Genomic DNA, 56063 nt, shown 5'->3' with positions numbered 1-56063 from the left:
CTGCGCAGCCCGCAGGGCAAAGCCGTGATCCAGAAGATGCGGGCGTCGCGCCCCCGGCCGTAGAACGTCGTCCACACCTGACCGAAGGCCTGAAGAAGCCCGTCCGGGTCGCTGGTCGGGCCCCGGTGGACTGCATGTCGACCCCTTCAGAGGGCGATGTCGACAGGCTCGATCACCGGTGGCCCGACCCATCGACTAGCGGGAGTCTGGTGCGAACCGCGCAATCCACCCGGCAACCGGTCGCTGCTGCTCACCCTGTTGGGCGGAAAGCACGATCATGATCACCGTGAGAGCGGGCGTCACCCACTGCAGCACCCGCTGCTGCCGCTGGGCCGACTCAAGCTCCGCAGACACGCCCGGACCGGCCTCGGTGGTTCCGGCGGTCGCCTCTCCCGAATGCTCACTCATCTTCTTGCCGAGAATGCCGGAGTACAGCGCTGTGCCCGCGGCCACACCAGCGATGGCAAGTTCCAGGACCGTGTTCCTGCGACTATCCGACTGGCCGGCCAGACGTGCCTTGTTGCCGAGAATCAGGCCCGCGCCGCCCGCGGCGTATGCGGCAAGCGCAGCCACCTGCACCGGCGCCCACCTCTTCCACCCCTGGCTGGCCAGGGCCACGCGTTCCCGAGGATCCCTGGCGGTCGAAGCGCTCCCGTTGAGCCCGACGGCGCCCATCAAGGCGCCCCCTGACCACAGCGCCAATCCCACATCATGCAGACTTCGAACAACGGTATTGCGTCCAGTCACGGAGTACTCCTCATCGGTGCGATTCGCCTTCCCGTACGGGCATGTACAGGGATAGGTACTACCTATGACGCTTGCCGACGCCGATCTCTCATGCCCCGACGCGGGCTGCCACTGACTGTCTCAGGTTCCTCCCAGCCTTGGTCGAAGTAGACGGAGCAGGAAGTGCTTGCTCGCGCGCGGAGGCTGGACAGGCTGCCGGGTTTGCAATCCGGCGACTGGGCGTGTTGCCAGGGGGTCGCAGATCGGTTTGCCTGGGCGATTTTGCCTCTTGAGAAGGCTCCGCTCGGTGTGTATTCTCGTTTCTCAAATCTTCGAATAGGTCTCTATGTTTAAATATGACAATTCCTCACGTCCCGGCGGTGACGTGAATGTCACCGCGTTGACTCCCACCGCCTGGCAAGTTCAGGATCGTCGAAGAACGGGCGGTGACGGACCGGTTCTGCTGGGTTTTATCCATCAATTCAGTGACGTTTTTGAGGTCATGAATGTGACGCGGCCGTTGGAGAGAACGTACGTGTCGTCCCTGGCCGGCGCAGTGGCGAGCATCACGGGCGGGACGGTCACCCAGTGAGCTCACCGGTCCAGGCCACCTTATCCGACAAATCGGAATCCGCCGCCGAACCGGCCCAACCCCTTCTGCACGCGGCCCAGTCGGCCGCCACGACGACGCGATTGGGTCGGGGGCCGACGGATACGTTCGGTTTCTACCTGCGCAAGATCGGCATGGTCGCGCTTCTGGCTGCGGAGGAGGAGGTCGACCTGGCCCGGCGGATGGAGGTGGGCCTGTTCGCGGCTGAGAGACTCGCCCGGGGTGTCGCCGATCCGGACGCGGACCGGGACCTGACCTGGCTCGCCCGGGACGGCGATCGGGCGAAGAAACGGTTCATCGAAGCAAACCTGCGCCTGGTGGTCAGCGTCGCCAAACAGTACTCCGGCCGCGGGATTCCGATCATGGATCTCGTTCAGGACGGTAACCTCGGGCTGCTGCGCGCGGTGGAGAAATTCGATTTCATGACGGGGTACAAATTCTCCACCTACGGAATCTGGTGGATCCGGCAGTCCATCCACCGGGGCATGGTCGGCGCCGCACGAACCATACGCCTCCCGGTGCACACCGTTGAGAAACTCAACAAGATCAAGCGCATCGGCCGCGATCTCACCGGCACTCTCCACCGCGAACCCACTCTGGCGGAGCTGGCCGAGGCGTGCCGGACGCCGATCGCCGAGGTGCGGGCTCTGCTCGACTATGACCTTGAACCTATCTCGTTCCAGGCCCCGCTCGGAGAGGGTCTGGCCGACATATCCGAACTGATCATGGACGACGACCTGCCCCAGCCGGAGGAATACGCGGCACTTGCCCTGCGCCGGTCGGACATCACGTTCCATCTCGATGCACTGCCCACACGGGAGCGCACGATTCTGGAAGCCCGGTTCGGGTTCAATGGCGACCAGCCTCGCACGCTCGACCAGATCGCCGCCCGTGAGGGTGTGACTCGGGAACGAATCCGCCAGATCGAGAAACGGGCCCTTGCGATGATGCGCGTGCCGGCCCTGGAGCTCTACCTCAGGGAGTGAGGAAGCCTGCCGCCGCAATAGGCTGGTAAGTGATCCGCCTCGCGTTGCGGGAGTCGCGGGCACTTTGCTGTTCCGGCATCCAGGAGAAACCCATGACCGAATCCGCCCCCGTTGATCCCACGTCCACCGAAGCCTGGAGTCAACTCGCCGCCATCGCCGACGGCTTTTCCCCGGATCTCCGCGGTTGGTTCGACACCGACCCAGGACGAGCCGGTCGATACACCTTTCAAGCAGCCGACCTCACCATCGACCTGTCGAAGAATCTCCTGACCGACGAGATCTTGACGCACCTAGTGCAGCTCGCGAAGGAGATCGACGTCTCCGGTCGATTCCAGGCCATGATCGCCGGCGAACACATCAACGTGACCGAAGACCGCGCGGTTCTCCACACTGCGCTGCGCCGCCCGAAGGACGGCGCAGACCTCGTGCCGCCGAAGGGCTTCGTGGTAGATGGTGAGGACGTCGACGCCGAGGTGCACGCCACCCTCGACAAGGTTTACGCATTTGCAGAAAAGGTTCGGTCCGGTGCCTGGACCGGTATCACCGGCAAACGCATCACGACGGTCGTCAACATCGGGATCGGCGGTTCCGACCTCGGCCCCGTGATGGTCTACGAAGCGCTGAAGCCGTATGTGCAAGCAGGCCTCGAGTGCCTTTTCGTCTCGAACATCGACCCGACCGACGTCTACGAGAAGACGGCGGACCTCGACCCTGAGACCACCCTCTTCATCGTGGCGTCAAAGACGTTCGGCACCCTCGAGACGCTCACGAACGCCCGTCTGGCCCGAGAGTGGCTCTGGAAGCAGCTCCTCAGCTCAGGTGCCATCGTCGATACGGACACCGCCCGCGTCGAGGCCGTCGCCAAGCACTTCGTCGCCGTTTCGACCGCTCTCGACAAGGTCGCGGCATTCGGCATCGATCCCGAGAACGTCTTCGGATTCTGGGACTGGGTCGGCGGTCGTTTCTCGGTCGACTCTGCCATCGGCACTTCCGTGGTCGTCGCCATCGGCCCTGACAATTGGCGCGAATTCCTTTCCGGCTTCCACGTCCTCGACGAGCACATGCGAACAGCGCCCCTCGAGCAGAACGTTCCCGTCCTGATGGGACTGCTCAACGTCTGGTACTCCAACTTCCTCAAGGCCCAGAGCCACGCTGTGCTCCCCTACGCACAGAATCTCCACCGATTCCCGGCCTACCTGCAACAGCTCACGATGGAATCGAACGGGAAGAGCGTCCGGTGGGATGGGTCACCTGTCACGACCGATACCGGCGAGATCTTCTGGGGCGAACCGGGTACGAATGGTCAGCACGCTTTCTACCAGCTCCTCCACCAGGGCACGCGCCTGGTCCCCGCGGACTTCATCGCCGTCGCGAACCCTGCCCACGCGCTCAAGGACGAGACCGGCGACGGTAGCGCCGTTGAGCCCGGCCAGGACGTCCACGCACTGTTCATGGCGAACTTCTTCGCCCAGACCAAGGCGCTCGCATTCGGTAGAACGGCCGCAGAGGTGCGCGCCTCAGGTGCCGACGAGTCGGTCGTGTCGGCCCGCGAGTTCAGCGGAAACCGGCCGACCACGTCGATCCTTGCGCCGGCCCTCACCCCGAGCGTCGTCGGCCAGCTCATCGCCCTGTACGAGCACATTGTCTTCACCGAAGGCACGATCTGGGGCATCGACTCATTCGACCAATGGGGGGTCGAGCTTGGAAAGCAGCTTGCGCAACAGATCGCTCCTGCAGTTGAAGGGAATGTGGACGCTCTCGAATCCCAGGACTCGTCCACGAAGGCCCTGATCGTGAAGTACCTCGAGTTGCGAGACTGACGTCAGGAAGGCCGGGTCATGTCGCCCGCAGCCGCGGCGACACCCGTCGAGCGGTAGCGCAGGAGAACTGCGCCCTTCTCCGAAGCGGCCTCTGCAGCGAGCAGTTCCAGCGACACGGGCGGTCCGTCGGCGCTGAACAGGCCATCGCCGATCCGGCCCGAACGAATTCGACGGAGATTCTGCCGAAATCGGTCCAGAACCGTTCGAAACCGTGGTTTTAGGCCACAATCTCCGTCGAATTGGTTCGAGACCGGGCCCGAGGCGAGAACGGGCCCGAGGCGAGACCGGGCCCGAGGCGAGACCGAGACTGAGCCCGGCGCCTGGGCCGCAGTCACTTGGGCCTCGGTCACTCTAGGCCTCAGGCGCTCAGGCGCTCAGGCGCTCAGGCCTCGGTCACGGTCCCGCGGTCGACGCTCCAGTGCCGGTCCGTGTGAACGGTGGCCAGCATCCGTCGGTCGTGGGTGACCAGCAGGAGTGTGCCCTCATAGGCCTCCAGCGCCTGCTCGAGTTGTTCGATCGCGGCCAGGTCGAGGTGGTTCGTGGGCTCGTCGAGCACCAGCAGGTTGACGCCGCGCGCCTGCAGCAGGGCCAGGCCGGCTCGGGTGCGCTCGCCGGGGGAGAGATCGTCGGCCGCACGGTTGACGTGGTCGGCCTTGAGGCCGAACTTCGCGAGCAGCGTGCGCACCTCGGCCGTGGCCAGGTCGGGCACGAGGCCCTCGAACGCTGACGCGAGGGGCGCGTCACCGGACAGGAGCGCCCTGGCCTGATCGATCTCGCCGATGGCGACGCGGGAACCCAGGCTCGCGGTGCCGGCATCCGGGGCCTGCCGCCCGAGGAGCGCGCGCAGCAGGGTGGTCTTGCCGGCGCCGTTGGGGCCGGTGATGCCGATGCGCTCGCCGGCGTTGATCTGCAGTGAGACCGGCCCGAGGGTGAAGTCCCCCTGGTGGAGCACGGCGTTGCTCAGCGTGGAGACCACGGTGCTCGAGCGGGGAGCGCTGCCGATCGTGAACTCGAGCTGCCACTCCTTGCGCGGCTCGTCGACCTCCTCCAGGCGCGCGATGCGGCTCTCCATCTGGCGCACCTTCTGCGCCTGCTTCTCGCTGGACTCGGAGGATGCCTTGCGCCGGAGCTTGTCGTTGTCCGGGGCCTTCTTCATGGCGTTCCGAACGCCCTGGCTCGACCATTCACGCTGGGTGCGGGCCCGACCGACCAGGTCAGCCTTCTTCTCCGCGAACTCGTCGTAGTGCTCCCGCTTGTGGCGGCGGTCCGTGTCGCGCTCCTCGAGGTAGGAGTCGTAGCCGCCGCCGAAGACCCGGTTCGCGCCCTGGGCGAGGTCGAGTTCGAGCACCCGGGTGACGCAGCGGGCCAGGAACTCGCGGTCGTGGCTGACGAGCACCACGCCGCCACGGAGGCCACGGACGAAGGCTTCGAGCCGCTCCAGCCCGTCCAGGTCGAGGTCGTTCGTGGGCTCGTCGAGCAGCACGATGTCGAATCGGGAGAGCAGCAGTGCGGCGAGCCCGACCCGGGCTGCCTGCCCGCCGGAGAGCGAGGTCATCAGGGTGTTCTCGGCCAGATCGGTGCCCAGCGCGAGGCCGAGGTCGGCGAGCACCACCGGCAGGCGGTCGTCGAGGTCGGCGGCGCCGCTGGCCAGCCAGCGTTCGAGCGCGACGGAGTACACGTCGGCGGGGTCCAGGCCGTCGGCCCGGGGCGTCGGCGCCGGGTCGCCGAGAGCGGATGCCGCCTCGTCCATCTCGGTCGTCGCGGCGGTGCAGCCGGTGCGGCGGGCCAGATAGCCGGCCACGGTCTCGCCCGGGAGCCGCTCGAGTTCCTGCGGCAGCCAGCCGACGAAGGCGTCGGCGGGGGCGAGGCTGACGCTGCCGGCCTGCGGTTCGGTCAGGCCGGCCAGCAGTCGCAGCAGGGTGGACTTGCCGGACCCGTTCACGCCGACGACGCCCACGACGTCGCCCGGTGCCACGGTGAGGTCGAGCGAGTCGAAGAGGGTGCGGTGCGCGTACCCGCCGGCGAGGCCCTGGGCCACGAGTGTTGCGGTCATCCGTCTATTTTCTCATTGTCGTGGTCTGGAGCCTGCACCCGGACTTCCCGGGTGCAGGCGGTTCCCATGCGGACGCTAGATCGCGGGGTGCGTGCGCGCCCATTCCAGTGAATGTGAATGGCGGGCCTGAGCGGCCGTCAGCTTGGTGGTGCCGCCGCAGTGGGTACAGGTGTTCGAGTAGGTCGTCGACAGCGGAAACAGCGGTATGAAGAACAGGGTCAGCCTGAGGGAGTTCCTGACCACCTGTTGCTCGGCGAGGGTTCCGCAGTATCCGCATACGAACGAGACGCTGTTCATCAGTGCCGGGTGGGCACGAGTGCCGAAGAGAAGAAACATGGGCTGGCTCCAAAGTGTCTGCGCGGGATGGTCGTGGCGGATATTAGGGTGAGAAATCTGGTGATCACTGACAGTCAGGCCGTAGATCGTGGATCTGCGCGCCGTATCCCGTCTTTCAACCACGGGGCACTTAGGATCAGTCCGGCCGCAAGGCAGGACCATTGCCGACGCTGAAAGGATCCCCGTGTCAAAGTCGAAGAAGGCCGGCGCCGTCAAACGCGTTTCCAAGCCCCTGTATGAGCAAGAACTGGAACGGTTGCAGGCCGAGCTGGTCGGTATGCAGCAGTGGGTCATCGAAACCGGCGCGCGCGTGCTGGTCATCTTCGAGGGCCGAGACGCCGCGGGCAAGGGTGGCGCCATCAAACGGATTGTCCAGTACCTCAATCCGCGTTCCGCTCGCGTCGTCGCACTCCCCGCTCCGAGCGAGCGAGAGCAGAAGCAATGGTATTTCCAGCGATACATCGAGCGGCTCCCCACCGCCGGAGAAATCGTGCTGATGGACCGTTCCTGGTACAACCGCGGCGGCGTCGAACGGGTGATGAGGTATTGCACGGATGAGCAGTACCACCGGTTTCTGGAACAGGTCCCCCAGGTGGAACGGATGCTGGTTGACGACGGGATCATTCTGGTCAAGTTCTGGTTCTCGGTGTCCGACACGGTTCAGGAAGAACGGTTTCGTTCCCGTCTGGAGGATCCGATGCGCCGGTGGAAGCTCTCCGACACGGACCTCTTTTCGATCACCCGCTGGGAGGACTACTCGCGGGCCAAGGACGCCATGTTCGCGGCGACGGACCTGTCTTATGCGCCGTGGTGGACGATCGAGAGCGATGACAAGCGCGCGTCCCGGATCAACTCGATCAAGCACCTTCTGACCGAAATCCCCTACGAGCATCGGGAACCGGAAAAAGTGACGATCCCCGATCGTCCGCAGGCAACCGAATACGAACGGCCTCCTCAGGACCAGGCGAACTTCGTCAAGGATCACGCCAAGAAGCTGAAGAAGAAATAGCACGGGAACCACCGAGGCCGGGCCGTCCGATCAGGTCTGATCGGGTGGCCCGGTCGTGAACCCGACGAGCTTGTGGGTGCCGTCACAGAACGGCTTGATGGCGGACGCCCCGCACCGGCAGAGGGCAAGGGTTCGGCGGGTTCGGGGAATCACGGCGTTGTCTTCCGAGCGGAGCTCGAAATCGCCCCGCACGAGCAGTGGGCCGTCCGGGCAGGCCGTGATTGTGGCGGGTTGAACGTCGGCCGGGCTCACGGCGCTGCGACGGCGCTCAGGTGGGCAACGCCCACGGCCGGGAACCGTAACGAGGACAGATCATCTTTCCACCGGCCGAGCATGTGGTCGGCCACCAGGCCGTCCATGGTCAGGCAGACGCTGGCGCCGAACATGATGTCGCCCAGCAGGGCGGGGTCGTCCTCGGCCAGCGATCCGGCGAGATCCCGGCCGGCTATTTGTTCGTGAACGGCGTCCGCTTCGACGTGTTCGTCGAAGTAGCGGGTCACATCCGACTCGAAACCGAGTCGCTGAAATCCATCCGCATAGAGACGGCTGGGTATGGCCGACGTCATCTCGAATGCCGCCAGGTGCCCCACGAGCGCACCTCTCAGGCGACGATTGAGCCCGAACATGGACATCGTATTGAACGAGGCCAGGGTGATCGCCGGCACCGAGTCGACGTAGGCTGCGTACCGGTCGTCGAGCCCCAGCCCCCGCATGGTGGAGGCGAAGAGCACGGAGTGCATGCGCTCGACGTCGCCGCCGCCGTATTCGTCGGCCTGGATCTCGATCAGCGCAGCCTTCGCCCGCCCGGTGAGACGGGGGATCGCCCACGAATGCGGGTCGGCTTCTTTGAGGGTGTACACGGAGCGGTGCACGACGAACTCGATGGCCTGTTCACGGGTGGCCTGTCGAGAAAGATACCTGGCTAGGCTCGGACCCTGATCGTTGCAGGTGAGAACGAACAGGGCCCGTGCGACAGTGTCGCGGGTGGGCGCGGGCAACGGCGGTTGAGCCACCGAGTGCCGGAGTTGCGCCTCAAGGGCATTTTCGATCAGGATTCGCGCGGCGATGGTCGACGGATGCCACTCCCACTTCTCGTCACCGGGAACGACGCCGCCGTAGTGCAGGCCGTAGAGCACAAAAAGGGTGAGCTGCAGGTCGTCGTCCACCATGACGAAGCCGCTGCAGTCGATGGCGGCAGCGACTGCGGTCTCAAAGTCGGTCAGCAGGGCCTGTCCCGGTGTCAGCGGGCCGTCCAGAGCGGTCAGGAGCAGGTCGCTCAACGGTCCGCGCGCGCAGAACGAGGCGCGGGTGAGGGTGTTCGTGTCGATGGGGAGCATGGGGCCTCGATCAATTTCCAGGGTTGGGTCGCGATTTTCGACCAGTCCCCCCTTAGACGAACACTCGTGGGGATTCGTCATGTCCACCCGGTAAATATAGAGAAATAAGCCGCCCTTGATGCCTGCGAAAGCATCGAGCCCAGCACCATCACGCAGACTGGGGTGACCCTACGTCCACCAGCAGAGGAACTCGACATGGCCGCACCGACCGACACCAGCCCCGGCTGGACCGCCGTCGACATCCCCAACCTCAGCGGCCGGACGGCCATCGTGACGGGGGCGAACTCGGGCCTCGGGTTCGTGACGGCCTCCGAGCTGGCGGCGCACGGCGCATCCGTCACCCTGGCCGTGCGCGATATCGAGCGCGGCGAGGCCGCGGCCGAGCGGCTGCGCGCCGCCGCACCGGATGCCGCGGTGCGGGTGCGCGCGCTGGATCTGGCGAGCCTGGCCTCGGTTCGCGCCTTCGCCGAGACCTGAGCGGCCGAGAACCCGGCCGGCCTGGACCTGCTCGTCAACAACGCGGGGGTGATGAACATCCCGAATCGTGCCACCGCGGACGGATTCGAGCTGCAGTTCGGCACCAATCACCTCGGCCACTTCGCCCTGACCGGGCTGCTGCTGCCCTCGCTGCTGTCCTGGCCCGGCGCGCGGGTCGTCACGGTGTCCTCGACCCTGCACCGGCGCGGCAGGCTGAACTTCGACGACCTGATGGGCGCTGCGCGGTACCGCCCCTGGGCCGCCTACGGTCAGAGCAAGCTCGCCAACCTGCTCTTCACGAGCGAGTTGCAGCGTCGCATCGACGAGGCGGGCCGGGCGCTGCTGGCACTCGCCGCGCACCCCGGGTGGGCCGCCACCAACCTGCAGACGGTCGGGGCCGAGATGCGGGGCAGCGCGGTCGAGCACCGTCTCAGCGGGCTCGCCAACCGTTGGCTCGCGCAGCCGGCCGAGATGGGCGCCCTGCCGTCGCTCTACGCGGCCACCGTGCCCGGGCTCGCGGGCGACACCTTCTTCGGCCCGGACGGCCGCGGCCAGCAACGCGGCAACCCCCGACCCGTCGACCGCTCCGTGCGGGCGCAGAATGCGACGGATGCCCGGCGCCTCTGGGAGGTCAGCGAGAGTCTGACCGGCGTGAGGTTCGACCTCGGCTGAGGGCGGGGCGCCTCAGGCGGGCACGGGCACCCGGGCGGGCACGCGCACGTCTGCCCGGGGGAGGGACAGCATCCGTTCGAGCAGCGGAGCCGCGACGCCGCCCCGGAGGGCCAGCACGACCCGGGCCTCGTGGGGGTTCTGGCCGCGGGGCGCGTCGGCGTCCACCAGGTCCTCGACCACGTCCTCGAGCTTGGCGAACCGGGTCTGGCCGCGGCGGGGCCCCGCGCCGGTGTCGACGCAGATGCGGAGGGTCGGCGCCCGCTCGGGTTCGACGTCGCCGGTCGCGAACGCCGCGGCGGCGGAGTTGTGCAGGGCCACCCGAGGGAGGCAGCTGCCGACGATCTCGGCCAGCGCCTGCTGGGTGAGACCGGTGGCGGAGGCCAGGGCCCGCCGGTGGGTGTCGTCGAACGTGTGCCGGCGGGTCGCGTCCAGCGGCACCAGGGTGACCGGCCAGCTGGCGGCGAAGACGTCCGCGGCCGCCGCGGGGTCGGCGGCGATGTTGGCCTCGGCGTACGGGCCCGCGTTGCCCGGAGCGAACACGGCGCCGCCCCTGACGGTCACGCGTCGAACGAGCCGGGGCAGTTCCGGGTCGAGGCAGAGCGCCTCGGCCAGATTCGTCAGCGGGCCGAGCGTGACGATCTCAAGTTCACCCGGGTTCTCGTGCGCGAGCCGGATCAGGAGCTCGGTGGCGCTTTCCTCCACCGGGTGCCGCCGTGATCGTGGCAGCAGAACGTCGCCGATTCCGTTCCGGCCGTGCACAGGGGCCGCGCCGCGCCGCGAGCCCGCGCTCTCCGGGTCGAACCCGCCGACCGCCACGGGGATGGCGTCGCGGCCGGCTGTCTCCAGCAGGTTCAGCGCGTTTGCGGCGGCGATGGCCGCGCTGACTCCGCCGGCCACCGTGCCGATTCCGGCCAGGCGGATGCCCCGCGTCGCCAGCAGGAACGCGAGCGCCAGCGCATCGTCGGGTCCGGTGCCGCAGTCGAGGTAGATCGGGGTCAGGTGGGGAGTCATCGGGTGCTCTCCCTCTCAGTGTTCCGGGCCGGGCGGCCCTGGGTGGAATCCGCTCTCATGCGGCCGGGCGAAGGATCAGGGAGGCGAGGAACGACGCGGCGGTGAGGCCCGCAGAGATCCACAGCGCCGATTGGTAGCCGGCGACGGATGCCGTGGCCACGACCGGTGCGACGAGGGCGATGCCGGTGCCGATCCCGATCCCGAAGCAGGCGCCGTTGAGGCCGGGCAGGGCGCCGCGGGCCTCCGGCGGCGAGTTGAGCACCGACACCCCGTTGACCGAGCTCTGGAACAGCCCGAGGTAGAAGACGCCCATCACGATGAGCAGCCCGAAGACCAGCCAACGGTCGGCCGAGAACAGGGCGAGGGCCACGGCGGTGACCGTGATCAGGCCGCTGCTCAGACGCAGGGAGGTGATCCAGCCGATCCGCACCGCGAGGTAGCCGGAGAAGATCGCCGCGGTGACGCCGACGAAGGCGGTCGGGGTGAGGTAGAGCAGCGCTGACATCGACGCTGAGAGGCCGTACCCGACCCGCTCGTCCTGGCTGAGCATGACCACGGTGAAGTTGAGTGCGGAGAAGACGCCGGCCAGGGTCAGAACCGTGGTGAGCAGCAGCGGCCAGACCTGGCGCGACCGCAGCGCCCGGATGGGGATCAGGGGTCGACGGGTGCGGTTCTCGACCGTGACGAACAGGGCGCCGGCCGCGATCGTGCCGACGAGATAGCCCAGGGTCAGGGCGTCGGACCAGCCGGAGGAGGAGGCCTGCGAGATCAGGCTGGTCAGCAGCACCAGGAACAGCGAGAGGATGCCGGCGCCCCACCAGTCCATCGAGCCGTCCCGGTTCCGGGGCGCATCCAGGGGCACGAAGAGCAAGACGCAGGTGATCGCGGCCAGGCCCAGGCCGAGCGTGATCACGAAGAGGAACCGCCAGCCGATGGTGTCGGTCACGACGCCGCCGAGGAAGCCGTCCAGGCCGAACAGACCGCCGTTGACCGAGGTGATGATGCCCACGGAGATGCCGAACAGCCGGCTGCTCAAGCGCTCGGACAGCAGCAGGAAGGAGATCGTGAAGGTGGCGTTCGACGCGCCCTGCAGCACCCGACCGATCAAGAGCACGGGCAGGCTCGGGGCCAGCGCGCAGATCACGGTGCCGATCAGGAGCAGGGCGAGCACGATCACGAGGCTGCGCTTGCGGCCGAGGAAGTCGCTCCAGCGGGAGAAGACCACGCCGAAGACGGCCCCGGCGAGGAAAAACGTCGACTGCACCCGGGAGACGGCCTGCGTGCTCTCGCCGAGCTGTTCGCCGACGGCCGGCAGAGCCGCGGAGAGCAGGGTGGCGTTGAGCTGGAAGGTCAGGATCGCCAGGACCAGCGTGCCGATCAGCACGCCGACGGGTTGTGGCGCCCGCGTGCGCGGTGGCGCCGCGGTCACGTCGGGGACAAGCACGGACATGAACAGACTCCTTCATTGGAGCAACCACAAGGTCGACATGCTTAGTGTACAGGCTTGTTATACAAGTACGCCAGATGTGCACGATATACTCGACCAACCAATGGGGGAGACGAATGGATCGACGCACCGAGGCGGCCCTGGCCGGGCCGCTCGAAAGCACCGGAGGCATCCCGCTGCGGGTGGCCGTGTACTCGCGAATCACGGAGGCGATCCGCAGCGGAACCCTGCCGATCGCCTCCCTCCTCCCCTCGGAGACCGAGCTCGGCACGGCCATGGGCGTGAGCCGCACGGTCGTGCGCGAGGCTCTCATGCTTCTCGAGGAAGACCGCTTCGTGCGTTCCCGCCGGGGCATCGGGCGCTTCGTCGCCGACCGGCTGCCCCACCTGGGACTGCAGAAGATCCGCCCGATCGAGGTGCTCCTCGGCGAGACCGGTCCGGCCGTTCAGGTCCGGCGCACCCAGACCGCACTCCAGACCACGTCACCCGCGTTCACCGCCGACGCCATCGGCATCCGCCCCGACCAGCCGTCGTGGTTCATCGAGAGCGTCATTTCCCGGGACGGCGCCCCGATCGCCCTGCTCCAGGAACACGTCCCCGGCGAGGGACTGACCCAGCTCGGCGCGGCCGCCGTGAATGCCGTCTCCGCCGGCGGATCCGCCGGCACCCCGGTGAGCAGCGCGCTGGCCGCCCTCATCGCCGTTCTCGGCCCGACCTTCGGACCCGGCGAGACCGACCTCGCGATCGGTGTCCCCGGCGCCACGCGGGGCAGGCTGCTCGGGTTGCCGGCCGCCAGTCCGGTGCTCATCCTCACCCAGGCGCTCGAGCACGACGGGGCGCCGTTCTATCTCTCGAAGACGCTCATCAACACGGTATCCGTGCAGCTGACGATCAGCCACGCGGCGCAGTCCTGACCGGCGGCTACCGCAGTGCTGAGATGCTGAGCGCGATCGACTTGAGGTTTGCGATGCGCTGCTCGTAGCGGGCCGCGAGCACGATCAGGACGACGCCGCCCGCTCCCAGCCACAGCCACCACGGCACCGCGCCGTAGGCCACCGAGATCCAAGGCCAGAGCTGCGCGACCGCGTGGATCAGCAGCACGGCCGCACCGATCAGGAACGGCGCCTGCAGTTTGCGCAGCACGCCGACCACGATCACGACGAGGGCCAGCACCCCGAGTCCCACGACCCGCCAGAGCGGACTCGCGGTGATGTCGAGCAGCAGTGACGACACCAGGAGCACGAGCAGCCCGGGGGCCAGCCACGGCCAGCTGCGCGCGCGGGGCACGGCGTCGAGGTGCAGCCATCCGCTGGCCAGCAGGGCGATGGCCAGCGGCAGGCTCAGGATCTCGACCGTGTCCGGCGCCGACCGCGCGAACCCGGCGACCACTGCCGCCGCGCCGGCGGCGATGGCCACCCAGGAAACCATCCGGCCGAGCCTGCTGTCGTCGTACCGGGAGACCGCCAGGTGCAGGGCGGAGAAGGTCCAGACGACCAGGATCACCCGCACGGGCGCCAACGGCGCGAAGCCGAGGGCGAGCGCCTCCGCCGCGAGGATGCCGACGATCGCCAGCACGACCAGGCCGTAACCGAGGCGCAGGCCCGCGGGATCGGTGGCCTGGTGCCCGCCCGATACTGCGGCGGCGCGTCGGATGCCGGCAACGAGACTCGTCCCGGCGGCCACGACGAGCAGCGCCGCGGGCAGCAGCCAGGCCTCGAGCCGGGCGTCCGGCCCGAGCGGGACCTGCGCCAGCAGGTCGAGGATGCGCGCGCCGGCGGTGATCAGCACGCCGAGCAGCCCCACGACAAGCGCCGGCCAAGCGGCGGCGCTCCAGCGCGGCCGGCGGGTGAGCAGCGCGCCGGAAACGGCGAGGGCCCCGGAAAGCGCGAGCACGAGGACCGGCCGGAGCAGTTCCGCGCCGGTCGAGGTGCCGCCGGCGAACGCGCTCGGCAGCACGGCCAGCCCCAGGCCGAGGGCGACCCCGACCGAGACGGGCCGGCGGGACACGACGGATGGCGCGGCGCCCGTGCCCGGGTTCTCTGCCGGGTTCTGGCCGGCATCCTGGCCGGTATTCTCGCCGGCCGCGGGCAGCAGTCGACCGAGAACGAGGGCCAGGCCCACCGGAACGGTCACGAGCTCGAACGGATCGGTTGCCCCCGTCACCACGGCGCTCGCCATGGCCAGGCCGGCCAGGGCGATGGCCGCGGTGCCCACGGCGGCCGTCAGGGGTGCCCGCGGGCGCCAGACGACCCGAACGTGCAGGGCGGACAGAATGATCACGACCGAGGATGCGCGCAGCCCGGCCACGACGGCGTCCAGCGAGCCGCCGCCTTCGCCGACCCGCCCGAAGGCGGAGATCTCGGCCAGCGTCCCGAGCGAGAGGGCCAGCAGCACCAGCGCGACGCCGGCGAGGCGGCGCAGGCGCCGGGACGCGGCATCCGTCTGGGCGGCCAGCAGGAAGGCGCCCGCGATCAGGGCGGCGAGGGGAAGCAGCCAGTATTCGAGCCGCGCGGCGGGGGCTCCGGATTCGCCGAGCACCGCGCCCGCCTGCACGACGCTCGTCAGCGCCAGCCCGATCGCGCCGCCGGCGGCCGCGGCGGCGAGGTAGGCCGAGCGCGGCGGCGTCCAGCGGATGGAGCCGGCCCCGAGCAGCAGCACGGCGGATGCCGCGGCCACCAGCACCGCGCGCAGAAGCGAGCCGGAGCCGGCGGCCAGCGCGAGCGGCACGATGGCCACCAGCAGGCCGGCGAACGCGAGCAGCGCGGCGCCCGAGCCGGCCGTCGTGGCCCGGTCGATCCGGTCGATCCGGCCGAACCGGTGGAGCAGCGCGGCCAGCAGTAGCAGGACGCCCGCGACCGGCAGCACGTAGGGTTCGACGTCGGTGGTACCGGCCCGGGCGAGGCCCAGCCAGAGCCCCGACGTGCCGAGCGCGAGGGCGAGCCAGCCGAGGTGGCGGCGGTGCGACCGGGAACCGAACAGCCCGTCGGCGGCGATCGCCGAGAGGAGGGCGGCGATGCCGGCCAGCAGGAGCATCAGCCAGCCCAGCGGCTGCGCGGTGGCGAGGGCCCAGATCGTGCCGGGCACGAGCACGAGGGCGGCGCCGGCCTCGAGGGCGAGGCGGTCGCGGCTCCGGCCGCGCAGCAGGCCGAGGGTGAGCCCCAGCCCGCAGGCGACGAGCGCGGCGGCGGGGACGACGAGGACGCGGTCCTCCGGCGTCGCCGGGGGGATTCGCGCGACGCTCCACAGCAGCAGCCAGAGAACCGGGGCCACGCCGATCGCGGCGACGAGTCGTTCCCGCGCGAGGATGTCCCGATTCGCGGGCAGCAGCAGCCAGAACAGCAGGGCCGCGAGCAGCACCGTCGCGTGCGCGATACCCGCGGCCGGTGCGCCCTGGAGCAGCGCGGCGCGCTCGGCGGCGGAGAGGCTTTCGGCGAGCACCGTCACCGGCAGGGCGAACGCCAGCACGGTCGGGGCGAGCAGCGTCCAGAACGCCCAGCGGCGGTCGGCGACGGTGAACAGACGCGGCAGCGGGAGCGCAACGAACAGCTGCAGCAGCGCGGTCGTGAGGGTGAGGGCGCGCAGGCAATCGACGAAGACGGCGGTGACGGATGGCGCCCCGCCGAGGGTCAGCATCCACGGCGCCGCGATGGCGGCGACCAGGGTAAGCGCGATCGCCCCGGCCAGCAGCAGGCCCCGGGCGACGTCGCCGGTGCGGTCGACAAGCAGGCGGGCGCCGAGGAGGGCGGTGATCGCCGCCAGTGAGCCGATCCACCAGATCGTGCTGCTCTGCCAGCTAGCCAGGTAGCCGAACGTTTCCGTGAGCACGAAGAACGCCAGCGCGACCGGGCGGAACACGCCGAGCGACATCCTTCCCCGGCGCGCCGGCACCAATGCCGCCAGCGAGAGGGATCCGAGCAGAGCATAGAGCAGCGTCACCGCAAGGAGTGAGCCGGAAAACGGCACCGCGAGTACGGCGATGCCCAGAAACAGCGCGGCGAGAACGCGGCGGCGTTCGGTCGGGATGCCGCCGATCAGCCACGCCAGCGTGGCCAGCAGCCCGACCGCGGCCAGGGTGCCGAGCGCCCAGACGCTGTCCGGCCTGATCGGGGCCAGCATCGTGCCGGTGCCGGTGCCGGCCAGGCCACTGGTGAGCGCGACGAGCAGGGGGATGGCGGCCGCGGTGATCACGAGCACCGCGAAGCCCGCCGCGACGAGGGCCGCCGTTCCGCCGCCCACGATCGCCGCGGTGCGGGCCGGTCCGGCGGATCGGCGGCGCGCGTACGGCTCGACCGCCAGCGGAATCAGCACCGCGACCAGGATCGGCACCGTGATCGCCGCGGTCACGTTGTCCGCGCGGTAGGCCATCAGGGGGGCAATGGTCGTCAGCGTGAGGGCAGCGAGGGCGGCGCAGCCGTAGGCGAACACCGCGTCCGCGGACCCGGGGCTCGCCCGGCGCACGATCAGCATCTGGTGCAGCACGGCGGCGACCGTGACCGCGCCGAGGGTGATGAGCGGGGAGAGGGTGAAGGCCGGATCGACGATGGTGGCCGTGAGCGCCGCGCCGATCAGGGCGAGTCCACCCGGCACCAGCACAGATACGCGCTCCGGCACCCGGTCGACCGAGGGCCAGAAGCGGTGCGGAACCGGTGCGGCCGGTGCGGGGTGCGGCGTGGGGTCTGGTGCATGGGCGGCGGAGGCGCTCGGGGCCGGGATGTCACCGGCGGCGAGCCCGGTAGCCCGGCGCGGCAGGGTGAGCGGGTGCAGGAACGCGCCGACGGCGGCGCCGAGCAGACCGACGAACAGGCGGCTGGCGTCGTCCTGGCAGGCCGCGAGACCGGCGGCGAGCAGGCCGAGGCCGAGCGCGGCGGCCGCAAAACCGGACACGCTGGCGACGCGCAGCCCGGACACGGCATGCCAGAACAGGAAGAGAACGGTGCAGCTCACCAGAGTGATGCCCAGTAGGCCGCGCCGTCGGCGGCGGCGAGCCCGAACAGGTCGTTCTGCCGCAGCGCCCAGGCGTCGAGGAGTACCAGCACCACCACCAGCGCTCCGATCCCCTCGGCCGTGGCCACGAGCCGCTTGCGCCGCAGCACGCCCGCCGTGACGAGCGCGGCCACGGTGAACAGGGCGATGATCGCCGAGCGCGCCTCGTGGCCCGCATAGATCCAGGCCACGGTGATGAAGAAGATCGCGGCCACCGACACCAGGGTCACGCCGACCAGCAGGAGCAGGATCTGCACGCTCGAGCGTCGGGGCGCACCGGGAACGGATGCCGTCGCCCCCTTCAGCGGAGCGCGCGGCGGCCGGACAGTCCGGGCTGCCGGTGCGGCGGGGGCCAGCACGGGGGCCAGCACGTTGGCCGACACGGGGGCCGACACGGGGGCCGACACGGGGGCCGGCGCAGCCGCCGGAGGCAGTGGCACCGGAATCGGCACGGGCTTCGGCGCCGCGGCCGCGGCCCGGAGTGCGACACGCTCGGCCGCCAGCGCCTCGGCCACGTCGAAGCGGATACGCCCGATCAGGGCGGTGCGGCGGTGCGGCGGGCCAGCGACGCTGCGGCATCCGTCGACGCGGTCAGCAACAGGGCGGCGGCGGGGTGCCGCAGGTCGAGGGCACAGTTCGAACAGACGGCGGAGCGCAGTCGGCTGTGGCAGGCCGGGCATCGCGTGGTGTCCGTGAGGTCGGCGGTGCTGCGTGGCCAGAAGACCGTGCCCGCGAACTCGGTGAAGTCGTCGTCGGAGTCGATCTTCGACATCGTTGCCCCTCGCTGGATGTGAACGTGCCAAGGCTACCGGCAGGACACTGCGTCAGAGACGCGTGCGGGGACCCGGTGAATAAGTCCGGCACGGACCGTGAACGGCCCACGGATCGGCCTCGTTCGTTACAGGTTGTGCTCCGCCAGCCAATTCACCAGGACCCGATTGAATTCGGCCGGCTGCTCGACGCTCGGCAGGTGCGCGGTATTCCGAAAGGTGCAGCCGGTGGCGTCGGGCACGGTGGAGAGCAGGAACTCGAACTGGGCCAGGGCCGGGGTGATATCGAACTCGCCCACTGTGACGAGCGCCGGCACCTCGATGTCGACCAGCCGGTCGAAGGCGGGAGGCTCGAGCGGCATCGGTGTCGGATGTTCCTCCGCGTGCACCGCGTTCACGCGATTGAGCGCGTAGGCCGTGGCCACGAATTCGGGGTCGAGCTCCAACTCGCTCCGGAGGGGACCGAAAGCCCACAGGGCGACCTCGAGCCGGGCCAGCTTGTGCCAATCCTGGTCGTCGAAGGCGGCGTCGAGCTGGTCGAAGTGGGCATCCTCGAGTTCGGTCAGTTCCACCTCGGGAAAACCGCTGGGACCCGAGCCGATGGTGACCAGGCCCGTCACCCGGTGCGGGTGTTCCAGGGTCAGGTCGATGGCGGTCGACCCGCCACGGGAACACCCGATCAACGTGGCCGACGCCACCCCGAGGTGATCGAGCACCGCGAGGGCGTCTCCGCGCGGGGAGAATTCCACGTCTTCGGTGAGCGTCTGGCCGAATCCCCGGCTGTCGAAACGGATGACGAAGTGGCTGGCAGCCAGCGCGGCGACCTGGGGGTCCCACATCCGGAGGTTCGCGATGCCCGCGTGCAGAAGGAGCAGGGCCGGTGATGACACGTGGCCCGTCGTCTCGTAGTAGAGCGACGCGCCTGGAACGGTGAGGTGAGGCATGGCTAGATCGTAGGCGTGCGGTGGGGGCCGCGGCAAGGATATGATCCCGAGTCAGCCGAACAACCCTTAGGTCAGAACGGCGCGGGTTCGGGCGGAGCTGCTGAGGCGGGTTCCGGCGGTGGTGGTGGTTCAGGTGCCACCGCACGGATGAACGTGGCCGGCTCGGTCACGAATGCGCGCCCGCTCGGCGAGGTCCACCTCAGGGTGCCGGCCTCCAGGTGTTTCACCGTCCACCGGGTCTCGCTTTTCAGCGCGTGGCACGGCGGACACAGGTGAGCGAGGTTGTCCTCGGCGGTCAAACCGTTGAACTGCCAGTCCAGCGAATGGTCGATGTCCGAATGGGCTGCCGACCGGTTGCAGCCGGGGAACCGGCAGGTTTCGTCCCTCACCCGCAGGTACTTCTTGAGGTCTTTGGGCACCTTGTACCGGTCCCGGCCGACCGAGAGCACCACCCCGGTCTCCGGATGCACGAGAAGCCGGGTGAAGCTCGGCGCCCCAGCTGCGATCCGCCGCGCGGTGTCCGCGTCGATCGGGCCGTAACCCTCCAGATGGGCCGGTTCGTCGTTGAGACCCATGAGACTGAACACCGGGACCGTGATGTTCACCGAACCGCGGATCCCCTTGCCGAGTCCCGACGGCGTCACCCCGTCGAGGATGAGGTCCTCGAACACGTCCGCCTTCAACTGGGTCAGGGTTCGTTCCTCCTCCTTGCACTGCAGGCTCAGGGCCATCAGCGTCACCCGTTCGTACGCGGCCTGCGCCTTCTCCGCGCTGGCGTAGAAGGTGAGCGACGCCATCCCGTCCGGCTCGGGCTCGAAGAACACCGCCCGATCCTTCACCGACTTCTGATGCCGGGCCTTGATCGTCTCCGGGTGCCACCGCTCCCGCAGAGTCCGGGCGTTGTACTTCAGCTTCGACGCGGTCAGCGTGCCCGCCGATTTCAACACGGCCGCTTCGAATTTCACCCGCCCTTCCGCGGGCACAGACCAGGCCTGATTGACCACCACCTGCGCGTGCCGGTAGCTGATCTCGCCCGACGCCAGCGCCGCCCGGGTCGCCGGGAGTTCCTGGGCCAGGGCCCGGCTCTCGGCGACCAGGTTCTCCGCGGTGCGCTGCGGCACCCGGATCGTGCAGGCCAGCTCGCTGGAGAACTCCCGTTCGGCGACCTCACGTGCGTCCCACCGGGCCCCCGGCACCCGGGCATTGTGGTGGGCGATGGCCTGCCCGAATCGGCGGGCCGCCTCGACCCGTTCGGCCCGCCGGGCGAAGGCTGCGGCGATGTCCCGTTCTGCCTCGGCAATGGCGTCGAAATGCCGGCCCATGGCCTCTCGCTCTTCGAACACTGACGGCTTCATGAGGAACACGCTAGAGGCACCCACCGACACTGCACCGGCAGCCGTGCACACTGTGGATAACCTGATCAAACAGGCATTGTGGAGGAACCGGGCAGGTGGGCCGACCGCGTCTCGTGGGCGAGCCACAGGGTCAGGGGCGCGGAGCATCCGTCTGCCCAGCGAAACCAACCGCGACCCTCGGGTTCCACCGCCGTTCCCCCTTCACCTGGTGCTGAAAGACCCCACTGGATGCGGCAGCCCGTTCGACGCCCGGGGGCGGCCCTATGCTCGATCGAATGGTTGGTGTTCTGGTCGGATTCTCCATCATCGGGTTCGTGATCCTGGTGGGCTACCTGATCGAGCGTGCCGGGATCGCCGGGCCGGGCGGCGGCCGGGTGCTCAACCGGGTGGCGTTCTTCGTGGCGTCGCCGGCGCTGCTGTTCACGGTGCTGTCCCACGCGGATGCCCGGGTGCTGTTCTCAACGTTCCTCCTGACCACGCTGTGCAGCATCGCGGTCGGCGCGGGCCTGTACCTCCTGATCGCCCGGGTCTTCTTCCGCACCCCGGTCGCCGAGACCGTGCTCGGCGCGGCCTCGTCGAGCTACGTCAACGCCAACAACATCGGCCTGCCGGTGGCCCTGTACGTGCTCGGCAGCGCCCGGTACGTGGCCCCGGTGCTGCTGCTCCAGCTGCTCGTGCTCGCCCCGCTCATTCTGGGAATCCTCGACGTCTCGACCCGGGGACGACTGTCGCTGGCCGGAATCGTCACCCAGCCGCTGCGCAATCCGATCATCCTCGCGTCCGCGGCCGGGGTGCTGGTGGCCATCTCGGGAATCACCGTGCCGGCCGCGGTGATGGCCCCGCTCGAGTTGCTCGGCGGGGCCGCGATCCCGATGGTGCTCCTGGCGTTCGGCATGTCGCTGCACGGGGAACGGCTGCTCAAGGCTGGTTCCGGGCGCGGCCGGGTCGCCGCGGCATCCGTGATCAAGGTCGCCGTGATGCCAGTCATCGCGTACCTGTTCGGCCGATTCGTGTTCGACCTGGGCGCCCCGGAACTGTTCGCGGCGGTGACCATCGCGGCGCTGCCGACCGCGCAGAACATCTTCAATTTCGCCGCCCGGTACGACCGCGGCGTCGTGGTGACCCGCGACACCGTGCTCGTCACCACCCTGGCCTCGGTGCCGGCGCTGCTGGTGATCGCGGCGCGGCTGGCGCCGACCGCGTAGGGCGCGAGGTAGGGCGCGAGGTTGGGCGCGGGGTGGCACGGGGACGTCGCCCGATCCCGTTCACGCGGGGCGCTGGCGCCCGATCACGGCTTTGACCAGAAGCGGCAGGACGGATTCGACGACGATTCCGATCAGGATGAGATCGATGTAGCGGGCGGCGAAATCCGCCACCCCCGGGATGTGCGCCAGCCCGAAGCCGAGGAGCACGACAGCGCTCGACCACACGGCGGCGCCGACGAGGTTGAACATCGTGAACAGACGCCGCGGCATCGTGCCGACGCCCGCGGCGACGGGAGCGAACGTGCGAACGACGGGCACGAATCGGGCGACCGTCACTGCCGCGGGGCCGAACCGGTCGAAGAAGCCCTGGGTTCTCTTCACGCTCTTCCTGCTGAAGAGGCCGGACTCGCGCCGATCGAAAATCCGGGGGCCGGACCTCCGCCCGATCACATAGCCGAGTTGATCGCCGAGCGCGGCCGACAGGGCGATGGCAGGGACGACGATCCAGAGCGGCTGGCTGATCACGCCGCTGAGAGCGAGCACGCCGGTGAAGAACAGGAGAGTGTCGCCGGGGAGGAAGAAGCCGACGAGCAGCCCGGTTTCCGCAAAGACGATGGCGCAGACGACCGCCAGCCCCCAGACTCCGGCGCCGGAGATCACCGCCTGCGGATCGAGCAGCCCGGAGGCGGGCACTGCCGCGAGAATAATGCTTCCCATATTCGCTGTCCCGTCCTGATCGATCAGGCCGCGACCGCGGCGACGGAATCGGCCCGTCTGGACCGCACGGTCAGAACGAGCACCAGCGTCACAATCACGGCCAGGAACAGAGCGCTCGTTCCCGTCGTACCGAGTGCGAGTCCACCGTCGGCGGTGGGCTGGGACAGCAGGTCGCCCATCGACGCTCCGAGCGGGCGGGTCAGGATGTAGGCGATCCAGAATGCGAGCACGGCGCCCCGGCGGAAGAAGAAGTACGCGACCGCGACGAGGGCGATCGCCGCGGCGAAGACGAGGAGGGCGACGAGGAAACCGAGGTTCAGGCTTTCTGCCACGAGGTCGCCCGCCGCGGTGCCCAGTGCGAAGGTGAACAGCACAGCCAGCCAGTAGAACGTCTCCCGCCGCGTTGTGAAGATGGAGTGGATCGAGAGGGTCTTCTCCGACACGAACCAGACCGTGAACGTCGCCGCCAGGGCGATGGCGAAGACCACGGTGGTGATCCCCAACGGCACGCCGAGACTGTCGGTGAGATTGTCGGTGATGAGTGTGCCCACGACGCTGATCAGGACCACCGACAGCCAGTAGACGGCCGGGATGTACCGGCGAAGCTGGAACTGTGCCAACAAGGCCGCGACGAGCAGCACGGCCATGACGATCGACGTGATGCCGAGGCCCAGGCCGAGGTCCACGTTCAGGAAGTCTGCCGCCGTTTCACCCACCGTGGTGGCGAGAACCTTGATCACCCAGAAGACGAGGGTCACCTCCGGAACCTTGTTCAGAATGCGCCGAGACGGTGACGGGGTGCGGATCAGGGATGAAGTCATCTCACCAGCGAACCGCGCGCGGTCTAAGACTTTCCACAGAGGTAGGGATTCTGCACTGGAGCAGGTGAGAATCAGGGAGTGCGCGCCCGGGGCACAGTGAACGAGATCGCCGTGCCCTCAGCGGAGCCGTCAGCGACCGTGACGGAACCGCCGTAGCGAACCGCGATTTCGCGCACGAGGGACAGGCCGATGCCGAAGCCGGTGCGGGTGACACCCACTTCGTCGGCGGCCGATTCGGAGTGGGCGAAGCGATCGAAAATGCGGTTCGGTTCGATTCCCTGGATGCCCGGACCGCGGTCCCGCACCGTGACCGATACGGTCTTCTTCGTCACGGCCACCTGCACGGAGACGACGGAGCCCGTCGGCGCGAACCGCAGGGCGTTGTCCAGCATCGCGACGACGCACCGGGTGATTGCGGATGCCGGCACCCGGGCGGTCGCGGCATCCGGGGCGTCCAGCTTCACCGTGACCTGTTTCTCCGCCCCGATCAGCGCCATCGACTCCACGGCGACCCCGACCGCGGCGTTCACGTCGACGACGCCGTCCTCGGTCGGCGCCGAACCGCCGATCTCCGCCGATTCGAGCAGGTCGTTGACGATCCCGATCAGCCTCTTTGCGTCGCTCCGCAGCTCGGCGACGACAGCCGAGGAGGGGCCGTCCGCGGGAAGCGCCCGCTGCAGGATCTGCAGGCGGGCATCCAGCACGGCGATGGGCGTGCGCAGTTCGTGGCTTGCGTCGGCGACGAAGGCCCGCTGGATGCGCAGGGCGTCCCCGAGGGGTTGCACCGCCCGCCGTGCGACCGCCCAGCTCATCACGCCGGCCAGGATGATCAGGGCGACGCCGAGCACCGCGGCCGCGCGCAGGAGCCCGACCGCACCGACCTTCAGATTGTCGGGGTCGGGCACCGGTTCGACGAGCTCGGCGACGGATATCTCCGACAGGATGTAGACGACAACGGCCAGGATCACGACGACGACGACGGCCGTGCACGCGATCGCGATCTGGGTGCCGATGATGCGTGAGGCACGACGAATCGCGAGCGTGTCGCTGTCGACGATCGGTCGCCCCGCGCGGGTCACGGCTGGCCCAGGCGGTAGCCCCGACCGCGCACGGTCAGGACGATGTCGGTGTCGGTCTTGCGCCTGAGGTAGTGCACGTAGGTGTCGACGGTGCCGGCGGTGTCCCCGGCGCTGAAGACGGAATTCAGGATCTGCTGGCGGGAGAACGTGCGTTGCGGGGCCTCGGCCAGGAGTCTGAGGAGCTGGTTCTCCTTCTCCGTCAGCAGGACGCGCCCGTCGTAGGGGGAGTAGATCGTCCGGCTGTCCGGGTAGTACTCCCATCCGCCGACCGACAGGGTTCGCCCCTCTCCGGTGAACACCCGACGGATGGCCCGCAGCCGGGCGAGCAGCTCGTCGAACTCGAACGGCTTGACGAGGTAGTCGTTCGCGCCCATGTCGAGCCCGTCGACCTTGTCGCGGGTGGTGCCCAGCGCCGTGAGGAGGAGGATCGGGGTCGTGACCAGTTTGCGCCGGAGCGCGTCGACGACGCCCAATCCGTCCAGCGACGGAAGTCGCCGGTCGATGACCATCACGTCGAACTCACGGGCCAGGCCTGCGGCGAGCCCCTCCGCACCGTCGGTGGCCAGGGTGACGTCGTAGGTTTCCGCCAGCACCTGCTGGATCATCGGGCCCAGCCGGGGGTCGTCCTCGATCAGGAGCAGCCGGGCACGAGGGGTGCTCTCAGCTGGCATCAGGGGCTCCTCACCTCTCCGGGTACCGCGTCGGCGGCGGGTCGACGTTCGCTCCAGTGTGGCACCGGGAGCATCGACCAGAGCGCATTGGCGACTGTGACACCGGCGGTCGCGTACACGATCGACGCGGCCACGTCAGTCGGGTAGTGCACCCCCAGGTACACCCGGGAGCAGGCCACCGAGAGCACCACGACCGTTCCCGCCCCGGCGAGCACCGGGCGCCACCGCCGTCCGCGGGCGACGACGAGCAAACCCAGGAGGAGGCACGCGGCGAAACTCGTGTGACCGCTCGGGAAGCTGAGACCGCCCGGTTCGAGCACCAGGACATGGGCGAGGGAAGGGATGTCGGGGCGTGGACGCTGCACGAGCAGCTTGACCACCTCGGTGCCCAGCCACGGGACCATCACGATCGCCATGAACCGGATGGCCGTCCGGGGCTGCCGGGTGACCAGCAGGAGGGTGACGCCGCCGAGCAGCACGAGCATGACGGCGACGGGAGGGCCGAACAGCCAGTCGATGGTGAGCGCGAACTCGTCGAGTGCCGGTGTGTGTGCCAGATTCACCCGGCGCAGCACGCCCATTTCCACGGATGTCCACCCGGTCGCCGACTTCAGGGCCGACCCGGTGGCAATGACCAGGACGACGACCACGGCAGCCGGGATCGCACTGCTCGGGAGACGGTTTGACGAGCGGATCTCAGAGGCCATCTCCCCAGAATCGCGCTCACCGGCACAGGGCGCTCTAAGAAACGGCCGCCGGCCTCCGGCCGCCGGCCTCCGGCCTCCGGCCTCCGGGCTACGGGCGCCGGGTGCGAATGGCGGGCCGTCGGAGCAGCCAGGGCCGCAGCATCCGGGTGATTTGGGGCATCACCAGGAAGGTCATGGTCGGCGCCATCACGAGTGTGGTCACGACGAGTTTGGGCAGCATGGCCACGTCGTGCCAGCCGGGGATGAGCCAGGTCGCGACCAGGGTGAAGGCCAGGTTGGTGGGCAGGAAGCCCAGCCCGATGCTCACCGCCTGCTTCCACCGCGGCACCTGGAACGACGGCGTGGCACCGGCGTCGTCATCGTCGGAGAGCGGCGCGTCGAACCAGCCCTCGATTCCGGTGCGTTTCACCACCCGGGCGTCGAGGATGAGGTCGTGGCCGTCGATCAGCCAGTGCGCCCGCTCCTCTGAGCCTTCCCAGGCATCCAGCAGGTCGGAGTTCGCGAACCGGTAGAGCATGTGCCAGCTCAGGAATCGGCGCTGGCGGGCACCCAGCCCGAGCCGAGGAACCCCGGGAAACTGCTCGCCAGGTCCATGCCGTGTTGCGCCCAGTGGGTGGCGTCCTGGATTCGGGTCGGCTCGACGCGGCGGGTGACGGACACGGTGACGGATGACGCGGCCCGCGCTTGTGGCGCTCCGGCTGCGTTCCCCGGGGGCACGGAAGACATGGTTCAAGTATTGCCGGTGGAACGGCGTCAGAAGATCATCGGGCGGTTGTCGTCTTCGCCCTCCAGCTGCAGGTCGACGGCCACGGGCACGTGGTCGCTCGGCGCGTCGCCCTTGCGCTCATTGCGGTGGATGCTCGCGCCCGTCACGAGGTCGGCGAACGCCGGGGAACCCAGGATGAAGTCGATCCGCATCCCCTCGTTGCGCGGGAACCTCAGCTGCTTGTAGTCCCAGAACGTGAATCCCTCGGGAATCAGCGGGCGCACCACGTCGTGCAGGCCCTCCGCCTCGAACGCGTGGAACGCGGCCCGCTCCGGTTCGGAGATGTGGGTGGACTGGCCGGGGACGAAGCTGGGGTCGCCCATGTCCGTGTCGAAGGGGGCGACGTTCCAGTCGCCCATCAGCGCCAGGGCCAGCTGCGGGTTGCGGCTCAGCTCGTCGCGGGCGTGGGCGCGGAGCCGTTCCAGCCAGTCCAGCTTGTAGGCGAGGTGCGGGTCGCCGATGGCGCGGCCGTTCGGCACGTACACGCTCCACAGGCGCATGCCTTCCACGGTGACGCCGAGCGCGCGGGCCTCGAGCGGCAGGCCGGGGCCCTCTTCCCCCTTGAGGAAGCCGGGCATGTCGGGGAAGGCGGTGGCGACATCCGTCATCTCGTGGCGGCTGGCGAACGCGACGCCGTTCCACTGGCTGATGCCGTGGATGGCCAGGTCGTAGCCGGCGTCCTCGAACGCCTGCGCCGGGAACTGCTCCGGCTTGCACTTGATCTCCTGCATGGCGAGCACGTCGATGTCTTCGCGCACCATCCAGTCGACGACGCGGCCGGAGCGGGCTCGGATGGAATTCACGTTCCAGGTGGCAATGCGCATGCCGCCCAGCCTATTTGACGGATGCCGCGTGACGGCTGCCCGCCCTCCCACAGTGCCCGGGCACTGTGGGAGGGGCTCCGGCCCGGCTCCCGGATGGGGAGTCTGGGCGGGGGACCGGCATTCTCGGAGCCGGGAATGACAGGATTGAGGCCTACGACGACAAGGTAGGGCGGATCCATGACGGAATTGCAGATCGGCTACGCGGCGATGCTGGAGCAGTTCGCCCCGGCCGAGGCGGTGGCCCTCTCCGCCTACGCCGAGGAGCACGGGTTCAGCGGCGTGATGGCGGCCGACCACTTCCAGCCGTGGGTGCCCGCGCAGGGCGAGTCATCCTTCGTCTGGAGCGTGCTCGCGGCCATCGGTGAGCGCACGACGGGCGACCTCGGCCCCGGCGTCACCGCGCCCACGTTCCGCTGGCATCCGGCCATGGTCGCCCAGGCCTCCGCGACGCTCGCCTCGATGTACCCTGGCCGCCACTGGCTCGGCCTCGGCTCGGGCGAGGCGCTCAACGAGCACATCGTCGGCCAGTACTGGCCGGAAGCGCCCGAGCGCATCAACCGCATGTTCGAGGCCATCGAAATCATCTCGAAGCTGTTCACCGCCTCCATCGCCGGCAAGGACGTCAAGCACTCCGGCCAGTTCTACAAGCTCGAGTCGACCCGGCTCTGGACCATGCCGGAGGTGGCCCCGGAGATCCTGATCGCCACGGCCGGGCCGGTCACCGCCAAGCGCGCCGGACGCCACGCCGACGGCCTGATCACGGTCGGCGCCCCACTGGAGAAGATCTCGATGCTGTTCGGCAAGTTCGACGACGGCGCCCGGGACGCCGGCAAGGACCCGTCGACCATGCCCAAGGTGCTGCAGCTGCACATGAGCTGGGCCGAGACCGACGAAGAGGCGATGCGCAACGCCCTGGTCGAGTGGCCGAACGGCGGGATGAAGTTTCCGAAGGGGGACATCCGTTCACCGTTCGAATTCGAGCAGATCGCCAAGCTCGTGCGCCCCGAAGACTTCGAGGGCCGCATGATCATCTCCGCCGACCCCGACGACCACCGCGCGTACATCCAGAAGTTCGTGGATCTCGGCTTCGACCGCATCTACCTGCACAACGTGGGCCGCAACCAGCGTCAGTGGATCGACGTGTTCGGCCGCGACGTGCTGCCGAAACTCAAGCGCTGACGGTGAGCGAGCCTGAGCTGCGGGTATTCGCCCTCGAGGGCATCGGCGAGATCGCGGCGGGCGCCGACCTGGCCGCACTGATCGCGGGCGCGGGCGCCGGCCGACTGCGGCACGGCGACATCCTCGCGGTGACGAGCAAGATCGTGTCCAAGGCCGAGGGCCGGCAGGTCGCGGCCGCCGACCGCGAGCAGGCGATCACGGCTGAGACGGTGCGCGTGGTCGCGACCCGCGCCCACCCGGGCGGGGTCACCCGCATCGTCGAGAACCGGCAGGGGCTGATCATGGCCGCGGCCGGCGTCGACGCGAGCAACACCCCCGACGGCACCGTGCTGCTGCTGCCGGTCGACCCGGACGCCTCCGCCCGCTCGCTCTGCGCGGCCCTCCGCGCGAGCACCGGGCTGCGCCTCGGCGTGATCGTCACGGACACGGCCGGCCGCCCCTGGCGTGAAGGCCAGACCGACATCGCGATCGGCGCCGCCGGGGTCGCGGTGCTCGACGACCTGCGGGGCACGGATGACGCCTCCGGCCGCCGCCTCGACGTCACCGTCGCCGCCGTGGCCGACGAGATCGCCGGGGCGGCCGACCTGGTCAAGGGCAAGACCAGCGGCAACCCCGTGGCCGTGGTGCGCGGGCTCGGGCGTCTCGTGGCGGAGGACGCCGTGGACGGCGGGGCCGGGGCCTCCGGTGCGTCGCGCGCTCCCGGTGCGTTCCTGTTGCAGCGACCGAGCGCGAACGACATGTTCCGGTTGGGGACCGCGGAGGCGCACGCCGAGGGCTTTACGGAGGGCTACGCGGCCGGGCTGGCCGCGGCTGCCGCAGCGTCTGCCGGTGCCGGCGCCGCTGCCGGAGCGGCCGCGGGCGACGCGGCATCCGTCACCGAATGAGCTGGGTGGCCGTCGTCCCGGTCAAGGGCAACCCCGGAGCCAAGACCCGGCTGGGGGCGCGGCCCGATCGGGCCCGGCTGGCCGATGCCTTCGCCCTCGACACCGTCGGAGCGCTGCTGGCGGCGCCCGGCATCGACCGGGTCATCGTGGTGACCGGCGACGGCGAACTCGCCGGCCGCCTGGCCGCCCTCGGGGCCGATATCGTGCGCGAGTCCCGGCACGATCCTGTTCCCCCGGAACGGGCCGCCGCACCAACGGATCCGCTGAACACCGCGATCCGCCAGGGGCTGGCCGTCGTGCGTGCCGAGTTCCCGCACGCGAACGTGGCCGTGCTGACCGGCGACCTGCCTGCGCTGACCCCGGCCGAGGTCGAGCGTGCGCTCACCCTCGCGGCCGCGCAGGAGCGCTCGATGGTGCCCGACGCAGCCGGAACCGGCACCACGACCCTGCTCGCGCGGGCCGGCACACCGATCGAACCACGCTTCGGGGTCGGGTCGAGGGCCGCCCACGAAGCCGCCGGCCACATCCCTCTCGAGCTGCCGGCATCCGCGGGAATCCGCCGGGACGTCGACACCACGGCCGACCTGCTCGCGGTGGCGCGCCTCGGGCTCGGTCCGCACACCAGCCCGCTCGTCGACGGCGCCCGCGGACCGGGCCGGTGACGGCACAAAGAATGCCGCCACCTGCATAGCCAGGCGACGGCATCCCACCGAAGGTCGTGGACCCGCGGTGCTACACCGGGGTGGCCTCGGCCTTGGTCGCGCCCACCTGCACGGCCAGTGCGTCGAGGACGTCCGCGGGTGTCGCGGCGGACTGGATCGCGGCCCGGAAGGCCGGCTTCATCAGTGCGCGGGAGAGCTGGGCCAGGACCCTGAGGTGCTCGGTGCCGGCGTCGGCCTCCGGCACGGCGATGAGAAAAATGAGCGTGGCCTTCGAACCGTCGGACGAGCCCCAGTCGATGCCGTTGCGGCTGCGGGCGAAGGCGATGACCGGAGAAGTCACCCCGTCGGACTTCGCGTGCGGGATCGCGATCCCGTCGCCGATGCCCGTCGTGCCGTGCTCCTCACGGGTGAACGCGGCCTGCGCGACCGCGGCCACATCGCTGACCCGCCCGGTCGTGGTCATCAGCCCGGCCAGGGTGCGGATCATCGCGTCCCGGTCGGTCTCGTCGACGTCGAGCACGATGGTGCGCTCGTCGATGTAGTCGAGAACCGTTTTCCTGAGGGGCGGGGCGGGCTGGGCCGGGGAGGCCGGTGCGACGGATGCGGCGACCCCGGTCGACGTTCCCGCATCCGTTCCCGTGCGCCCGGCGCGGCGGGCCGAGATCCCGAGCAGCAGCACCGAGACGAGTGCCGTGACGACGGCGCCGACGATCAGGGCCACGAAGTACATCGGCACGCCCGAGACCGCGCCGAAGACGGCGACGATCGGACCGCCGTGCGGAACGGAGTCGGTCACGCCGAACAGGGCGGCGATGCCGCCGGCGACCGCTCCGCCGATCATGTTGGCGGGGATGACCTGCAGCGGTTTGGCGGCCGCGAGTGGGATCGCGCCCTCGGTGATGCCGAAGAAGCCCATGAACAGTGCGGCGATGCCGGCTTCGCGTTCGGGCTTGGAGAAGTAGCGACCGCGGATCAGCGTGGCCAGGCCCATGCCGAGCGGGGGAACGGCGATCGCCGCCGCGACCATGCCCATCGGGGCCGGATTGCCGGTCGCGATCAGCGCGCCGCCGAACAGGAACGCCGTCTTATTGATCGGGCCGCCCATGTCGAAGGCGACCATGGCGCCGAGGATCAGGCCGAGGATGACGACGCTGCCGCCCTCGAGACCGGTGAGGAAGGTCGTCATGCTCTCGAAGACCCAGGCGATCGGGCGGCCGAGGGCCAGCACGAAGGCGCCGCCGACGATCAGGGTCGTGAGCACGGGGATCACCAGGATCGGCATGATCGGCCGGATGAAGCGGTGCACGGGGATCTTCTTGATGCCGAGGGCAACGAAACCGACGAGGAATCCGGTGACGATGCCGCCGATGAAGCCGGCCCCCGATTCGGAGTTGTAGAACGCGCCCGTGGTGGCGATCCAGCCGCAGATCATGCCGGGGGCGAGCCCGGGCCGGTCGGCGATCGCATAGGCGATGAATCCGGAGAGGATGGGAACCATCAGTGTGAACCCGATCACGCCGATCTGGTTGATCGTGAGCCAGAAGCTGCCCTCCGGGATCACGAGTCCCTGCGGGGTGGCCTCGCCGCCGAGCGAGAGCGAGATCGCGATCAGGAGCCCGCCGACGACGACGAACGGGATCATGTAGCTCACGCCGTTCATCAGGGCGCGGTACAGGGTGCCGCCGAAGTCGGCCCCGCCGTTCGGCGCGACGCCCGTGTCCTCGCCGCTGCGGGGCTGGGCGGCGAGGGCATCCTCGATCAGCTTCTGCGGCTGGTGGATGCCGTCGGCGACCCGGGCGTTGATCAGCCGTTTGCCCGCGAAGCGAGCCAGGTCGATCTGGGTGTCGGCCGCGATCACGATGGCGTCCGCCCGGCTGATCTCCTCGGGGCTGAAGGTTCCCTCGACTCCCACGGAGCCGTGGGTCTCGACCTTGATGTCGTAGCCAAGCTCACGTGCCGCGGCCTCGAGTTTCTCCGCCGCCATGTACGTGTGTGCGATGCCGGTGGGGCAGGCCGTAATGCCCAGGATCAATATGTCCGGTGGGGTCGTTCGGCTCGTGGTTTCGGTTCGAGTTGCGGGCATAGCGGGGGTTCCTTCCGGCTGAGACCGAGCGGACTCGGTTCGTGCACCCGGTTCAAGTTAACTAACTTAACTAAGCCTACCCCCCGAACGGGCGCCGAGAGCGAGCGCGTCGGCTGCGAGCCGCATCGTCGTCTCCGAATCGCGCATCCAGAGCGGCACGGCGACCGAACGGATGCCCGCGGCCGCCAGGGCGGGCAGCGCACCGGCATCCGTCTCGTCGACCAGCCACGCGTCGAGCACGCCGCCCCCGGCGCGGGAGCCGTAGTGCAGGCCCACGGCCTCGGCCGAGGTCGCCACGCCGATCGTGTGCAGGCAGGCGTCGGCCATGCCCCGCACCGCGGCGCCGGCGATGATCGGGGAGACGCCGACGACCGTGGCGGGCGTGGACCGCAGGGCCTCCCGGATGCCGGGGACGGCGAGAATCGTGCCCACCGAGACGACGGGGTTCGACGGCGGCAGGATGACCAGGTCGGCCGTCCGGATGGCGTCCAGCACGCCCGGCGCGGGCACGGCGGACTCGAGGCCGACCTGCACGAACTCGGTCACCGGCACGGAGGCGCGGTAGCGCACCCACCACTCCTCGAAGTGGATCAGGTCGCCCGCGCGGTGCTCATCGGCGTCCATAGCCAGCCGGGCATGCGTCTCCACGGGGGTGTCGCTCATCGGCAGCAGGCGCGCCCCCGGCTGCCAGCGGCGACAGAGGAACTCGGTCGCCTCGCTCAGCGTCGACCCGCTCCGCAGCAGGTCGCTGCGCACGATGTGCGTGGCCAGGTCGAGGTCGCCGAGCGTGAACCAGGACCAGCCGCGCCCGTAGGCCGCGATCTCGGCCGAGGTGCGGCGGGACTCCTCCGGTCGCCCCCAGCCCTGTTCCTCGTTGATGCCGCCGCCGAGGGTGTACATCACGGTGTCGAGGTCGGGGCAGATGCGCAGGCCGTCCAGCCACATGTCGTCGCCGGTGTTCACGACCACGGTCACCGCCGCCTCCGGCTCGGTGGCCGCGAGGTGCTGCAGCAGTCCGCGGGTGAACCGGGCGCCGCCGATCCCTCCGGCCAAAACCGTGATGGTCGTCATCTGTTGCTTCCTCCGTGCCGGGTGATGCGGGGTTCAGGGCTGGACGGGAACGCCGGCGCGGCGGCCGGCGAGAACACGATCACCGGATGCCCGCCCCGGGGATGCGGGATCACGTCGCAGTCCACGCCGTAGACCTCCGCGATGATCAATGGCCGCAGCACCTCGTCCGGGGTGCCGGACGCGACGAGCCGGCCACGGTTCAGCAGCAGGATCCGGTCGCAGTACGCGGCCGCGAGGTTCAGGTCGTGCAGGGCCATGATCGCGGTCAGGCCGGCGCCTGCGCTTGCGCTTGCGTCCGAGCCCGATGACGAGCCCGTTCCCGTACCGGCGCCGTCACCCGCGCAGAGCCCGCGCACCTGCCCGAGCAGGCCCAGCTGGGCGCTCACGTCGAGGTGGTTGGTCGGTTCGTCCAGCAGCAGCAGGCTCGGCCGCTGCGCCAGTGCCCGGGCGATCTGCGCGCGCTGCTGTTCTCCGCCGCTGAGGGTGTGCCAGGCCCGGTCGGCCAGGTCGCTGCCGCCGATCATGGCCAGCGATTCCTCGGCCACCCGGTGGTCGTCGTCGCCGCCAAAGCTGCCGAGAACCCGGCTCCGGTGCGGGATCCGGCCGAGGAGCACGACCTCGCGCACCGTGAGGTCGACGCTGGGCGCGGCGCTCTGCTCGAGCAACGCCACCCGACGGGCGGTCTCCCGCCGCGACAGACCGGACCGCCCGCCCACCCGTTCCCCGTCCAGTTCGACGCCGCCGGCATCCGCTCTCTCGAGCCCAGCGATCAGGCGCAACAGGGTGGATTTGCCGGCCCCGTTCGGCCCCAGCAGGCCGGTCACGGTGCCCGTCGGCAGGGCCGCCGACACCTCGGTCAGGATATCGGTGCCGCCGATCCGGAACGACACCGCGTCCAGGACTACGCCCATGCCGCGGCCTTCCGGCTCTTGATCAGCACGATGAAGACGGGCACTCCGATGAACGCCGTGATGATGCCCACCGGCAGCTCGCGCGGGTCGAACACCGTGCGCGCCACGGTGTCGGCGATGACGAGGAAGAGGGCGCCGAGCACCACGGCAAGCGGAAGCAGGCGGCGGTGGCCCGGCCCGCTCAGGCCGCGCACGAGGTGCGGCAGGATCAGACCGACGAAACCGATCGAGCCGCTCACCGACACCATGGCGCCGGTGAGCAGGGCGACCGCCGCGAGCAGGGCCCAGCGGGTGCGGTTCACGTCGATGCCGAGGGATGCCGCGGCCGTGTCCCCGAAGGTGAACGCGTCCAGGCGGGTGGCCGCGAGCACGATCCCGGTGCCGACCACGGCCAGGGCGCCCGCCGAGATGGCCACGGTCGTCCAGGAACTGCCGGCGAGCGAGCCGAGCAGCCAGTTCAGGATTTCCCGGTAGGAGTCGCCCTTGGCGGCCCAGAAGATGACGAAGGAGGTGCCGGCCGCACCGAGCTGCGCGATGGCCAGGCCCGACAGCACCGCCCGCCCGGGCGTGATCGTGCCGCCGACCCGCGCGATGCTCAGGGTCGCGACCAGGGCGGCCAGCGCGCCGAGGAAGGCCGCGGTGGGAAGCGCGAACGAGACCCCGAGGATGACCACGCAGACCGCCCCGAGCGACGCCCCCGAGGAGAGGCCGAGCAGGTACGGGTCCGCCAGCGGGTTCCGGGTGACGCTCTGCATGACCGCGCCGCAGAGCGCGAGCCCGGCGCCCACCATCGCCGCCGTCAGGACGCGCGGCAGGCGCAGCTGCCAGACGATCGAGTCGGTCAGCGGGGGCACCGCGGGCAGGCCGGGCAGGCCGGCGTGCCCGCCCAGGCTCGCGGCCACATCCGTCAGGCTCACATCGGCGGGGCCGATCGTGACGGCCAGCGCGGCCGCCAGCACGAGGGCCACGATCGAGAGCACGAGCCAGCCGAGGTAGCGCCCCGCGCCGGTCCCGCGCCGCGTCGGCTGCGCCGCGACCGATCCGTCGACCGATCCGTCGACCAATCCGTCGACCAATCCGTCGACCGATCCGTCGACCGATCCGTCGCGCATGCGTTCCGTCACCGTTCCGTCACCGTTCCGTCACCAGTCCGCCGCCGGGGCCGTCTCGCCGCGGGCTACTTCTTGAGCTGCTTGTCGAGGGCGGCCAGCTGGTCGATGGCCGACGAGGCGGTCTCCACATTGCGGATGCCGGCCTCGGTCGCCGCGAACGGCAGCACGATGTAGCGCTTGTTCTTCACCGCGTCGAGCTCCGCGGTGGCCGGGTTCGTCTCGAGGGTGGCGATCTTCGAGTCGGCGGTGTTCCAGGTGGCGTCGACGAGCACGATCACGCTCGGGTTCGCTTCGATCACCGATTCCCAGCCCACCGAGGTCCAGGTGTCGTGCACGTCCGCGAAGATGTTGGTCAGGCCGGCGGCCGCCATGATCATCGCGGGGGAGCCGATGCCGGCTCCCACATAGGGGGCGTCGGTGCCGCTCGAGTACCAGAGGGCGGTGGTGTCCTCCTTGACCGGCTTAAGCGCAGCGAGGTCGGCTTTCTGCTCGGTGACCAGCTTGGCGGCGGCCTCCGGGGCCCCGAACAGGGCGCCGGCCTCGTCGATCTCGGTGAAGACGGAATCGAAGCTGAGCGGGTCGGGCATGGCCTCGCCCTTGCAGGCGGCGGGCGAGACGTAGCTGCCCACGTTCAGGCCGGCCAGTCCGGCACGCTCGCCCACCCCGTCGGCGGAGAAGTTGGACTCCCAGCCGCCGTAGATGAAGTCGGGCGTGAGGTCCAGCACGGCCTCCTGGCCGGGCACGAAGTCGCTGATCACATTGAGGTCGGCGCCGGCCTTCGCCAGGGATGCCGGCAGCGGCCCGTCGAGGAACGCCGAGCCGACGATGCGGTCGCCGAGGCCCAGCGCGAGCAGCAGTTCGGTGGCCGAGGACTTGATCGTGACGATGCGCTCGGGCGCGGCGGTCACGGTGACCTCGGTGCCGCAGTTGGAGACGGTGACCGGGTAGCCGGTGCCCGCGTTCGCCTCCGGGGCGGCGCTCGGCGCGCTTGGGCCCGCCGCGGCGCATCCGCTCAGCAGCAGCGCCGACGCGGCAACCGCCGCCAGCACAGAAACGCGGGACAACAAGTACGGGTTCATAAAACCGATCCGGTTCTGAGCTGCGAGTGCGGGCGAATCGTCGGTATGAGCGCGCCATGGCGACGATTCGCCCGCATTCGCGAACGAGGGAGAGAAGAAGGGAGAGCAGGAGGATGCGAGCCGAGCGAATGCCGGCGACCTGCCGCCCAAGTCAGGGCCGGCTCGACCGGTCAGATCCAACCGGCGGTCTGCTCCCAGCCTAGGCCAGAACGGGTTGGCCGGAACCCTTGCCACCGGCCGGTTCGGACGACAGGATGATTACGCGTAAGTCACACAGAAACAGATCTGCAAAATAGACGTCGAACAGCACAAACGGGCGAAGCCGCCCGATTCGACTCACCTGATTCGGCGCTGCACTTCCCGGCCTCTCGGCCTGCTCGGCGTCGGGCGCGATGTGGAGGCAAGTGAGATGACCGGGGACAGCAGCAACACGGGCACGAGCAACACGGGCACGGGCAAAACGCACGCCGGCAACACGGGCGGCAGCACCGATCGGCGCGACACCGTTCGGGCCGAGATCACCCAGACGGAGTGGACCGGCGACCAGGAGTCGATGATCCGCAAGCACGAGGGGTTCGTGCGCACGGCGGCCGCCGCCGCGGTGCAGGTGATCTGCTTCCAGGAACTCTTCCACGGCCCCTACTTCGGCATCGTGCAGGACCCGAAGTACTACGACTACGCGCAGAGCGTGCCGGGCCCGCTCACGGAGCGGTTCCAGAAGCTCGCCGCCGAGCACAACATGGTGATCGTGCTCCCCGTCTATGAGGAGGAGCAGCCGGGCGTGCTCTACAACACGGCCGCCGTGATCGACGCCGACGGCAGCTACCTCGGCAAGTACCGCAAGCACCATATCCCTCACCTGCCGCAGTTCTGGGAGAAGTTCTATTTCCGCCCCGGCAACGGCGACTACCCCGTCTTCGACACCATGGTCGGCAGGATCGGCGTGTACATCTGCTACGACCGGCACTTCCCCGAGGGCTGGCGCGTGCTGGGCCTGAACGGCGCCGAGATCGTGTTCAACCCGTCGGCCACCAAGCCGGGGCTGTCCAACCGCCTCTGGGAGCTCGAGCAGCCGGCCGCCGCGGTCGCCAACCAGTACTACATCGGCGCCAACAACCGCATCGGCGCCGAAACCGAGGAGTTCGGCGATGAGGCCGTCACGTTCTACGGCAGCTCCTACTTCGTCGACCCGCGCGGCAACTATGTCGGCGAGGTCGCCTCCACCGACACCGAGGAGATCCTGATCCGAGACCTCGACCTGGGCGTCATCCGCGAGGTGCGCAACTCGTGGCAGTTCTACCGGGACCGCCGCCCGGATTCCTACGCCCCGATCGTGGAACCGTAGGCGGGGACACCATGAAGATCCTGATCCAGAACGGAACCGTGGTCAGCGCGACCGGACGGGTGCTCGCCGACGTGCTCACCGACGGTGAGACCATCGCCGCCGTGCTGGCGCCCGGTTCCGCCCTCCTCGGGGCCGACCCGGCCGCATCCGTCGACCGCGTGATCGACGCGACCGGCAGGTACGTGATCCCGGGCGGCGTCGACGCACACACGCACATGGAGCTGCCGTTCGGCGGCACGGCCGCGAGCGACACCTTCGAGACCGGCACCCGGGCCGCGGCCTGGGGCGGCACGACCACGATCATCGACTTCGCGGTGCAGAGCCACGGCCAGCGGGTCTTCGACGGGCTGACCGCCTGGCACGAGAAGGCGGCCGGCAACTGCGCCATCGACTACGGCTTCCACCAGATCATCGGCGACCTGAACACGGACTCCCTGCAGGCCATGGACGGGCTGCTGGCCGAGGGCGTCTCGAGCTTCAAGCTGTTCATGGCCTACCCCGGGGTCTTCTATTCGGATGACGCGCAGATCCTCAAGGCCATGCAGAAGTCCGCCGAGACCGGGCTGATGACCATGATGCACGCGGAGAACGGCCCGGCCATCGACGTGTTCGTGGGCCAGCTGCTCGCGCAGGGCAAGACCGCCCCGTACTACCACGGCGTCGCGCGCGCCTGGCAGCTCGAGGAGGAGGCCACGCACCGGGCGATCATGCTGGCGAACCTCACCGGGGCGCCGCTCTACGTCGTGCACGTGAGCGCCCGGCAGGCCGTGGAGCAGATCGCGGCGGCCAGGGACACGGGCCAGAACGTGTTCGGGGAGACCTGCCCGCAATACCTCTACCTCTCGCTGGAGGAGAACCTCGGGGCGCCCGGGTTCGAGGGTGCGAAGTGGGTGTGCTCGACCCCGCTGCGCTCCCGGGCCGAGGGCCACCAGGACCACCTGTGGCAGAGCCTGCGCACGAACGACATCCAGATGGTCTCCACCGACCACTGCCCGTTCTGCATGAAGGGCCAGAAAGACCTGGGCCTGAATGACTTCTCCAAGATCCCGAACGGCATCGGCTCGGTCGAGCATCGCCTGGACCTGCTCTACCAGGGCGTGGTCAACGAGCGCATCACGCTCGAACGCTGGGTCGAGATCATCTCCACCACGCCGGCACGGATGTTCGGCCTCTACGGCCGGAAGGGCGTCATCCAGCCCGGCGCGGACGCCGACATCGTGATCTACGACCCGAACGGGCACACCTCGATCGGGCTGGGCGTCGACGAGTTCGGCGAGCAGACCGGCCGCAGCCACCACATGAACATGGACCACTCGGCCTGGGAGGGTTACGAGATCGACGGCCACGTCGACACCGTGATCTCCCGGGGCAAGGTCATCATCGACGCCCAGGCCTACCTCGGGGCCCGGGGCGACGGCCGGTTCGTCCCGCGCGGCCTGAGCCAGTACCTCATCTAGGGCAGGGGACGGCATGGATTTCGGAGTCGTTCTGCAGACCAACCCGCCGGCGGCCCGCACCGTGCAGCTGGCCCAGCTGGCCGAAGCGCACGGCTTCAGCCACGTCTGGACCTTCGACTCGCACCTGCTTTGGCAGGAGCCGTACGTGATCCACAGCCGAATTCTCGCCGAGACCCGCAGGGTCATCGTCGGACCCATGGTCACCAACCCGGCCACGCGCGACTGGACCGTGACGGCCTCCACGTTCGCGACCCTGAACGAGATGTACGGCAACCGCACGATCTGCGGCATCGGCCGCGGCGATTCCGCCGTGCGGGTCACCAACGGGGCCCCCACCACACTGAAGACGCTGCGTGAATCGGTGCACGTCATCCGTGAGCTCGCGAACTCCCGGCCGGTCGCGCACAACGGCGCCACGCTGCAGTTCCCCTGGAGCGTCGGCTCCAGCCTCGAGGTGTGGGTGGCGGCCTACGGCCCGCTCGCGCTCCAGCTGGCCGGGGAGATCGGCGACGGTTTCATCCTGCAGATGGCTGACCTCGACGTGGCCGAGTGGATGATCAAGACCGTTCGGGCGGCCGCGGCGAACGTCGGCCGTGACCCGCTGTCGGTCAGGTTCTGCGTGGCCGCTCCCATGTACATCGGCGACAACTGGGGGCACCTGCGCAACCAGTGCCGCTGGTTCGGCGGGATGGTGGGCAACCACGTGGCCGACATCGTGGCGAAGTACGGCACCGAGTCGCACGTGCCGAAGGCCCTGACCGACTACATCGCCCGGCGGGAGGGCTACGACTATAACGCGCACGGCAAGGCGGGCAACGTGCACGCCGCCTTCGTGCCCGACGAGATCATCGACCGGTTCTGCCTGCTCGGCACCGCGAAGGACCACGTCGAGAAGCTCGAGGCCCTGCGGAGCCTCGGCGTCGACCAGTTCGCCGGCTATCTGCAGCACGACAACAAGGAAGAGACCCTCCGGGTCTACGGGGAGACCGTGATCCCGGAGATGACCGAGCAAATCGTGGCGAAGTTCTAAACTCGGTCAGACTGGACGTGCACGTCGTCCCCGGGCCATCACCACAGGAATCACTCCACCTCCATCTCAACGCAGAGAGAAAGAACCGATATTCGTGACTGACACCACAGCCCAGAGCGCAACCTCAAGCCGGAACGACCTCGCCTACGAACTCGACCGCGCCCACGTCTTCCACTCCTGGTCCGCGCAGGGCAGCCTGAAGCCGCTGGTGATCGCCGGCGGTCTGGGTTCACGGGTGTGGGACTTCGACGGGCGCAGCTATCTGGACTTCTCCAGCCAGCTCGTCAATGTGAATATCGGCCACCAGCATCCGGCGGTCACCCAGGCCATCATCGAGCAGGCCGGCACGCTCGCCACGGTCGCCCCGTCGACGGCGAACCTCGCCCGCGGCGAGTCCGCCAAACGCATCGTCGAGCGCGCTCCGGCCGGGTTCAACAAGGTGTTCTTCACCAACGGCGGCGCGGATGCGATCGAGAACGCGATCCGGATGGCGCGCCTGCACACGGGCCGTGACAAGATCCTCTCCACCTACCGCTCGTACCACGGCAACACGGGCGCGGCGATTGTCGCGACCGGGGACTGGCGCCGCATCCCGAACGAATTCGCGCGCGGCCACGTGCACTTCTTCGGCCCCTACCTCTACCGCAGCGAGTTCTGGGCGACCACGCCCGAGCAGGAGTCGGAGCGCTCCCTGCGCCACCTGGAACACGTGATCCAGAGCGAGGGCCCCTCCGGCATCGCGGCCGTGCTGCTGGAGTCCATCCCGGGCACCGCCGGCGTGCTCGTGCCGCCACCCGGCTACCTCGCCGGGGTGCGGGCGCTCTGCGACCGCTACGGCATCCAGCTCATCCTGGACGAGGTGATGGCCGGCTTCGGCCGCACCGGCAACTGGTTCGCGTTCGAGGGCTACGACGTGACCCCCGACCTGATCACCTTCGCCAAGGGCGTCAACTCCGGGTATGTGCCCACCGGCGGCGTGATCATCTCGGACTCCATCGCCAGCGACTTCGAGACCAACGTCTTCCCCGGCGGGCTCACCTACAGCGGCCACCCGCTGGCGATGGCGTCAATCGTGGCGGCCCTCGACGCGATGAAGAACGAGGGAATCGTCGAGAACGCCGCCCGCATCGGGCGCGACGTGCTCGCTCCGGGACTGGCCGAACTGCAGGCGAAGCACAAGGTCATCGGCGAGGTGCGCGGCGTCGGCGTCTTCTGGGCGCTGGAGCTCGTGGCCGACCGGGAGACCCGGCACCCGCTCAGCGGGGCGGTGATGGGCCGCATCAAGACCGAGCTGCTCGCCCGCAACCTGCTGCCGTTCCTCGCGGAGAACCGCATCCACGTGGTGCCGCCGTGCGTGGTCACCGACGACGAGGTCGCCGAGGCGCTCGCCATCTACGACGAGGTCCTGAGCCTCGACCTCCTCGCCTGACCCGCACCCGCACATCCACCCGCACCCGCACATCCACCCTCACCACCTGCACCGTTCCGGTCGAGAGTGCCCGTTCCGCCGGGCACTCTCGACCGGAACGGGCACTCTGACCGCTACTCAATGAAGAGAATGAAGAGAGACGAACGCCCATGACCGACCTGCCCGTCATCACCCACTGGATCGACGGGGCCCCCGTCGATGGAACCTCGACCCGGACTGCCCCGGTTTTCAACCCGGCCCTCGGCGCCGTCGCCAAGAACGTGCGCCTGGCGAGCACCGCGGATGTCGACACCGCCGTCGCGTCCGCGCAGGCGGCCTACCCCGGCTGGCGTGACACCTCCCAGGCCAGACGCCAGGGCATCATGTTCAACTTCCGCGAGCTGCTGAACGCGCGCAAGGGCGACCTGGCGGACATCCTCACCGCGGAACACGGCAAGGTGACCTCCGACGCCCTGGGCGAGATCATCCGTGGCCTCGAAGTGGTCGAGTTCGCGCTCGGCATGCCGCACCTGACCAAGGGGGAGTACTCCGAGAACGTGTCGACCGGCGTGGACGTCTACACGCTCCGCCAGCCGCTGGGGGTCGTGGGCATCATCAGCCCGTTCAACTTCCCGGCGATGGTGCCGCTCTGGTTCTTCCCGATCGCGATCGCGGCCGGCAACACGGTCGTGCTGAAGCCGAGCGAGAAGGACCCGTCGGCGTCGAACTGGCTGGCCGCGCTGATGACCGAAGCCGGCCTGCCCGACGGCGTGCTCAATGTCGTGCACGGCGACAAGGAAGCCGTGGACGCCCTGCTCGTGCACCCTAACGTGCAGGCCATCTCGTTCGTCGGGTCCACGCCGATCGCGAAGTACATCTACGAGACCGCGGCCCATCACGGCAAGCGAGTGCAGGCCCTCGGCGGTGCCAAGAACCACATGCTCGTGCTGCCGGACGCCGACCTGGACCTGGCCGCGGATGCCGCGGTCAACGCCGGTTTCGGCTCCGCCGGTGAGCGCTGCATGGCGATCAGCGTGGTGGTGGCCGTCGAACCGGTCGCCGACGACCTGGTCGCGAAGATCACCGAGCGCCTCACGGGCCTCAAGGTGGGCGACGGCATGCGCGGATGCGACATGGGGCCGCTGATCACGCAGGTGCACCGCGACAAGGTGGCCTCCTACATCGACGTGGCCCACACCGACGGCGCGGAGGTCGTCGTGGACGGCCGCGGCATCGAAGTCGACGGCGACGCGAGCGGCTTCTGGCTCGGCCCGACCCTCTTCGACAAGGTCAGCACGGACTCGGACGTCTACCTCGACGAGATCTTCGGGCCGGTGCTCTCCATTGTGCGGGTCGCCAGCTACGCCGAAGGGCTCGCACTGATCAACCGCAGCCGGTACGGCAACGGCACGGCCATCTTCACCAATGACGGCGGGGCGGCGCGCCGGTTCCAGAACGAGGTGCAGGTGGGCATGATCGGAATCAACGTGCCGATTCCCGTGCCGGTGGCATACCACTCCTTCGGTGGCTGGAAGGACTCCCTGTTCGGCGACGCGAAGGCATACGGCCCGGCCGGGATCGCGTTCTACACCCGCGAGAAGGCCGTCACGAGCCGCTGGCTCGACCCCAGCCACGGCGGCATCAACCTGGGCTTCCCGCAAAACGCCTAGCCGCACCGACCGCGCGCAATACCTGTTGAGGGCGGAAATCCGGGCCGGATTTCCGCCCTCCGTCGTGCGCCCCGGCGCGGTGCCGGAAACCTTGACGACCTCCCCCGGAGGTCCATCGTGGTAGCACCGCCAACGAGGGTGGTCACTGTAGGAGGCCCAGAATGAGAAAACTGAGGAAAAGAGTCGCGCTCCTGGCGATCGGATTGTTGGTTCTGCAGGGCACGGCGCTGGTCGACAAGCTGAAGGCGGACAACACCATTACCGGCATCATCATGATCAACGGATCGCCGACCGACGGCAACGCGGCCCTGTTCAAGAAGGGCGCTCACTCCGTCATCGACCCCAGCGGCATCCCGATCCTCGCCGAGTTTGAGACCCCCGACTGGAGCCCGGACAAGGCCCAGGAGTGGGCGGCCGGCCAGATCACCCAGTTCGGCCCGAAGATCCAGGGCGTGTACGCGGCGAACGACGGCACAGGGGGCGGCGCGATTGCGGCACTCAAGGCTGCCGCGTTCACGCCGATGCCCCCGGTGACCGGTCAGGACGCCGAGCTCGCGGCCATCCAGCGAATCGTCGCCGGAGACCAGTACATGACGGTGTACAAGGCCATCAAGCTGGAAGCCGAGAAGGCTGCGGAGCTGACGCACGCCCTCGCCCAGGGCGACACGCTCACGGGCGACACGGATGTCGACGGAACCCCGTCGACCCTGCTCACCCCGGTGGTCGTGACCGTGGACAACATCATGGAGACCGTGGTCAAGGACGGCTTCTACACGGTTGACGAGATCTGCACGTCGACCTATGCCGAGGCGTGCACGGCGGCCGGGATCAAGTAACGCCAGCACCGGCACCAGCAGACCGCCGGGCGGGGATCACCAGCAGGTGATTCTCGTCCGGCGCTGCACCAGCACGAAACGGACCAGCGCAAAGGACTCGCCATGACCCTGCCCTCGTCGTTGCCGACAGCCCCATTCCCGCCGGGGAGCTGGTCTTTTCACTGCGGGGGATAGACAAGAACTTCGGTGCCGTCCAGGCCCTGACCGCCGTCGACCTCGACATCTACAGCGGCGAGGTGGTCGCCCTCGTCGGTGACAACGGCGCAGGCAAGTCGACCCTGATCAAGATCCTCGCCGGCGTCTACGGCTCCGACGGAGGCACGATCATGCATCGCGACAAGCCGGTCTCGATCTCGAGCCCGTCCGAATCGAACGCCCTGGGCATCGCCACGGTCTACCAGGACCTGGCCCTCTGCGACAACCTCGACGTCGTCGCCAACCTCTTCCTGGGGCATGAGATCGGGGGCCGCGCCATCATCAACGAGGTGGAGATGGAGAAACGCTCCTGGAGCCTGATGCAGCAACTCTCCGCCCGGATTCCCTCCGTGCGGATTGCCGTGGCATCCCTCTCGGGCGGTCAACGCCAGACCGTGGCGATCGCCCGGTCGCTGATCGGGGAGACGACCGTGGTGATCCTCGACGAGCCGACCGCGGCGCTGGGCGTCGCCCAGACCGCCGAGGTGCTGAACCTGATCGAGCGGCTGCGCTAGCGCGGGCTCGCCGTCGTTCTGATCAGCCACAATATGGCCGACGTCCAGGCGGTCGCCGACCGGGTCGTCGTGCTGCGCCTCGGGCGAAACAACGGCGAGTTCCGGATCGCCGACGTCACCTACGAGGACATCATCGCGGCCATCACCGGGGCGACGGACAACGCGGTCACGAGGCGCGCACAGGCGCGCAGTGCGGAGGAAGCGTCATCATGACGACCCCGACAATTCCCACGTCAGAGCCGCCGGCCGTCGCGGCGGACCGGCAGGACGAACGGCTCATCCAGCGCAAGGCTGGCCGCTGGCGCTCGCGATCCTGTCGTCGATCGTCGCCGGGATGCTCGTCGGCCTGCTCTACGGCTTCCTGTTCACCCGGTTCGGGGTGCCGAGCTTCGTGATCACCCTGGCCGGTCTGCTCGGCTTCCTCGGCCTGCAACTCTGGGTCCTCGGCAAAACCGGGTCGATCAACATCCCCTTCGATTCCTGGATCGTGCAGTTCGCCCAGCAATGGTTCCTGCCCGACTGGCTGTCCTACGTGCTCGTCGTGCTCACCGTCCTGGTCTTCGCCGCACAGCTGGTCTTCATCGCCCGGCGGCGCACCAAAGCGGAGTTGACCGCGATTTCGACGACCTCCATCGTGGCACGCAGCGTGGGGCTCCTGGTGGTGCTCGGGGTGCCCACCTGGTATCTCAACCAGGCCCGTGGGGTGGGCCTGATGTTCCTCCTGTTCCTCGTGCTCGTGGTCGTGATGAACTTCTTCCTGCTGCGCACCCGGTGGGGGAGGGCCGTGTACGCCATCGGCGGCAACGTCGAAGCCGCGCGCCGGGCCGGCATCAAGGTGAAAGCCGTCTACCTCTCGGTCTTCATGCTCTGCTCGACCTTTGCGGCGGTCGGCGGGGTGCTCGCGGCCGGCCGCCTGGCCGCAGCCAACCAGGGCAGCGGCGGCGGCGACACGAACCTCAACGCCATCGCCGCGGCGGTGATCGGCGGGGCCAGCCTGTTCGGCGGTCGCGGCAGCGCGTACTCGGCGTTGCTGGGCATCCTCGTGATCCAGTCGATCTCCAGCGGCCTGACCCTGATGAACCTCGACTCGTCGATCCGGTACATGATCACCGGCGCAGTGCTGCTGCTCGCCGTGATCGTGGACTCCCTGTCCCGTCGCACCCGCGTCTCCCACGGCCGCGCCTGACGCCCGTCCCTGTTCTCCGCACTGCGCGGCCAACTTTCGCTGCCGCGAGGAGGGGTGAGAGGGGCGCGGTCAGGGGGCCGGGGCGATCGCCGCGTGCGTGGCCTGCACCCGGGCGGCCTCGGTGCGCAGCACGTCGACGACGGTGCGCACGGCCAGGCGCTCGGCCCGGTCGGGGCGCATCAGAGCCACGATCTGCCGCTCGGCATCGACCCCGCGCAGGGGCTTGAGCACGAGCCGCCCCGGTTGGTCGCCGCCCCAGGTGTAGCGAGGCACGAGTGCGATGCCGAGTCCGGCCACGACGAAGGCCTCGATCACCCTCAGGTCGGCAAACTGTTGGGCGACGATGACAGGGCTGCCGGCCTTCTGCTCGATCTGGTGCAGGATGCGCTCGAACGGGTAGCCGTGCGGCGCGCCGATCCAGGTCTCACCGACGACGTCGGCCGGGGTGAGCCAGGTGCGGGTGGCCAGCCGGTGGTCGGCCGGGAGTCCCACGTCGAGAGGCTCGGTCATCAGCGGCACGACCGTCAGGCCGCGGCCGCCCCAGGGCAGCTGGCCGCGCAGGCTGTAGGCGAGCACGATGTCGAACTCCGCCGTCAGCGCGGGGAAGTCGCTCAGCTCGGGGTCCTTGTCGGTGCAGTTCACGACGAGCCCGGGCACCGCGGCCACTTCCCGCAGTGCGCCGGGCAGCAGCATCTCGCCCGCGGTCGGGAACGTGACCAGGCTGACCTCGCCGGTGGCGTCGTTGCGGAACTCGTCCCAGACCGCCGTGGCGCGGGCGAGGGCGACCGCCACATTCGTGGCGCTGCGGGCCAGGGCGCGTCCGGCATCCGTCAAAATCAGGCCGCGCCCGCTGCGCTCGGTGAGAGGCAGACCGGCCTCCCGTTCGAGCACTTTCAGCTGCTGGGAGACCGCCGACGGGGTGCGGTGCGTGGCCCGGGCGACCTCGGTGATGCTGTGGCGCTCGGCCAATTCCCGGAGCAGTTCGAGCCGTTGCACATCCATGTGGCTAAGCTACACACTCCCTGCAGAATAATACGATTGTGCTGCAAAGTTAAAGGTGGTGAAATAAATATGTCGAACTCGTGCAATGGTGCCTCCGTCTCCCCGACATCCGCCTCCATTCTCGAAAGGTACGACCGTGTTTGCTCTCCTCGCCGTTCTCGTTCTCATTGTGATCTCCTCCCTCGTCGCTGTCGTGGTCGACGTTCACAAGGATGGCTACCGTCGCGTGCCCGAGCGCAAGCTCGTTCGCATCTTCTAGTCGATTCGGTTCCACCCGGTCAGAGCCGCGTCCTCCCTCGAGTGGACCGGCCGGCCGATGGCCTAAAGTTGGTCCTGTGACCGATACCCGCCAGCAACTCATCGACTACATCTCAGCCGACGCCGTTTTTCATGGTGACTTCACCCTCACCAGCGGCAAGAAGGCGACGTACTACGTCGACCTGCGCAGGGTCAGCCTCGACCACCGCGTCGCACCGCTGATCGGTCAGGTCATGCTCGACCTGATAGCCGATATCCCGGATGTCGCCGCGGTCGGCGGCATGACCATGGGCGCCGACCCCGTGGCCGCGGCCATCCTGCACCAGGGTGCGGCGCGCGGGGCCGCGTACGACGCCTTCGTCGTGCGCAAGGAGCCCAAGGACCACGGCCGCGGCCGACAGGTCGAAGGGCCCGACCTCGCGGGCAAGCGTGTCGTCGTCCTCGAGGACACCTCCACCACCGGAGGATCTCCGTTGGCCGCGATCGAGGCGCTGCTCAAGGTCGGGGCGATCATCGCCGGCGTCGCCGTGGTCGTCGACCGCAACACCGGCGCGCGCGAAGTGATCGAAGCCGCTGGCTACCCGTACTACTACGCGATCGGCCTTGAGGACCTGGGGCTGAACTAGTGCCGCTCGACGAGGTTCCGGGCGACGAGGAACCGAAGGCCAGGGCGTCGAATTCCCGGGCGTCGAAAGACGAGGCGCCCGCCGAAGACGGCATGGACTGGCTCGCCTCGCAACTCGGCGGCGGGGCCAGGCCCGGCACGCCCGACGAATTCACCCCGCGGCGGTCGATCCAGATCCCCCGGTGGCCGAAACCCGGGCAGGCAGCCGAACCGGCCCCGCCGGTGCCGTCCGTCGATGCCCACCCCAAAACCGCCGGCTTTCTGTGGGGCCTGAAGCCCACCACCCAGACCGATCCTCGGCTCAAGAGCGTCCGGCCGGTGCCCGCCGCTGCGGTTCCTGCAGCCGACCCGCCCGTTGCGGTTCCTGCAGCCGACCCGCCCGCCGGGTCTGAACCGTTCCGGCCCGGTCACCCCGGCCCGTCCACGGATGCCGCCTCCTCGCCGCCGCGTCTCGCGGACCTTGCACCCGCACCGCTCGTTCCCGCATATCTCGCTCCCGCGCCGAACGCGCCGGCCCCGGCACGCGCGGCGACTCCTGCAGCATCCGTGCCGGCCGATCCGACGCCTGACCGGAGCGTCGACCCTGACTCGGGCCTGGCTCCGGCCGTGCCCACCGGCTCCGGCTCCGCCGTGCCCAGCGGAACCCGCATCATCCGCTCGCAGGCGGACCTCGAGCCGGCGCCCTGGTGGACAACCCTCACCCAGTCCCCGCTCGTGCCCACTGCCGAGGAAACCGCTGCCGCAGACCTGATCGCCGGCGTGACTCGCACGCCCGCGGCACCCGCGGCACCCGCGCCGCTCGAGGCCTCGGATGCGCTCCCGGCTCCGGTCTCGGCCCGCAGCCGGTTCCGCGCCTGGTCCGCCGCGGCCGGTACGGCAGCGTCCGCGGCCACGGCCGCCGCAACTGCCGCCGCCTCCGCAGCGGTGGCCTCGGTCGCCGCCTCAGCCTCCCCCGGCTCATACGCAGGTGGCGCTGCGGGCGCCGGAGGCGCTGCCGTGACAGGAGCCGCCGCGCCCAACGGAACGGCGCCCGGGGCTGCCGAGGCCGCCGGACCTGAGGCCTGGCCCGGAAATGCCACGCCCGTCATCACTACTGCGCCTGCTGTTGCGCCTCCGTTGCCCGCTGGCGGTGCCCGCGCGACAACGCCCGCTGAGCCTTCTGAGGCATCCGTTGCCCTCACCACCACGTCCGCCGGCACGCACGCCTTACCGGCCGCCGCACATGCCGACCCGGGCGGCCGGCCGCCGACCGGTTCCACCGCCTCGCGCGGGGGCTCGGCCCGCCCGCCGATCGACATCAAGAAGTCGCTGCCGTGGATCATCGCCGGCGTCATTCTCGTGGTCGTGCTGGGCGCCTTCTTCTTCATCGGACAGAGCCTGGTAGGCGACCCGACACCGGTCGCGGCGCCCACGATGAGCGCCGGCAGCACGCCGACGGCCACCCCGACGCCGACCCCGACGCCCACGCCCGAGGTCACCGGACCGCAGCCAGCCGGCGTGCACCAGTGGAACACCCTGTTCGGCGGCGAATGCCTCGAGCCCTACGTGTCGCCCTGGGAGGAGGAGTTCACGGTTTCGGACTGTGGCGCCCCGCACTCCGCGCAGCTCGTGTACCGGGGGGTGTTCGCCGGTGACGACACCACGGCCTTCCCCGGGGAGGCCGAGCTCGCCGGTCAGATCAACGTGCTCTGCAGCGCCCCCGGCGTGATCGACCTGGCCGCGGCCGGGGCCTTCCCCGACCTGCAGGTGCAGGGCAGCTACCCGATCACCGAACTGCAGTGGACCGGCGGCCCCCGGTCCTACTACTGCTTCGTGAGCCGGTCTTCCGGCAAGCCGCTCACGGTGAGCCTCGCGGGTCCCGGCCCCGCCCCTGCCGCCTGACGAATTCGACGGAGATTTTGCCGAAATAGGCCCGTTCAGGTCCAAAACGGTGTTTTTAGGGCCGAATCTCCGTCGAATTCGTTAGCGGCAGCGGCAGCAGGGGTGATCAGCGGGGCGGCGCGGGACGGGCTCAGATCTCGTCTGACTCCTGCGGCTCCGCGGAGACGAGCTCGTGCACGCCGGCGAGGATCTCGTCCGGTCGGAACGGGTAACGGCTCACCTCGGCGGCGTCACTGATGCCGGTCATCACCAGGATGGTGTGCAGCCCGGCCTCGATCCCGGCGATGATGTCGGTGTCCATCCGGTCGCCGATCATGGCCGTGTTCTCGGAGTGTGCGCCGATCTTGTTCATCGCCGAGCGGAACATCATCGGGTTCGGCTTGCCGACCACGTACGGCTCCATCCCGGTGGCCTTGGTGATCAGGGCAGAGATCGCGCCCGTGGCCGGCAGCGGGCCGTCGGCGCTGGGACCGGTCGCATCCGGGTTCGTCGCAATGAAGCGGGCCCCGGCCAGCAGCAGACGGATCGCCTTGGTGATGGCCTCGAACGAGTAGTTGCGGGTCTCGCCGACCACGACGTAGTCGGGATTCGTCTCGGTCATGATGAAACCGGCCTCGTGCAGCGCGGTCGTGAGGCCCACCTCGCCGATGACGAACGCGGTGCCGCCCGGCGCCTGCGACTTCAGGAAGTCCGCGGTCGCCAGGGCCGACGTCCAGATGCGGTCCTCCGGCACGTTCAGGCCCGACGCGCGCAGGCGGGCGCTCAGATCCCGCGGCGTGAAGATGGAATTGTTGGTCAGCACCAAGAACGGCGTCCCGGCGTCGCTCCACTGCTCCAGCAACTCCGCCGCACCCGGCAGCGGGCTGTTCTCATGCACGAGCACGCCGTCCATGTCGGTCAGCCAGCATTCGATCTCGTCACGGCTAGTCATTGGGTGCTCCCTCGGTTCACGGTCCAGACTATCGGGGCGAGGTTTCGCGCTGGTTACTTTGTCAGCCAGATCGATCGGGCCGCCGACTGCGTCAGGTGACGGATGCCCCCGGCCGGCAGGCGCACGGCGAACGGTTCGTCCACCGTCAGTCGGGTTCCCGGCCGGATCCCGTCGGCGCCGAGGCCCCGCAGGATGGCCGGGTCGCGGTCGCTGATGCGCAGCACGGTCCCGACGTGGCCGGGGGCGGCGTCCGCCAGCAGTACCGCGGGGGCGCGCACCAGCGTGCCGTCGGCCGCGGGGATCGGGTCGCCGTGCGGGTCCGCGGCGGGGTGCCCGAGGCGGTCGTCGATCGCCGCCAGCAACCGGTCGGAGAGCGCGTGCTCGAGGATCTCCGCCTCGTCGTGCACCTGGTCCCAGTCGTACCCCATCTCCCGCACGAGCCAGGTCTCGATCAGCCGATGGCGGCGCACCACGGCGGTCGCGCCGAGGACACCGGCCGTCGTCAGGGTGAGCGGCCCGTAGGGCACATGGGTGATCAGTCCGGCCGCGGCCAGCTTCTTCACCATCTCGGTGACGGAGGACGGCGCGACGCCCAGGCGCAGCGCCAGCACCGACGGAGTGATCGGGTCAGGTTGCCATTCGGTGTGCGCGTAGATGGTCTTGAGGTAGTCCTCGGTCGCGGGGCTGGTCAGCGCCATGGAGTCAGGCGCCCGCGAAGACGAGGACGAGCAGCACCACGTTCAGCGCCACGAGCAGCAGGGCGGCGAGAGCGCCGGCGGCGGTCGTGAACCAGCGGTTGCGGTACTCCCCGAGAACGCCGCGCTGAGCGGTGAGCCACACCAGCGGGATCAGCGCGAAGGGGATGCCGAACGAGAGCACCACCTGGCTGAGCACGAGGGCCTCGGTCGGGTCGAACCCGCCGCCCAGGATGACCAGGGCCGGGATCAACGTGACCACGCGCCGCAGCAGCAGCGGCACCCGCAGCCGCAGCAGGCCGTGCATGATCTCCGCTCCGGCATACGCGCCGACCGACGTGGACGCCAGCCCGGACGCGAGCAGCCCCACCGCGAACACGGTCGCGACGATGGGCCCCAGCGTGTCTCGCAGGGCCAGGTAGGCGCCCTCAAGGGTGTCGGTCCCCGGCGCGCCCTGCAGCGCGGATGCCGCGAGCAGCAGGATCGACAGGTTCACCGTTCCGGCGATCACCATGGCGATGGAGACATCCCACTTGGTGGCCCAGAGCAGGCGCGGGGTCGCGGCGTCGGTGCCCACGGAGGGGAACCGGTCCCGCGTCAGGGCGGAGTGCGCGTAGATGGCGTGCGGCATGATCGTCGCGCCGAGGATCGAGGCGGCCAGGAGCACCGAGTTGGACCCGTCGAAGCGCGGCACGAGCCCGGCCAGCACCCCGGCCGGGTCCGGTGGGGCGAAGAAGACCCCGGCGGTGAACCCCACCGTGATGATGAGCAGGAGCGCCATGATGACCCGCTCGAAGACGCGGGGCCCTCGCCGGGTCTGCACGCCCAGCACCACCATGGAGATGACCCCGGTGATCACGCCGCCGGCCAGCAGGGGCAGGTCGAAGAGCAGGTAGAGCGCCACCGCGCCGCCGATGATCTCGGCCAGGTCGGTGGCCATCGCCACCAGTTCCGCCTGGAGCCAGTAGAGCCGGCGGGCCAGGGGGTGACGGATGCGCGCCCCGAGGATCTCCGGCAGGCTCGTGCCCGTGACGATCCCGAGCTTGGCGGAGAGGTACTGGATCAGCCAGGCCATCACGTTGCCGGCCACGACCACCCACACGAGCAGGTAGCCGTAGCGGGCGCCGGCCGTCATGTTGCTGGCCACGTTGCCGGGGTCCAGGTACGCGACGCCGGCGACGAGGGCCGGCCCGAGCAGCCAGAGCAGGCGGGTGGAGGCGACGGTGGTCGGGCGATCGGTCACCGGGGCAGCCGGCGCATCCGTTTTAGGCATGCCGAAATCTTACGTCGGATTTAGGGAGCCCGAAAGGGTGGGTCCGGCCGGGCAGGATACGGTGGAGCGGTGCCAGAACCGCAGAACCCCACGCCCGAACTGTCCACCTACGGCGTCGGACCCTGGCAGGGGGAACTGCCCGAGGAGTCGTTCTACGACCCGGAGCTGCTCGAGCGCGGTGACACCCGCAACGTGATCGACCGGTACCGGTACTGGTCGATGGAGGCCATCGTCGCCGACCTGGACCAGAAACGGCACCCGTTCCACGTGGCCATCGAGAACTGGCAGCACGACATGAACATCGGCTCGATCGTGCGCAGCGCGAACGCCTTCGCCGCCGACACGGTGCACATCATCGGCCGCAAGCGCTGGAACAAGCGCGGCGCCATGGTGACCGACCGGTACCAGCACGTGCTGCACCACCCGGATGTCGCATCCTTCGTCGAGTGGGCCGAAACGGCGGACCTGCCGATCATCGCGATCGACAACGTGCCGGGCAGCGTGATCATCGAGACCTTCAGTTTCCCCGAGCGCTGCGTGCTGCTCTTCGGCCAGGAGGGCCCCGGCCTGTCCGGGGAGGCGATCGACGCCGCCGACGCCGTCGTGGAGATCAGCCAGTTCGGGTCCACCCGCTCGATCAACGCCTCCGCCGCGGCCGCCGTCACCATGCACAACTGGGTGCTGCAGCACCGGTTCTCCAAGCTTTAGGTCTAGCGTTGGGTCATGACCTCGATCACTGACGATCTCCCCGCCCGACTGCTGCACGAAGAGCACGAAGGGTGGCAGGCGATCCTCGCCGGCCGCGGCGGCGCCTACTACCGGAGCACGATGACCAGCGACGGGCTGCTGATCCTGCCGGGCCGGGTCGTCACCCGCGACGAGGCCCCCGCCTTCTTCCAGGCACTCGCCCCGGTCACGAGCTACAAGCTGCGCGACCCGGCCGTCGTGCGGCTGAACGATCATGCCGGCGTGCTGGTCTACCGGCTCATCGCCCACCGTGGCGACGAGGTGACCGAAGCGAACGCGTCGACGACCTATGTCTTCAAGGACGGCGGCTGGTGCGTCGCGGCGCACCAGCAGACCGCGATCTAGGCGGCGTCTTCCCGGAGTCTGCGGGGCGTGTTCGCCGCGCCCTCCTGGGTGTCCGTCCGCCGCGCCGAGGCCGGGTTGTCAACCCTCCGGCCGCGGGCTACCGTGCTGAGCAAACACGGTAGAAGGGACTCCCGCCATGGCTGATTTCGGTAATGAAGGACTCGCGGAGCTGTTCCGTCGACCCGGTTCGGTGTCAAGCGCTTACGTGGACGTGACCCAGGATGCCCAGAATCCCCGGCGCACCTCCGCCCTGCGCCAGCGCACCCTGCGCGAGGCGCTGACCGCGGCCGGTGCGCCGGAGATCGACGCCAGCACCATCATCGAGCTGAGCGAGGAGCCGCCCGGGGTGGGCGGCCCGATGGGTCGGCTGATGGTCGTGCGGCAGGGTGTGGCGGAGATCAACGAGGTGCTCTCGGGGGAGCCGCTCGGCGACCTGCTGGTCTCCTACGGGCCGGTGCCCAACCTGATGCCCCTGCTCATCCATCGCCCACGGGACCTCAGCTACGTGGTGGCCGAGGTCGGGCGGGACGGCGGCGAGATCACGCTCTACCGGCTGAGTCGCCCGCATCCGGTCTCCAGGGTGAAGGTGGAGGGCGACACCGAATTCCTCACGAAGGTCGGGTCCGAAGACGACTTCCTCGCAAATGGGCGCTACCAGCACCACACCGAGGAGGTATGGAAGCGCAACGAGGGCCAGATCGCCGCCGCGATCGACGAGATCGTGCAGGACAGCAAGGCCGAACTGCTCGTGCTCACCGGCGACGTGCGTGCGCGGCAGCTTCTCGTCGACCAGCTTTCGCCGGTTAGCCGCGAGGTGCTGCACGTCGTGCCCACGAACACCCGCCCGGGCGGTGCCACGCAGGAGGAACTCGAAACCGACCTGAACCGCCACCTCGCGGCGATTCTCGCGCGGGAGGAGCACGATGTTCTCGAGCGGCTGGGGACGGGACAGGGCAGCGGCCTCTCTGAGATGGACTTCGCGGCCGTGGTGCGCGCACTCCAGCAGAGCCAGGTCGACGTGCTGCTGCTGGCCCCTGATCGGACGCCGGCGGAGACCCTGATCGCCCTCGACCGCGAGCCCTGGCTGGCAGCCACCTCGGCAGAGGCCCTCGGCGCCGGCGAGCTCGGCTCGGTGCCGGCCGCCGACGCCCTGGTCCGCGCGGCGATCCTGACGGATGCGCGGGTGATCGTGGTATCGGCCGGTGAACTGCCGGTCGAGACGAGCGCTGCCGCCCTGCTGCGCTGGTCCACCCTCCCGTCTTCGGCCGAAGCGGCTCCCGCCGAGGAGTCGGAACGGCCGGCGGTGCCCAGCCGCGGCGACGCGGTGACATTCCCGCGTCGTCGCGCCACCTCCCGCCCCGAGGAGTAGCAGGACGACTGGAGACGAAGAGGCCGGCGGCCTAGCCGATCAGGCTGGGCCGCAGGTCGCGCAGGGTGCGGAAATGCGTCATCCGGGTCACGCCGATGAAAGCGAGCACCAGGGCGCCGGCCAGCCAGAGCAGCAGCACGCCGGCATCGGACCAGGCCGTGGCCGGGTTTCCGCCGTACATCAACTGACGGATGCCGTCGACGGCATAACTCATCGGCACCACGTGGTGGAGCCAGGCCAGCGGCGCGGGCAGGGTCTGCCAGGGGAAGGTGCCGCCGGCGGTCACGAGCTGCACCACCATCAGCACGAGGCCGATGAACTGACCGACGCTGCCGAGCCAGACGTTCAGGGCGAGGATGATCGCCGCGAACGCCAGGGCGGCCAGGCCCATCATCAGGTACGTGCCGGCCGGGTTGTGCACCTCGAACTTCAGCACGCCGGCCAGGATCGCGAACAGGGCGGCCATCTGGGCCATCCCGAGCAGGCCGGGCGTGAGCCAGCCGGCCACCGTGATCCGCACGGGAGAGTGCAGGGCGGTGATGGCCCGCCGGGAGACCGGCTTCACGATCAGGAACAACGCGTAGATGCCGATCCAGCCGGCCAGGCTGGCGAAGAACGGGGCCAGCCCGGCGCCGTAGGTGCCGGCCGAGGTCACGGCCGCGGTCTGCAGTGAGACCGGGTCGGCGATCGTCGACCCCTGCAGGGAGCGGGTGGTCGCAGTCGAGTCCGGGATGCTGGTGACGCCGGTGGCCAGGCCGTCCCGCAGCGTCCCCGCGCCGGTTTGGAGCTCGCCGAGACCGTCCCGCAGGCTGCCGACCCCTGCCGACAGTGAGGACGCTCCGGTGGCGGCGCTGTCGGCCCCGGTGGCGGCGGCCACGGCTCCGTCGTGGGTCTGCCGGGCTCCGTCGGCGAGGTTCCCGGCGCCGACGGCGGCCTGGCCGGCCCCGGCGGCCGCCGCTGCGGCCCCGGTCGACGTCTTCTCGGCGCC

General features: G+C 69.5%; 52 protein-coding genes and 2 pseudogenes. 24 read left to right on the top strand and 30 right to left on the bottom strand.

Annotation, left to right across the window (positions count from 1 at the left end; translation table 11 throughout):
• Window positions 1–195 precede the first annotated feature (195 nt).
• Window positions 196–708 (bottom strand): hypothetical protein, encoded by a 513-nt coding sequence (locus E3T42_RS14820; RefSeq protein WP_241976208.1) that lies wholly within the window; start codon window positions 706–708, stop codon window positions 196–198.
• Between the two features lie 364 nt (window positions 709–1072).
• Between E3T42_RS14820 and E3T42_RS14815 the strand changes: the two genes are divergently transcribed.
• From E3T42_RS14815 to pgi, 3 genes are all read left to right on the top strand, one after another.
• Window positions 1073–1318: a hypothetical protein gene (locus tag E3T42_RS14815; RefSeq protein WP_134403242.1), complete on the top strand. Its 246-nt coding sequence runs from the start codon at window positions 1073–1075 to the stop codon at window positions 1316–1318.
• Complete coding sequence (locus E3T42_RS14810; protein WP_134366886.1) at window positions 1315–2322, top strand: RNA polymerase sigma factor RpoD/SigA; 1008 nt, start codon at window positions 1315–1317, stop codon at window positions 2320–2322. Before E3T42_RS14815 ends, E3T42_RS14810 begins: the two co-directional genes overlap by 4 nt.
• Before the next feature lie 92 nt (window positions 2323–2414).
• The gene (pgi, locus tag E3T42_RS14805) at window positions 2415–4142 is read left to right on the top strand and encodes a glucose-6-phosphate isomerase (RefSeq protein ID WP_134366887.1); all 1728 of its coding nucleotides are present in this window, start codon (window positions 2415–2417) and stop codon (window positions 4140–4142) included.
• Between the two features lie 382 nt (window positions 4143–4524).
• Here pgi and E3T42_RS14800 read toward each other — a convergent pair whose 3' ends face one another.
• On the bottom strand, window positions 4525–6195 hold the full coding sequence (locus E3T42_RS14800; protein WP_134366888.1) for an ABC-F family ATP-binding cassette domain-containing protein: 1671 nt from the start codon (window positions 6193–6195) through the stop codon (window positions 4525–4527).
• Window positions 6196–6270: 75 nt separating this feature from the next.
• Window positions 6271–6531: a zinc-ribbon domain-containing protein gene (locus E3T42_RS14795; RefSeq protein WP_134366889.1), complete on the bottom strand. Its 261-nt coding sequence runs from the start codon at window positions 6529–6531 to the stop codon at window positions 6271–6273.
• Window positions 6532–6715: 184 nt separating this feature from the next.
• On the opposite strand from E3T42_RS14795, the gene ppk2 reads away from it, so the two are divergent.
• Window positions 6716–7540: a polyphosphate kinase 2 gene (gene ppk2 / locus E3T42_RS14790; protein ID WP_198418102.1), complete on the top strand. Its 825-nt coding sequence runs from the start codon at window positions 6716–6718 to the stop codon at window positions 7538–7540.
• Between the two features lie 30 nt (window positions 7541–7570).
• Here ppk2 and E3T42_RS14785 read toward each other — a convergent pair whose 3' ends face one another.
• Together E3T42_RS14785 and E3T42_RS14780 are read right to left on the bottom strand one after the other, a co-directional pair.
• The gene (locus tag E3T42_RS14785) at window positions 7571–7792 is read right to left on the bottom strand and encodes a CDGSH iron-sulfur domain-containing protein (protein ID WP_134366890.1); all 222 of its coding nucleotides are present in this window, start codon (window positions 7790–7792) and stop codon (window positions 7571–7573) included.
• Window positions 7789–8877: an iron-containing redox enzyme family protein gene (locus tag E3T42_RS14780; RefSeq protein ID WP_134366891.1), complete on the bottom strand. Its 1089-nt coding sequence runs from the start codon at window positions 8875–8877 to the stop codon at window positions 7789–7791. Before E3T42_RS14780 ends, E3T42_RS14785 begins: the two co-directional genes overlap by 4 nt.
• Before the next feature lie 195 nt (window positions 8878–9072).
• Here E3T42_RS14780 and E3T42_RS14775 point away from each other — a divergent pair.
• Window positions 9073–10026, top strand: a pseudogene (locus E3T42_RS14775) (oxidoreductase).
• 12 nt (window positions 10027–10038) lie between these two features.
• Here E3T42_RS14775 and E3T42_RS14770 read toward each other — a convergent pair.
• Both E3T42_RS14770 and E3T42_RS14765 read right to left on the bottom strand, forming a co-directional pair.
• Entirely contained in the window at window positions 10039–11037 is a 999-nt protein-coding gene (locus E3T42_RS14770; RefSeq protein ID WP_134366892.1) for a nucleoside hydrolase, read from the bottom strand.
• 55 nt (window positions 11038–11092) lie between these two features.
• Window positions 11093–12487, bottom strand: a complete 1395-nt coding sequence (locus E3T42_RS14765; RefSeq protein ID WP_134366893.1) for an MFS transporter — start codon at window positions 12485–12487, stop codon at window positions 11093–11095.
• Between the two features lie 113 nt (window positions 12488–12600).
• Between E3T42_RS14765 and E3T42_RS14760 the strand changes: the two genes are divergently transcribed.
• Window positions 12601–13398 (top strand): GntR family transcriptional regulator, encoded by a 798-nt coding sequence (locus E3T42_RS14760; protein WP_134366894.1) that lies wholly within the window; start codon window positions 12601–12603, stop codon window positions 13396–13398.
• 7 nt (window positions 13399–13405) lie between these two features.
• Here the strand turns inward: E3T42_RS14760 and E3T42_RS14755 are convergent, their stop codons facing one another.
• From E3T42_RS14755 to E3T42_RS14735, 5 genes are all read right to left on the bottom strand, one after another.
• Window positions 13406–17428: an SCO7613 C-terminal domain-containing membrane protein gene (locus tag E3T42_RS14755; protein WP_134403241.1), complete on the bottom strand. Its 4023-nt coding sequence runs from the start codon at window positions 17426–17428 to the stop codon at window positions 13406–13408.
• Window positions 17425–17982 (bottom strand): hypothetical protein, encoded by a 558-nt coding sequence (locus E3T42_RS16915; RefSeq protein ID WP_174776692.1) that lies wholly within the window; start codon window positions 17980–17982, stop codon window positions 17425–17427. Before E3T42_RS16915 ends, E3T42_RS14755 begins: the two co-directional genes overlap by 4 nt.
• Before the next feature lie 20 nt (window positions 17983–18002).
• Window positions 18003–18239 carry a hypothetical protein gene (locus E3T42_RS14745; RefSeq protein WP_134365877.1) on the bottom strand — a complete coding sequence of 79 codons (237 nt, stop codon included), beginning with the start codon at window positions 18237–18239 and terminating at the stop codon, window positions 18003–18005.
• A 126-nt stretch (window positions 18240–18365) separates the two neighbouring features.
• Window positions 18366–19181 (bottom strand): alpha/beta fold hydrolase, encoded by an 816-nt coding sequence (locus tag E3T42_RS14740; RefSeq protein WP_134365876.1) that lies wholly within the window; start codon window positions 19179–19181, stop codon window positions 18366–18368.
• A gap of 71 nt (window positions 19182–19252) precedes the next feature.
• Entirely contained in the window at window positions 19253–20536 is a 1284-nt protein-coding gene (locus E3T42_RS14735) for an HNH endonuclease signature motif containing protein (RefSeq protein ID WP_166805340.1), read from the bottom strand.
• A gap of 275 nt (window positions 20537–20811) precedes the next feature.
• Between E3T42_RS14735 and E3T42_RS14730 the strand changes: the two genes are divergently transcribed.
• A complete protein-coding gene (locus E3T42_RS14730; protein ID WP_134367963.1) occupies window positions 20812–21741 on the top strand; it encodes an AEC family transporter in 930 nt (309 codons plus the stop codon).
• A gap of 60 nt (window positions 21742–21801) precedes the next feature.
• Here the strand turns inward: E3T42_RS14730 and E3T42_RS14725 are convergent, their stop codons facing one another.
• From E3T42_RS14725 to E3T42_RS14695, 8 genes are all read right to left on the bottom strand, one after another.
• On the bottom strand, window positions 21802–22458 hold the full coding sequence (locus tag E3T42_RS14725; RefSeq protein ID WP_134403239.1) for a DedA family protein: 657 nt from the start codon (window positions 22456–22458) through the stop codon (window positions 21802–21804).
• 23 nt (window positions 22459–22481) lie between these two features.
• Window positions 22482–23279, bottom strand: a complete 798-nt coding sequence (locus E3T42_RS14720) for a hypothetical protein (RefSeq protein WP_134367961.1) — start codon at window positions 23277–23279, stop codon at window positions 22482–22484.
• 71 nt (window positions 23280–23350) lie between these two features.
• Window positions 23351–24358, bottom strand: coding sequence for a sensor histidine kinase KdpD (locus tag E3T42_RS14715; protein WP_134403238.1), 1008 nt, complete (start codon window positions 24356–24358; stop codon window positions 23351–23353).
• Complete coding sequence (locus tag E3T42_RS14710) at window positions 24355–25029, bottom strand: response regulator transcription factor (RefSeq protein ID WP_134367959.1); 675 nt, start codon at window positions 25027–25029, stop codon at window positions 24355–24357. Before E3T42_RS14710 ends, E3T42_RS14715 begins: the two co-directional genes overlap by 4 nt.
• The gene (locus E3T42_RS14705) at window positions 25029–25736 is read right to left on the bottom strand and encodes a phosphatase PAP2 family protein (RefSeq protein ID WP_134367958.1); all 708 of its coding nucleotides are present in this window, start codon (window positions 25734–25736) and stop codon (window positions 25029–25031) included. Before E3T42_RS14705 ends, E3T42_RS14710 begins: the two co-directional genes overlap by 1 nt.
• A gap of 88 nt (window positions 25737–25824) precedes the next feature.
• Window positions 25825–26253: an antibiotic biosynthesis monooxygenase gene (locus tag E3T42_RS14700; protein ID WP_241976200.1), complete on the bottom strand. Its 429-nt coding sequence runs from the start codon at window positions 26251–26253 to the stop codon at window positions 25825–25827.
• Window positions 26254–26261: 8 nt separating this feature from the next.
• The gene (locus E3T42_RS17375; RefSeq protein ID WP_241976198.1) at window positions 26262–26462 is read right to left on the bottom strand and encodes a hypothetical protein; all 201 of its coding nucleotides are present in this window, start codon (window positions 26460–26462) and stop codon (window positions 26262–26264) included.
• Between the two features lie 27 nt (window positions 26463–26489).
• On the bottom strand, window positions 26490–27326 hold the full coding sequence (locus E3T42_RS14695; protein WP_134367957.1) for an exodeoxyribonuclease III: 837 nt from the start codon (window positions 27324–27326) through the stop codon (window positions 26490–26492).
• 177 nt (window positions 27327–27503) lie between these two features.
• Between E3T42_RS14695 and E3T42_RS14690 the strand changes: the two genes are divergently transcribed.
• The 3 genes from E3T42_RS14690 to cofC are packed head-to-tail and all read left to right on the top strand — an operon-like array spanning window position 27504 to window position 30051.
• A complete protein-coding gene (locus E3T42_RS14690; protein ID WP_134367956.1) occupies window positions 27504–28505 on the top strand; it encodes a TIGR03557 family F420-dependent LLM class oxidoreductase in 1002 nt (333 codons plus the stop codon).
• A 2-nt stretch (window positions 28506–28507) separates the two neighbouring features.
• Window positions 28508–29389: a coenzyme F420-0:L-glutamate ligase gene (gene cofE, locus E3T42_RS14685; RefSeq protein ID WP_134367955.1), complete on the top strand. Its 882-nt coding sequence runs from the start codon at window positions 28508–28510 to the stop codon at window positions 29387–29389.
• A complete protein-coding gene (gene cofC, locus E3T42_RS14680; protein WP_134367954.1) occupies window positions 29386–30051 on the top strand; it encodes a 2-phospho-L-lactate guanylyltransferase in 666 nt (221 codons plus the stop codon). The genes cofE and cofC overlap by 4 nt, the downstream gene beginning before the upstream one ends.
• Window positions 30052–30121: 70 nt before the next feature.
• Here cofC and E3T42_RS14675 read toward each other — a convergent pair whose 3' ends face one another.
• The 5 genes from E3T42_RS14675 to E3T42_RS14655 form a co-directional block, all read right to left on the bottom strand.
• The gene (locus E3T42_RS14675) at window positions 30122–32134 is read right to left on the bottom strand and encodes a PTS fructose transporter subunit IIABC (protein ID WP_134403237.1); all 2013 of its coding nucleotides are present in this window, start codon (window positions 32132–32134) and stop codon (window positions 30122–30124) included.
• A gap of 66 nt (window positions 32135–32200) precedes the next feature.
• Window positions 32201–33205, bottom strand: a complete 1005-nt coding sequence (gene cofD / locus E3T42_RS14670) for a 2-phospho-L-lactate transferase (protein WP_134367952.1) — start codon at window positions 33203–33205, stop codon at window positions 32201–32203.
• Window positions 33202–34116 (bottom strand): ABC transporter ATP-binding protein, encoded by a 915-nt coding sequence (locus tag E3T42_RS14665; protein ID WP_134367950.1) that lies wholly within the window; start codon window positions 34114–34116, stop codon window positions 33202–33204. The genes cofD and E3T42_RS14665 overlap by 4 nt, the downstream gene beginning before the upstream one ends.
• Complete coding sequence (locus E3T42_RS14660) at window positions 34107–35228, bottom strand: putative F420-0 ABC transporter permease subunit (protein WP_134403236.1); 1122 nt, start codon at window positions 35226–35228, stop codon at window positions 34107–34109. The genes E3T42_RS14665 and E3T42_RS14660 overlap by 10 nt, the downstream gene beginning before the upstream one ends.
• A gap of 65 nt (window positions 35229–35293) precedes the next feature.
• On the bottom strand, window positions 35294–36307 hold the full coding sequence (locus E3T42_RS14655; RefSeq protein ID WP_134367946.1) for a putative F420-0 ABC transporter substrate-binding protein: 1014 nt from the start codon (window positions 36305–36307) through the stop codon (window positions 35294–35296).
• A 409-nt stretch (window positions 36308–36716) separates the two neighbouring features.
• Here E3T42_RS14655 and E3T42_RS14650 point away from each other — a divergent pair, with 409 nt between their 5' ends.
• The 8 genes and pseudogenes from E3T42_RS14650 to E3T42_RS14615 all read left to right on the top strand — a co-directional run bounded on the left by E3T42_RS14650 (window position 36717) and on the right by E3T42_RS14615 (window position 45949).
• Entirely contained in the window at window positions 36717–37652 is a 936-nt protein-coding gene (locus E3T42_RS14650) for a nitrilase-related carbon-nitrogen hydrolase (protein WP_134403235.1), read from the top strand.
• An 11-nt stretch (window positions 37653–37663) separates the two neighbouring features.
• A complete protein-coding gene (hydA, locus tag E3T42_RS14645) occupies window positions 37664–39109 on the top strand; it encodes a dihydropyrimidinase (protein WP_134403234.1) in 1446 nt (481 codons plus the stop codon).
• A gap of 13 nt (window positions 39110–39122) precedes the next feature.
• Entirely contained in the window at window positions 39123–40139 is a 1017-nt protein-coding gene (locus tag E3T42_RS14640) for a TIGR03842 family LLM class F420-dependent oxidoreductase (protein ID WP_134403233.1), read from the top strand.
• Between the two features lie 94 nt (window positions 40140–40233).
• Window positions 40234–41568, top strand: a complete 1335-nt coding sequence (locus E3T42_RS14635; RefSeq protein WP_134403232.1) for an aspartate aminotransferase family protein — start codon at window positions 40234–40236, stop codon at window positions 41566–41568.
• A 149-nt stretch (window positions 41569–41717) separates the two neighbouring features.
• Entirely contained in the window at window positions 41718–43217 is a 1500-nt protein-coding gene (locus tag E3T42_RS14630; RefSeq protein WP_134403231.1) for a CoA-acylating methylmalonate-semialdehyde dehydrogenase, read from the top strand.
• 161 nt (window positions 43218–43378) lie between these two features.
• Window positions 43379–44053: a substrate-binding domain-containing protein gene (locus E3T42_RS14625; RefSeq protein WP_134403230.1), complete on the top strand. Its 675-nt coding sequence runs from the start codon at window positions 43379–43381 to the stop codon at window positions 44051–44053.
• A 134-nt stretch (window positions 44054–44187) separates the two neighbouring features.
• Window positions 44188–44976, top strand: a pseudogene (locus E3T42_RS14620) (ATP-binding cassette domain-containing protein).
• Window positions 44977–45097: 121 nt separating this feature from the next.
• On the top strand, window positions 45098–45949 hold the full coding sequence (locus E3T42_RS14615) for a sugar ABC transporter permease (protein WP_241976196.1): 852 nt from the start codon (window positions 45098–45100) through the stop codon (window positions 45947–45949).
• Between the two features lie 69 nt (window positions 45950–46018).
• Here E3T42_RS14615 and E3T42_RS14610 read toward each other — a convergent pair whose 3' ends face one another.
• On the bottom strand, window positions 46019–46951 hold the full coding sequence (locus E3T42_RS14610; RefSeq protein ID WP_134367931.1) for a LysR family transcriptional regulator: 933 nt from the start codon (window positions 46949–46951) through the stop codon (window positions 46019–46021).
• A 136-nt stretch (window positions 46952–47087) separates the two neighbouring features.
• On the opposite strand from E3T42_RS14610, the gene E3T42_RS17470 reads away from it, so the two are divergent.
• The 3 genes from E3T42_RS17470 (at window position 47088) to E3T42_RS14600 (ending at window position 49715) form a co-directional block, all read left to right on the top strand.
• Window positions 47088–47210, top strand: coding sequence for a hypothetical protein (locus tag E3T42_RS17470; RefSeq protein ID WP_255572883.1), 123 nt, complete (start codon window positions 47088–47090; stop codon window positions 47208–47210).
• Between the two features lie 76 nt (window positions 47211–47286).
• Window positions 47287–47835 (top strand): orotate phosphoribosyltransferase, encoded by a 549-nt coding sequence (gene pyrE, locus E3T42_RS14605; RefSeq protein WP_134367929.1) that lies wholly within the window; start codon window positions 47287–47289, stop codon window positions 47833–47835.
• Window positions 47835–49715, top strand: a complete 1881-nt coding sequence (locus tag E3T42_RS14600) for a hypothetical protein (RefSeq protein WP_134403229.1) — start codon at window positions 47835–47837, stop codon at window positions 49713–49715. The genes pyrE and E3T42_RS14600 overlap by 1 nt, the downstream gene beginning before the upstream one ends.
• Before the next feature lie 130 nt (window positions 49716–49845).
• On the opposite strand, the gene E3T42_RS14595 is transcribed toward E3T42_RS14600, so the two are convergent.
• From E3T42_RS14595 to E3T42_RS14585, 3 genes are read right to left on the bottom strand one after another with little or no spacing between them, the layout of a single operon-like run.
• Window positions 49846–50646 carry an HAD-IIA family hydrolase gene (locus E3T42_RS14595; RefSeq protein WP_134367925.1) on the bottom strand — a complete coding sequence of 267 codons (801 nt, stop codon included), beginning with the start codon at window positions 50644–50646 and terminating at the stop codon, window positions 49846–49848.
• A 53-nt stretch (window positions 50647–50699) separates the two neighbouring features.
• Window positions 50700–51344 carry a metal-dependent transcriptional regulator gene (locus E3T42_RS14590; RefSeq protein WP_166787192.1) on the bottom strand — a complete coding sequence of 215 codons (645 nt, stop codon included), beginning with the start codon at window positions 51342–51344 and terminating at the stop codon, window positions 50700–50702.
• Between the two features lie 4 nt (window positions 51345–51348).
• The gene (locus E3T42_RS14585) at window positions 51349–52614 is read right to left on the bottom strand and encodes an Nramp family divalent metal transporter (RefSeq protein ID WP_134367923.1); all 1266 of its coding nucleotides are present in this window, start codon (window positions 52612–52614) and stop codon (window positions 51349–51351) included.
• Between the two features lie 69 nt (window positions 52615–52683).
• Between E3T42_RS14585 and E3T42_RS14580 the strand changes: the two genes are divergently transcribed.
• From E3T42_RS14580 to E3T42_RS14570, 3 genes are all read left to right on the top strand, one after another.
• Window positions 52684–53322 (top strand): RNA methyltransferase, encoded by a 639-nt coding sequence (locus tag E3T42_RS14580; RefSeq protein ID WP_134367921.1) that lies wholly within the window; start codon window positions 52684–52686, stop codon window positions 53320–53322.
• Between the two features lie 15 nt (window positions 53323–53337).
• Entirely contained in the window at window positions 53338–53706 is a 369-nt protein-coding gene (locus E3T42_RS14575; protein WP_134367919.1) for a DUF4440 domain-containing protein, read from the top strand.
• Window positions 53707–53842: 136 nt separating this feature from the next.
• Window positions 53843–55075, top strand: coding sequence for a hypothetical protein (locus E3T42_RS14570; protein WP_134367917.1), 1233 nt, complete (start codon window positions 53843–53845; stop codon window positions 55073–55075).
• A 31-nt stretch (window positions 55076–55106) separates the two neighbouring features.
• Here the strand turns inward: E3T42_RS14570 and E3T42_RS14565 are convergent.
• Window positions 55107–56063 (bottom strand): YhgE/Pip family protein (locus tag E3T42_RS14565; protein ID WP_166805339.1); only part of this gene is annotated, 957 nt, incomplete at its 5' end.

It is taken from the genome of Cryobacterium sp. TMT4-10, assembly GCF_004403275.1.
GTDB classification, from domain to species: Bacteria; Actinomycetota; Actinomycetes; order Actinomycetales; family Microbacteriaceae; genus Cryobacterium; species Cryobacterium shii.
The sequence above is the reverse complement of the archived record's forward strand: the minus strand, read 5'-3'. Positions and strand labels throughout refer to the sequence as shown.

Excerpts from the sequence above, each read along its gene's own strand:
- E3T42_RS14815 (WP_134403242.1), top strand. The coding sequence starts at position 1,073 with ATGTTTAAATATGACAATTCCTCACGTCCCGGCGGTGACGTGAATGTC.
- pgi (WP_134366887.1), top strand. The coding sequence starts at position 2,415 with ATGACCGAATCCGCCCCCGTTGATCCCACGTCCACCGAAGCCTGGAGT.
- E3T42_RS14800 (WP_134366888.1), bottom strand. The coding sequence starts at position 6,195 with ATGACCGCAACACTCGTGGCCCAGGGCCTCGCCGGCGGGTACGCGCAC.
- E3T42_RS14795 (WP_134366889.1), bottom strand. The coding sequence starts at position 6,531 with ATGTTTCTTCTCTTCGGCACTCGTGCCCACCCGGCACTGATGAACAGC.
- E3T42_RS14780 (WP_134366891.1), bottom strand. The coding sequence starts at position 8,877 with ATGCTCCCCATCGACACGAACACCCTCACCCGCGCCTCGTTCTGCGCG.
- E3T42_RS14770 (WP_134366892.1), bottom strand. The coding sequence starts at position 11,037 with ATGACTCCCCACCTGACCCCGATCTACCTCGACTGCGGCACCGGACCC.
- E3T42_RS14765 (WP_134366893.1), bottom strand. The coding sequence starts at position 12,487 with ATGTCCGTGCTTGTCCCCGACGTGACCGCGGCGCCACCGCGCACGCGG.
- E3T42_RS14760 (WP_134366894.1), top strand. The coding sequence starts at position 12,601 with ATGGATCGACGCACCGAGGCGGCCCTGGCCGGGCCGCTCGAAAGCACC.
- E3T42_RS14745 (WP_134365877.1), bottom strand. The coding sequence starts at position 18,239 with ATGTCGAAGATCGACTCCGACGACGACTTCACCGAGTTCGCGGGCACG.
- E3T42_RS14740 (WP_134365876.1), bottom strand. The coding sequence starts at position 19,181 with ATGCCTCACCTCACCGTTCCAGGCGCGTCGCTCTACTACGAGACGACG.
- E3T42_RS14735 (WP_166805340.1), bottom strand. The coding sequence starts at position 20,536 with ATGAAGCCGTCAGTGTTCGAAGAGCGAGAGGCCATGGGCCGGCATTTC.
- E3T42_RS14730 (WP_134367963.1), top strand. The coding sequence starts at position 20,812 with ATGGTTGGTGTTCTGGTCGGATTCTCCATCATCGGGTTCGTGATCCTG.
- E3T42_RS14725 (WP_134403239.1), bottom strand. The coding sequence starts at position 22,458 with ATGGGAAGCATTATTCTCGCGGCAGTGCCCGCCTCCGGGCTGCTCGAT.
- E3T42_RS14720 (WP_134367961.1), bottom strand. The coding sequence starts at position 23,279 with ATGACTTCATCCCTGATCCGCACCCCGTCACCGTCTCGGCGCATTCTG.
- E3T42_RS14710 (WP_134367959.1), bottom strand. The coding sequence starts at position 25,029 with ATGCCAGCTGAGAGCACCCCTCGTGCCCGGCTGCTCCTGATCGAGGAC.
- E3T42_RS14705 (WP_134367958.1), bottom strand. The coding sequence starts at position 25,736 with ATGGCCTCTGAGATCCGCTCGTCAAACCGTCTCCCGAGCAGTGCGATC.
- E3T42_RS14700 (WP_241976200.1), bottom strand. The coding sequence starts at position 26,253 with ATGCTCTACCGGTTCGCGAACTCCGACCTGCTGGATGCCTGGGAAGGC.
- E3T42_RS17375 (WP_241976198.1), bottom strand. The coding sequence starts at position 26,462 with ATGTCTTCCGTGCCCCCGGGGAACGCAGCCGGAGCGCCACAAGCGCGG.
- E3T42_RS14695 (WP_134367957.1), bottom strand. The coding sequence starts at position 27,326 with ATGCGCATTGCCACCTGGAACGTGAATTCCATCCGAGCCCGCTCCGGC.
- E3T42_RS14690 (WP_134367956.1), top strand. The coding sequence starts at position 27,504 with ATGACGGAATTGCAGATCGGCTACGCGGCGATGCTGGAGCAGTTCGCC.
- cofC (WP_134367954.1), top strand. The coding sequence starts at position 29,386 with ATGAGCTGGGTGGCCGTCGTCCCGGTCAAGGGCAACCCCGGAGCCAAG.
- E3T42_RS14675 (WP_134403237.1), bottom strand. The coding sequence starts at position 32,134 with ATGCCCGCAACTCGAACCGAAACCACGAGCCGAACGACCCCACCGGAC.
- cofD (WP_134367952.1), bottom strand. The coding sequence starts at position 33,205 with ATGACGACCATCACGGTTTTGGCCGGAGGGATCGGCGGCGCCCGGTTC.
- E3T42_RS14665 (WP_134367950.1), bottom strand. The coding sequence starts at position 34,116 with ATGGGCGTAGTCCTGGACGCGGTGTCGTTCCGGATCGGCGGCACCGAT.
- E3T42_RS14660 (WP_134403236.1), bottom strand. The coding sequence starts at position 35,228 with ATGCGCGACGGATCGGTCGACGGATCGGTCGACGGATTGGTCGACGGA.
- E3T42_RS14655 (WP_134367946.1), bottom strand. The coding sequence starts at position 36,307 with ATGAACCCGTACTTGTTGTCCCGCGTTTCTGTGCTGGCGGCGGTTGCC.
- E3T42_RS14650 (WP_134403235.1), top strand. The coding sequence starts at position 36,717 with ATGACCGGGGACAGCAGCAACACGGGCACGAGCAACACGGGCACGGGC.
- hydA (WP_134403234.1), top strand. The coding sequence starts at position 37,664 with ATGAAGATCCTGATCCAGAACGGAACCGTGGTCAGCGCGACCGGACGG.
- E3T42_RS14640 (WP_134403233.1), top strand. The coding sequence starts at position 39,123 with ATGGATTTCGGAGTCGTTCTGCAGACCAACCCGCCGGCGGCCCGCACC.
- E3T42_RS14630 (WP_134403231.1), top strand. The coding sequence starts at position 41,718 with ATGACCGACCTGCCCGTCATCACCCACTGGATCGACGGGGCCCCCGTC.
- E3T42_RS14625 (WP_134403230.1), top strand. The coding sequence starts at position 43,379 with ATGAGAAAACTGAGGAAAAGAGTCGCGCTCCTGGCGATCGGATTGTTG.
- E3T42_RS14615 (WP_241976196.1), top strand. The coding sequence starts at position 45,098 with ATGCTCGTCGGCCTGCTCTACGGCTTCCTGTTCACCCGGTTCGGGGTG.
- E3T42_RS14610 (WP_134367931.1), bottom strand. The coding sequence starts at position 46,951 with ATGGATGTGCAACGGCTCGAACTGCTCCGGGAATTGGCCGAGCGCCAC.
- E3T42_RS14595 (WP_134367925.1), bottom strand. The coding sequence starts at position 50,646 with ATGACTAGCCGTGACGAGATCGAATGCTGGCTGACCGACATGGACGGC.
- E3T42_RS14590 (WP_166787192.1), bottom strand. The coding sequence starts at position 51,344 with ATGGCGCTGACCAGCCCCGCGACCGAGGACTACCTCAAGACCATCTAC.
- E3T42_RS14585 (WP_134367923.1), bottom strand. The coding sequence starts at position 52,614 with ATGCCTAAAACGGATGCGCCGGCTGCCCCGGTGACCGATCGCCCGACC.
- E3T42_RS14575 (WP_134367919.1), top strand. The coding sequence starts at position 53,338 with ATGACCTCGATCACTGACGATCTCCCCGCCCGACTGCTGCACGAAGAG.
- E3T42_RS14570 (WP_134367917.1), top strand. The coding sequence starts at position 53,843 with ATGGCTGATTTCGGTAATGAAGGACTCGCGGAGCTGTTCCGTCGACCC.